Source organism: Streptomyces sp. NBC_00503 (assembly GCF_036346895.1).
Lineage (GTDB): Bacteria > Actinomycetota > Actinomycetes > Streptomycetales > Streptomycetaceae > Streptomyces.
Window position 1 is genome coordinate 1 of record NZ_CP107856.1, and the last position, 57,671, is coordinate 57,671.

29 protein-coding genes and 2 pseudogenes (1 of these 31 running past the window's edge) are annotated in these 57,671 nt (G+C 71.9%); 14 read left to right on the plus strand and 17 right to left on the minus strand.

What is annotated here, in order from left to right; translation table 11 throughout:
• Positions 1–334 precede the first annotated feature (334 nt).
• Together OG490_RS37440 and OG490_RS37445 are read right to left on the minus strand one after the other, a co-directional pair.
• On the minus strand, positions 335–529 hold the full coding sequence (locus OG490_RS37440; protein WP_330294187.1) for a serine protease inhibitor: 195 nt from the start codon (positions 527–529) through the stop codon (positions 335–337).
• A gap of 20 nt (positions 530–549) precedes the next feature.
• On the minus strand, positions 550–858 hold the full coding sequence (locus OG490_RS37445; protein WP_330294188.1) for a hypothetical protein: 309 nt from the start codon (positions 856–858) through the stop codon (positions 550–552).
• Positions 859–1,362: 504 nt separating this feature from the next.
• Here OG490_RS37445 and OG490_RS37450 point away from each other — a divergent pair.
• On the plus strand, positions 1,363–1,575 hold the full coding sequence (locus tag OG490_RS37450) for a KTSC domain-containing protein (RefSeq protein ID WP_330294189.1): 213 nt from the start codon (positions 1,363–1,365) through the stop codon (positions 1,573–1,575).
• A 51-nt stretch (positions 1,576–1,626) separates the two neighbouring features.
• Positions 1,627–3,483, plus strand: coding sequence for an AAA family ATPase (locus tag OG490_RS37455; RefSeq protein ID WP_330294190.1), 1,857 nt, complete (start codon positions 1,627–1,629; stop codon positions 3,481–3,483).
• 451 nt (positions 3,484–3,934) lie between these two features.
• On the opposite strand, the gene OG490_RS37460 is transcribed toward OG490_RS37455, so the two are convergent.
• Genes OG490_RS37460 through OG490_RS37470 form a run of 3 tightly spaced genes read right to left on the minus strand, consistent with a single transcriptional unit; the run spans position 3,935 to position 7,568 of the window.
• Entirely contained in the window at positions 3,935–5,158 is a 1,224-nt protein-coding gene (locus OG490_RS37460; RefSeq protein WP_330294191.1) for a hypothetical protein, read from the minus strand.
• A 1-nt stretch (position 5,159) separates the two neighbouring features.
• The gene (locus OG490_RS37465; protein WP_330294192.1) at positions 5,160–5,942 is read right to left on the minus strand and encodes an ATP-binding protein; all 783 of its coding nucleotides are present in this window, start codon (positions 5,940–5,942) and stop codon (positions 5,160–5,162) included.
• Between the two features lie 3 nt (positions 5,943–5,945).
• On the minus strand, positions 5,946–7,568 hold the full coding sequence (locus tag OG490_RS37470) for a transposase (protein ID WP_443065923.1): 1,623 nt from the start codon (positions 7,566–7,568) through the stop codon (positions 5,946–5,948).
• A 214-nt stretch (positions 7,569–7,782) separates the two neighbouring features.
• Here OG490_RS37470 and OG490_RS37475 point away from each other — a divergent pair, with 214 nt between their 5' ends.
• The 6 genes and pseudogenes from OG490_RS37475 to OG490_RS39350 form a co-directional block, all read left to right on the plus strand.
• Positions 7,783–9,297 carry a restriction endonuclease gene (locus OG490_RS37475; protein WP_330294194.1) on the plus strand — a complete coding sequence of 505 codons (1,515 nt, stop codon included), beginning with the start codon at positions 7,783–7,785 and terminating at the stop codon, positions 9,295–9,297.
• Between the two features lie 411 nt (positions 9,298–9,708).
• Positions 9,709–10,019: pseudogene (locus OG490_RS39335) on the plus strand (helicase associated domain-containing protein); the annotation flags it as partial.
• 91 nt (positions 10,020–10,110) lie between these two features.
• Positions 10,111–10,653, plus strand: coding sequence for a DEAD/DEAH box helicase family protein (locus OG490_RS39340; RefSeq protein WP_443066015.1), 543 nt, complete (start codon positions 10,111–10,113; stop codon positions 10,651–10,653).
• A gap of 87 nt (positions 10,654–10,740) precedes the next feature.
• Entirely contained in the window at positions 10,741–11,112 is a 372-nt protein-coding gene (locus tag OG490_RS39345) for a hypothetical protein (RefSeq protein ID WP_443066016.1), read from the plus strand.
• On the plus strand, positions 11,031–11,420 hold the full coding sequence (locus OG490_RS37490) for a RidA family protein (protein ID WP_330301210.1): 390 nt from the start codon (positions 11,031–11,033) through the stop codon (positions 11,418–11,420). Before OG490_RS39345 ends, OG490_RS37490 begins: the two co-directional genes overlap by 82 nt.
• 61 nt (positions 11,421–11,481) lie before the next feature.
• Positions 11,482–11,739, plus strand: a pseudogene (locus OG490_RS39350) (flavin reductase family protein); the annotation flags it as partial.
• Positions 11,740–11,805: 66 nt separating this feature from the next.
• On the opposite strand, the gene OG490_RS37495 reads toward OG490_RS39350, so the two are convergent.
• Positions 11,806–13,362, minus strand: coding sequence for a tryptophan 7-halogenase (locus OG490_RS37495; RefSeq protein ID WP_330301211.1), 1,557 nt, complete (start codon positions 13,360–13,362; stop codon positions 11,806–11,808).
• A gap of 144 nt (positions 13,363–13,506) precedes the next feature.
• On the opposite strand from OG490_RS37495, the gene OG490_RS37500 reads away from it, so the two are divergent.
• Positions 13,507–13,734 (plus strand): DUF6269 family protein, encoded by a 228-nt coding sequence (locus OG490_RS37500; protein ID WP_330301212.1) that lies wholly within the window; start codon positions 13,507–13,509, stop codon positions 13,732–13,734.
• A gap of 90 nt (positions 13,735–13,824) precedes the next feature.
• On the opposite strand, the gene OG490_RS37505 is transcribed toward OG490_RS37500, so the two are convergent.
• Positions 13,825–15,861, minus strand: coding sequence for an AfsR/SARP family transcriptional regulator (locus tag OG490_RS37505; RefSeq protein ID WP_330301213.1), 2,037 nt, complete (start codon positions 15,859–15,861; stop codon positions 13,825–13,827).
• A gap of 207 nt (positions 15,862–16,068) precedes the next feature.
• Between OG490_RS37505 and OG490_RS37510 the strand changes: the two genes are divergently transcribed.
• Positions 16,069–16,374, plus strand: a complete 306-nt coding sequence (locus OG490_RS37510; protein ID WP_330301214.1) for a hypothetical protein — start codon at positions 16,069–16,071, stop codon at positions 16,372–16,374.
• 24 nt (positions 16,375–16,398) lie between these two features.
• On the opposite strand, the gene OG490_RS37515 is transcribed toward OG490_RS37510, so the two are convergent.
• The 4 genes from OG490_RS37515 to OG490_RS37530 form a co-directional block, all read right to left on the minus strand.
• The gene (locus OG490_RS37515; protein WP_330301215.1) at positions 16,399–19,383 is read right to left on the minus strand and encodes an AfsR/SARP family transcriptional regulator; all 2,985 of its coding nucleotides are present in this window, start codon (positions 19,381–19,383) and stop codon (positions 16,399–16,401) included.
• A 163-nt stretch (positions 19,384–19,546) separates the two neighbouring features.
• Entirely contained in the window at positions 19,547–19,777 is a 231-nt protein-coding gene (locus OG490_RS37520) for an acyl-CoA carboxylase subunit epsilon (protein WP_330301216.1), read from the minus strand.
• A 12-nt stretch (positions 19,778–19,789) separates the two neighbouring features.
• Complete coding sequence (locus OG490_RS37525) at positions 19,790–21,331, minus strand: acyl-CoA carboxylase subunit beta (protein WP_330301501.1); 1,542 nt, start codon at positions 21,329–21,331, stop codon at positions 19,790–19,792.
• A gap of 27 nt (positions 21,332–21,358) precedes the next feature.
• The gene (locus OG490_RS37530) at positions 21,359–22,411 is read right to left on the minus strand and encodes a polyprenyl synthetase family protein (protein WP_330301217.1); all 1,053 of its coding nucleotides are present in this window, start codon (positions 22,409–22,411) and stop codon (positions 21,359–21,361) included.
• A gap of 309 nt (positions 22,412–22,720) precedes the next feature.
• Between OG490_RS37530 and OG490_RS37535 the strand changes: the two genes are divergently transcribed.
• Entirely contained in the window at positions 22,721–24,922 is a 2,202-nt protein-coding gene (locus tag OG490_RS37535) for an MMPL family transporter (RefSeq protein ID WP_330301218.1), read from the plus strand.
• Between the two features lie 135 nt (positions 24,923–25,057).
• Positions 25,058–25,786, plus strand: a complete 729-nt coding sequence (locus OG490_RS37540) for a hypothetical protein (RefSeq protein WP_330301219.1) — start codon at positions 25,058–25,060, stop codon at positions 25,784–25,786.
• Here OG490_RS37540 and OG490_RS37545 read toward each other — a convergent pair.
• Both OG490_RS37545 and OG490_RS39355 read right to left on the minus strand, forming a co-directional pair.
• The gene (locus tag OG490_RS37545) at positions 25,752–26,627 is read right to left on the minus strand and encodes a lasso peptide biosynthesis B2 protein (RefSeq protein ID WP_330301220.1); all 876 of its coding nucleotides are present in this window, start codon (positions 26,625–26,627) and stop codon (positions 25,752–25,754) included. The genes OG490_RS37540 and OG490_RS37545 overlap by 35 nt on opposite strands.
• 28 nt (positions 26,628–26,655) lie before the next feature.
• A complete protein-coding gene (locus OG490_RS39355) occupies positions 26,656–26,775 on the minus strand; it encodes a keywimysin-related RiPP (protein WP_443066017.1) in 120 nt (39 codons plus the stop codon).
• A 210-nt stretch (positions 26,776–26,985) separates the two neighbouring features.
• Here OG490_RS39355 and OG490_RS37550 point away from each other — a divergent pair, with 210 nt between their 5' ends.
• Both OG490_RS37550 and OG490_RS37555 read left to right on the plus strand, forming a co-directional pair.
• Entirely contained in the window at positions 26,986–27,528 is a 543-nt protein-coding gene (locus tag OG490_RS37550; RefSeq protein ID WP_330301221.1) for a hypothetical protein, read from the plus strand.
• On the plus strand, positions 27,525–29,483 hold the full coding sequence (locus OG490_RS37555; protein ID WP_330301222.1) for an ABC1 kinase family protein: 1,959 nt from the start codon (positions 27,525–27,527) through the stop codon (positions 29,481–29,483). Before OG490_RS37550 ends, OG490_RS37555 begins: the two co-directional genes overlap by 4 nt.
• 65 nt (positions 29,484–29,548) lie before the next feature.
• Here OG490_RS37555 and OG490_RS37560 read toward each other — a convergent pair whose 3' ends face one another.
• The 4 genes in view from OG490_RS37560 to OG490_RS37575 are tightly spaced (at most 44 nt apart) and all read right to left on the minus strand, a layout consistent with a single transcriptional unit that may run on beyond the window.
• Positions 29,549–30,343: an ABC transporter permease gene (locus OG490_RS37560; protein WP_330301223.1), complete on the minus strand. Its 795-nt coding sequence runs from the start codon at positions 30,341–30,343 to the stop codon at positions 29,549–29,551.
• The gene (locus OG490_RS37565; protein ID WP_330301224.1) at positions 30,340–31,344 is read right to left on the minus strand and encodes an ATP-binding cassette domain-containing protein; all 1,005 of its coding nucleotides are present in this window, start codon (positions 31,342–31,344) and stop codon (positions 30,340–30,342) included. Before OG490_RS37565 ends, OG490_RS37560 begins: the two co-directional genes overlap by 4 nt.
• Positions 31,345–31,388: 44 nt before the next feature.
• Positions 31,389–41,624, minus strand: coding sequence for a non-ribosomal peptide synthetase (locus tag OG490_RS37570; RefSeq protein WP_330301225.1), 10,236 nt, complete (start codon positions 41,622–41,624; stop codon positions 31,389–31,391).
• 15 nt (positions 41,625–41,639) lie between these two features.
• A protein-coding gene (locus OG490_RS37575; protein ID WP_330301226.1) for a non-ribosomal peptide synthase/polyketide synthase crosses the window boundary here: on the minus strand, positions 41,640–57,671 show its 3' portion. It continues 8,808 nt past the right edge of the window; the window shows 16,032 of its 24,840 coding nt (coding positions 8,809–24,840); its start codon lies beyond the right edge, outside the window — the gene reads right to left on this strand; the stop codon is at positions 41,640–41,642.

The window sequence follows — 57,671 nt, forward strand, 5'->3', positions numbered from 1 at the left end:
CTGAGCGCTGCGCGCTCAGGACTGAACGGCCTCGCTGCGCTCGGCCAGCGCCTTCGGCGCCTGGCTCTCCGCTTCGCTCCGAGCCATGGCCGGCCTCCGGCCGGATGTCCTGCGCTTCGCTCCGGACTGGCTCTGGTTCCGCTGCGCTCCACCAGAGCCGGGGCCTGCGGAGCAGGCCCCGGGGCTCCCGCGCTACGCGCGGGAGATGACCCCGTTTCACGGGGTCCGGGCCTTCGGCCCGTTGGGTGGGTCCGCTCCGCTCCCCCACCTCTTAGTCCTTCCGGCTCCGCCTCCAGGACCAGGCCTGCTTCGCAGTCCTGGCTAGCAGCAGTTGCTATCCCCGCCTAGGGGCCCGGACCACCTTGCCGTTCTTCACGAAGAGCCTCACGCGTTGCTCGTTGAAGTCCATCGTGACCATGCTGCCGTCGGGCACCGCATGGACCGCGATCTCCGGGAACTCAGCCCGGATCTGCTCGCGGGCCTCCTCCGCCGGCTTCCCCGTCAGCTCCGGCCACTCACTTTTCGCCACCACAAGCTCCTCCACGGGGATCACAGGCCGCTGTCGATACCGGTCACGGCCGGCGGGCCGAGCGGGGCATCGGACTCTGAGAGGCCCGCCTCTTTCAAGGCTGCCGTAACGATCCGCATGGCATCGAGCTCCGCCTCATACTTGTCCGGGGCCTCAACCTCAAGCCGGATGGAGAAGGTGCCGTCCTCGTTCAGCGTGAGGAGGCTCAGTCCCTCATTTTCACTGACCTCCGTGTGCCGCGGGGCCAACTTCCGCTCGACGGCAAGAGGCACGGAAGCGGGAACATCCGACACGAACGTACCCGGGACCGTAATGACAAAGCTGGTCACGGCAACTCCTCACATAGAACGAGACCTCCAGTGTCATCCTGCTGCCCCCAATCCTTCATAAGGAACTCGTACCAGGCCATCCCGGACGCTAGTACCAGGCCGCCCCACGTGGCCGACACCAAAACGACCAGCCAAGAGCCGCCCCAGTCTGACTCAAAATGGCAGGCGGATACAGACTTGAACTAACGGCTCATAGCGAGGAAACCTCGCCAGACAACGGTCGAGAACCAGAAGAACTGAGCAGTGCGCAGCTTCACTGACCTCGAGCCCCAGGTGCTCTGTCGAGCTCTACCGTGGCGCTCTCGTGCTGCTGAGCGTGTGACGGCTGTGTTGGTCTGTGCAGCCTCGGTCACGACGACTGTAGATGGCCCTGCAACCGAGGCCGCCGTCGACCTGGCCGGGTACAGGCCAGCTTCGGCACCGGCTGCCCCTCGACAGCAGCGCGGCGCTATCATTTCGGTCAATCGTGCAACGCCCGGCACGCAGGCCGCAGGAGGCATTTTGTTGCATGAACCTGTTCGCTCCTCCAACGTCCGGTCTGTGGGCTACAGCCAGGCAGAGCGTGTGCTCGAGGTCGCCTTTCACAACGGAGGGCTGTACCGCTACGAAGACGTCCCTGCGGACGTGCACGCGGCCCTGATGGCGTCCTCCAGCAAGGGCGGGTTCCTGGCCCAGTTCATCAAGGGCCGCTACCAGTACCGTCCGATCTCCGTCTGATTCCCAGACAGTTTCTTAGACCCGTTCGATCGTTGTTGAGTTGAGGCGTGCGTGCAGATCTGCTCCGTTTCCGTTGAGGGCTTCCGCTGCCTTGCGGACATCGGCGATGTTCCGGTCCTGCCGCAGACAGTTCTGACCGGCCAGAACGAGGGTGGGAAGAGCGCTTTGCTAGACGCGCTGAACTTTCTCCTTCACGGGACAGCGCTGAGCGAGCGCGATCTCACCTACGTCGGCGACGGGGGGCATCGGGAGCCGGCACCCGACGGTGAACCGGTCGCACCCCACGCGCGAGTGCCTCAGACAACCGTGACTGGCGAGTTCGCCCTCAACACGGATGAGCAGCAGCGCTTCGCCCTGCCCGAGCGCGTGCCCATCCGGCGCCGCTTCCGCCCGGAAGCAGGAACATTCCTGGAGATTCGACGCAGCGTCTGCAAGGATCCCGGGCTGCGGGACTTGGAATCTGTGAAGTTGCCGAACCTCAAGAAGCTGGCAGCCGCACACGGGGTCGATCCCATCGGACAGGCGAATGTGAGGAACAGCTGGGAGCAGCCTCTTCGGGAGCTGGCCCAGCAGATGGAGCAGTTCGACGAGTGGGTGGCTGCGGATTCTGAGGTAGCCGCCGCGATGCCGTCGATGGTGTACTTCAAGGGTGACGCAGTACAGGCGCCCGAGGCCGTAGTCCAGAGCCTGCTCAACTCCCGGCTACGCGAGTACACGCGGGCTGATGAAGTAGCCAAGCGCGTGGCAGACCTTGAGGGCTACTTGGCCGAATCGCTGACGCCCGACATCAACAGCATCCGCGGGCACATCGCCGAGCGGTGCGCCCTGCCGTCTGTCGAGCTGGACCCGCAGGTGCAGGTGCGTCCAGCGCTGGTCGGGGTCGAGCTGAACATCGTGGACTCGCAGGGTCGGCGGTTCCCACTCTCGTCGGCAGGAACCGGTCGCTCACGTCGCATCTCGCTGGCCCTCTGGGAGAGCAGCAACGACCTGGGGCAGCACGACTCGACGCAAGGGCCCGACGCAGATGTCGTGTTCGTTTACGACGAGCCCGACACCCACCTCGACTATTCCCACCAGCGGCGCATCATGGCATTGATCCAGTTGCAGTCATCGCGACCCAATGCGCGCGTCATTGTGGCGACGCACTCGCTCAACCTGATCGACGGCGTGGACATCTCCTCCGTAGTGCACCTGCGCACCCACGAGGGGCGGGTACGGGCAGAGGTTCTGAGCGAGGACAGCGCAGACGTGGATGTGCGTCGCCATCTGTCGACGATCGCGACCACTCTGGGGTTCCGTAACAGTGTGCTGCTGCACGAGCGGTTCTTCGTCGCGGTGGAGGGTGTGTCCGAGACGTCCGCATTCCCGATCATGTTCCGAAAGCACGCCGGGTTTCCCATCCAATCCGCCGGTATCTGCCTCTGGGCGGGTGGCAGCAACGAGGGTGCGCTGCGATTCGCCAAGTTCCTCAAGGAGCATGGCCGTGACGTCGCCTTTGTCGTCGACAAGGACAGTCGTGCCAACCAGAAGCATGTCTTTCGAGACGACAAGCTCAGGGAGCATGGCTTCGACCTGACCAAAGAGTGCCTCTACCTCGGCTCCCCCAACGAGCTTGAGGACCTGTTCACCAGTGACGACTGGGCGAACACGGCCAATGCACTGTGGAAGCCGAACACCGAACGCGGTCCCTGGCAGCCTGAAGAAGTCGAAGCACTGCGAGCCGGAAAGTTCAGCTCGCAGCTACTGACCATGTTCAAGGCCGGCTCGGCCGAAGGGCCTCAGAACAAGGAAGACCTGATGGTCGGCATCGCTGCACACCTTCCCAAGGACCGCATCCCCGCCGCACTGGCTGCAATCTTCGACGCCTTGGTCACTCGCGCGCAGAACGCGGGGCCTCATCTTTGGTAGGCCGTACGCGCTCGGCCTGACGCGCCGCGCGTCGCGCCTGCATACGCTTGAGCCGCTGTTCACGCGTCGGAGGCTCCCACGTGTGGAGGCCGACTGACGCGACCCACTGGGCGCCGTGATGGTCCTGCTCGTCACCGCACCAACGGCAGCCGTCTGGAGTGGGCGGCTCCTTGCGATGTATGCGTCGCGCTTGTCCACCACCCATGGAACACCGCCCGTATGCGTCGGAATGCCTTCGATATGAACACTTCCCCGAAAGGTCATAGCCGAAGATTCCCACACGCCACTGACAGTCCTACGGCCCAAGCCAGGCCGCTCCAACGCCAAGCCGGGCAGGCCATTCGTCGAAGACTGGACCTGGCCCAAACACCACCTGCGAGGACAGCGCAGCCCCGATTCTGCGGAGACCCAGCGGCAGGTCGCAGATGGGCCGAATCGTTCCCACCCACTCTTAACGCAGGTGACGTAACTCGCGCAGCCCGTAGTCCGGTGGCAGCCACCCCTTCTTCCGCCTCTCGATAGTCTTCCGCGTGTGTGGAGGCGGGTACGGGCAGCCCTGCATCAGATCGGGTTCATCCCTGACCCACGCAAGCCCGTAATGGGCGCTGCACACAGGCCAGATGGTCGCCGCAGGCTCCTTCACTCTCAGGGGCGTTCCACGCCGCCCGTGGGGCCGCTTGGGGCACGGAGGCTGGGGCGGGCGGATCCTGCAGCCCTCGGCGAAGGCCATCAGGGACGGCAGTCCCGCACTTCTCAGCGGATCGCTAAACAGCGGTCCGCTGCCGCCACCGATCCTCCAGAGGAGAGCGGTCGCCCTCAGCAGAGGACGTGCCCAGGCGGGAACAGGGTGGGTCATGCAGCCCCGGCGCAGCCCGTGGTCATGCAGCGTGAGCGTCGTGCCGTTCGCGCTCAGATCGCGCGCGTGCGCGGCATCGAGCTGAGTGGTGGAGGCCGCGGTGAACGCGGCCGTGGCCAGCTGAGCCGCCAGGTAGGGGTGCGCCGTCGCGCGGTGGAGCCGCCACGACACCTCCGCCTCGGTGACCGGCGGCATCACCGGCGGGAAGAAGTCCCGGTCTGCCGCTAATGGCGCGGCGCACCGGCACGGTCCGATCGACTCGTCGAAGGTCCTGAGGGTGGTCAGTGCGGGCAAGTCGATCCAGCGGTTCGCCAGGGGCCGTGCTGCTTGCGGGGCCCGGCGTTGTGGGATGGTCGGTTCGGCCTCGGGCAGCAGGGCGGAGGCCTCGGCGATGCTGTGGTCCACCTGGCGCAGTTCGCGTTCCAGGAATGCCCGTACGGCCCGGTGGTGGCAGACCAGAACCAGGCGGACACCGGTACGCCGGCGCAGGGTGAGGAGAGCTCTGAAGCGGTGCGGAGTAAGCAGGTGGGCGCGCAGCAGGGTCAGGTGGGTGATGGGGGTGGCCAGGATCCAGGCCGCGGCGATCGACCAGGCCGGGGCCGGGTCGAGGTGGCGGTAGCCGGCCACGGGGACCGGCTTGCCAAGGGCAGCGAGGACGTCGTAGGCGAGCGCGATCGCGGCGTCGGTGCCCGGGGTCGGATGAACGGTGAGGCGTCCGTGCTGCGGGGCGTGGGAGGCCAGCGCCGCCCGGGTGTGGACCACGTCGTCGTACGGGTCCAGGACCACCGTGACCGGCGGCGGGTTCGGGCAGTCCAGCACCTCAGGCCACCACCGGGCGCTGGCGCAGCTTGCTGTAGGACCAGCGCAGCAAGTCCTCGTCCAGGCTCCGCCCGGACTCCTTCATCCCGGCAGTCAGGTGATGGGTGATCTTCGCCCAGGCCCGGAAATTGCCGTGCGCGGCCTCGTCATCGCACATCGCGATCAGATCCGGGTCCGCATCCGCCCACACGGGGTGGAACGCCGGGATGACGGTGAGGACCTCCTCCAGCGGCATCGGCTCGATCTCCTGCCACGCGTACACCCGGGACTCCAGCATCGGCTCACTCTGCAACATCTCGAAACAGCCGTCCCCGCCCGTGAACACGATCGTCAGATCCGAGCCGATGTCATCCCACAGATAACGCAGGTACTCGAAGCACATCTTCGACAGCCACTGCGCCTCGTCACAGACCAGGACGTGCGTCGCCTCCAGGGCGCCGCGCAGCATACGGTCGAACTCGATCGGCTGCGTCGGCGGACGGCCCTGCATACCCAGGGCGTGGAACAGCTCATGGCGCAGGTCGCGGGTCGAAGGGCGGGCCCGGAACTGGATCCGGCGTGTCAGCCTCGGTGCGAGCTCACGCAGCGAGGTGTTCACAGCCAACGACTTGCCCCGGCCCGCCTGCCCGTAGATGCAGATCATGGCTCTGGCCTCGATTGCGGCACGGATGTTCTCCCGCACCATCAGCAGCGCGCGCGTGGAGACCACCTGGGCGCCCGGCAGCCGCATGAAGTGGTCCTCCCGCTCCCGGGGCAGCCGGCCCTGCCGTTCAGCAGTCGCCATTGATCAACGCTCCCCGCTGTCGTCACGTACACCACCCGCTCCAGACGGCCCGCCCTCGGCTGCCTCCGCCTGCCCGGAATCGGTCTGCGAGTCGGCCGCGCGGCGGGGGCGGACAACCGGCCGGGCCCAGGAAGCCGGAGGCTCACGCGGCGGGATCAAGTCCGGCAGAGCACGGGCCGCCAGATCCACGCCCCTGGACCGGGCGATCTCCGCCTCGGCCTGCGAGGAAGTGACCGTGCGGCGCGGACGGGGCACCGCAGCCGTCGTCGTGGCCGTGTAGCGGGCCTTGCGCAGCTTCTCCGCCGCCTTCAGATCCGCCTTCAACGCGCGGGCCTGCTTCTCCCTGACCGAACTCAGCGCACGACGCTGCTCCACCGTCGCCGCCTGGGCCAGGTAGGCGGTCCCGAGGTGCCGGCCCCACTCCTCGGTAGAGAACACCTCGATCTGCCCGTCGTAGTGCGGCAGATACCGCAGCCGGACCCGCATGCCGACGTGGCCGGCCATCCACGGCGCGATATAGGCACGACGTCGCCAGCTGATTCCGTTCGTGGTGATCTTCCGGACCCGGCCGTCGTCCTCCAGCGCGAAGAACGCCAGGCGCTCCTCCGCAACGTCCTCGACCGGCGCCGGATCCGCCTCCCACGCCGCCAACGGCGTCAGGTTCGCGGCCAGACCGGCAGGGCGGTGCTCGGTGTTCCACCAGGCCACCCAGTCCAGCAGGACCTTCACGAAGTCCGGGTACGAGAGCAGGTCCTCCACCGGATCCGGACGGTACGCCTCCGCCGGGCGAGCACGGTGCGTATAGCCCGGCAGCGAGACCAGCAGCATCTCCTCCACCGCACCGTTCAACGCCTCGACGGTGCCCTTGCGGTACGGCTTATACGCCGGCAGATCATCCACCGGAACAGCGAAAGCACCCAGAGCACGCTCCACCGTCCGGCACAAGAACTCCTTGCCCCGGTCCACCCGCACCACGCCGGGCAGACCACCGAACGGGCCGTACGGATCCTGCCTGCTGATCCCCGTGCGCAGCGCGGCCAGGACCGCATCCCTCGCCGGCTGGTGCGGAGTAACCGCCACCCCGACGATCGCCTTCGTCGCTACATCGATGAACCACGTCACCCACGGACACACCGCAGACCCTTCAAGATCCACCCGCACCGGGACCCGCTTGTGGTCCCCCTCCCAGCACGCATTCCGATGCGTCGCGGGGCGCTTCCCATACACATCGAAGCGTCGGCGGGCCTCCTCGCCGCCCTTCAGGCCCTCGCGCTCCCCCACCGACAAGTCCTGCCGTACGGCGCGGTGGAACACCGACAGTGACGGCACCGGCCCCAGCGACGGGTCCTCCACCGCACGAGCCACGAGCTCACGGTGCACCGCAGAGACATTCCCGCCCCACACAGCCAGCTGCTGCCGAATCTCCTGCGTCACGGTGAGCCTCGAACGCGGCTTCGGACCCATCCGCCCCTCGCTCCGCCCCACGGACAACCAGCTCCACACCGTGCGCTCCGACACTCCGGACACCGACGCCACCAACCGCACATGCGCCGACGTCAGCTCGCCCCGGGAATCCAACGACATCAGACGGGCAACAGCCGCCTCACGCACTACAGCAACTGGCATCACCACGTCCCCGGCGTCGGGACCCTCCCCAGCCATGCACATCACCCCTCAGACAGAACGCCCAGCGAAGACGCTGTCCGCCGCTTCCCACCCCACACAGACACGCCGCGCAGCATCACCCGAACGGAGACGGCGGGCTCAAGCAGACCGCCCAGATTGACGCAGGAGCCCGCGGGGCAGCTCTTGCCTCAGACAGGGCTACAAGGGGGGAACCATGGCGCGAAGGAAGTCGCTGGCGTCTCAGCTCATGCAGGCGTACCGCGACGCCCAGAAGGCCAAGGCAGCAGCTGCCAAGCAGGCGGAAGCAGAGCGGCTGCGGCAGGCGCGCGCTGAAGAACGGGAAGCGGCCCGGCAGGGCAGGGAGGACGCGCGGAGAGAGCGGGAGCAGGCCCAGGCTTGGGTACGGGCCAAGAAGCAGAACGAGCGGACCCGTGCCGAGGAGGCGCGCAAGGCCGATCAGATCGTCCGGGACCTGGAGAAGCGTGAAGCAGCCCGAGCGAAGGCGGCCGAGCAGAAGAAGAAGGCCGCGGCGCGTGAGAAAACCGAGGCCGACCGGCGAGCAAGCCAACAACTGAGCGAGGACCTGCGCCGAGAAGCCGCAGCCAAGACAGCCGAAGTCGAGGAGCAGGTCAAGCGCCTGAACGCCGTGCTCACCGGCAGAGCGACAGGACTGCACACTCACCGCCTGCCGGTAGAGCAGGCCTTTGTCAGCAATGGCATCGACGCGATGACTGGCCACGTCGAAGCTGCACTCGGCCAGGTCAGCTACCCCAACGGACTTCGCGGCACGTGGCGTACGGCGTTCACACCCGAATCACGAGAGCTCGTGCTGGACGTTGAGCTCCCCAGCCAGGTGGCAGTACCAGTGGCCATGCAGTACCGATACAAGGGTTCGACTCCGCCCACAGTCGTCCCCCAGCCGCGGAAAGACGCCGAGACCAAGGCCATGTACAGGGACCTCGTCGCCAGACTCGCACTCCGCGCCATCGACGAAGCGCTCGCCGTGACACCACCCGCGCTGGTCGACGTCGTGGCCTTCAACGGGCATGTCAATGCCAAGGACCGGGCCACAGGAAAGGCCGTCCGGCCCTGCCTGGTCAGCCTGCGTGCGGAGCGGAACACCTTCGAGGAACTCGTCCTGGACGAACCAGAACTCGACCCTGTGCAGACCCTGCGTTACCTCAACGCCATCGTCTCCCAACACCCCTACGACCTGGAACCCGTCCGGCCAGTAGTTACGTTCGACCTAGCCAAATTCAAACTCGCACCCGAACACGACGTGGTCGCCGGCCTTGACAGCCGACCCGACCTACTCGCACTCGACCCCATCGAATTCGAACATCTCATCCGGCGTCTGTTCGAGGCGAGGGGACTCAAGTCCTGGGTCACCCAGGCCTCACGCGACGACGGAATCGACGCAGTCGCCATCAGCGAGGAACCCCTGGTCGGCGGCCTCTGCATCATCCAAGCCAAACGCACCAAGAACGTCGTACCAGCGGAGACCGTCCGCGCACACGCCGCCATGGTCAACGACAAAGTCGCTTCCAAGGGCATCGTCGTCACCACCGCCTGGTTCGGCAAAGCCAGTCACGACTTCGCCCCGCGCCACCGACTGGAACTCATCGACGGCCGACACCTGAAGGCACTCCTCCTCGAGTACCTCGACATCGACGCTCTCATCGGACTTCCCAAGCTCCCACCCGGCTGGGCAACCCGAGACCTCACCTAACACAGGACCAGCAAGAAGACCGCCCCAACTCACTCCGCGCATACCGATCCAACGCCTACAGACTCGGCGCGAGCTCCACCCCAGATTCGGCAGCACTCTTCAGCAACAAATCAGCGCCAAACCTTCAGAGCAGGAGCGACATCACCACAAACCTGCACGTCACAGCGCTCAAAACCCACTGAAAACGAAACGCCGAACCACTGAAGAACCGACGCCGAATATCACTCACATCCCAAAGGCTAAGGGCCGGACATACCCCTGACGTATACACAGCGTGCGAGGCTTCTTGACATTGCGCGCAACAACCACCGCACCGCACGCGCCAACCCTCACACCCCCAGGTCAGAGGCGTGACAACCACTCAGTTTCACTGACCAACGACAGCTGTCGCGGATCAATGGACTGCGCTGGCAGCGCGAGCTCCTGGAGGCGGTCGGCGTCGTGCCGCTGTCCCCGGAGCAGGCGGAGCCCGCCAAGGCCGCCAAGGCGGCTGGGAGCGCCTTCGAGAAGGGCGTGGCGGCCCCCTGGCGCAGTACAAGCCCGCACCCGGGTCTCTGACGGTCCCCAGGGGCCACGTGGAGGAGTTGCCGGACGGGTCGGAGGTCAAGCTCGGGGTGTTCCTGAGCAACAGCCGCAGCCGCCGGGCCAAGCTGACCGCCGACAAGCTCCAGGCGCTCGCCGCGCTTGGGCTGGAGTGGGCGCCGACGGAGGAGACGGCGTGATGACGGCAGGAGAGCAGGGCGCGGCGCAGCAGGTGGTCAGCCGCCTCGGCCAAGGTGGTGGCCAACCCCGAAGGCCGGCCTGCGGGCGACGGTGGTCGCGGCGTGCGGGACCGGGAAGACGTTCATCGCCGCGGCGGCCGCGCTGCGCCTGGCGCGGGGCGGGCGGGTCCTGGTGCTGCTGCCGACGCTCGATCTGCTGACGCAGACCGCTCGGGAGTGGCGCACGGCCGGCCACAGCGGGCCCGCGGTCGCCGTGTGCTCCCTGGAGGACAACGCACAGCTCTACGGCCTTGCCGTGCGTACGACCACGTCGGCACCGCAGTTGGGGCTGTGGCACGGGCAGGGCCCGGTCACCGTGTACGCGACGTACGCCTCCCTGCCCGTCATCGCCGAAGCCCACCGCGGCCAGTACGGGATCCCCATGGCCCCCTTCGACCTGGTCGTCGTCGACGAGGCGCACCGGACGTCGGGGTCGGCGGGGAAGGCGTGGGCGGAGGTCCACCGCCAGAAGGTGATCCCGGCCCGGCGCCGGCTGTACATGACCGCCACACCCCGGATCTGGGCCGAGCGACTTCCCCGCACCCGGGCGCAGAGGAAGGCGGCCGGGGAGGCGCGGCGTCTCGCCGAGGAGTAGCGCCGTACGGAGGCGGAGGCCGAGGGGCGCCCGTATGTCCCGGGCAGGCCGGCGTACGACCCGCTGCCCAAGGAGATGGCCTGTTCCATGGACGATGTCCGGGTGTTCGGGCCGGTGGTCTACGAGCTGTCGCTCGCCGACGCGGCCGCCCGGGGGCTACTGGCGCGCTACCAGGTGGTCGTGGTCGAGCTCGTGGACCCGGTCGTCACCCCGAAGCGGCTCTACGGCGACGAGCGGTGGGAGGAGCGGCTGCGCGGCCAGCGCCTGGCCGCCGTGCAGACCGCCCTGCTGGAAGCCATGGCCGAGCACGACCTGAAGACCACGATCACCTTCCACCACCGCACCGTCGAGGCGCAGGCCTTCGCCGAAGGACACCCGTGGCCGCCTACACCCCGGCCCTGCGCAACGGCCGCTACGTCTTCGTCTCCGGCCAGCTGCCCACGGTCGACGACAAGCTGATCCACGTCGGGAAGGTCGGCGCCGAGGTCACCGCCGAGCAGGCCACGGAAGCCGCCCGGCAGTGCGCCCTGAACGCCCTGGCCGCCCTCAAGTCCGCCGTCGGGGACCTCTCTGCCGTCAAGCAGGTCGTCGGCTACGTGAACGGCGCCCCCTCCTTCACCTCCCCGCCCGCGGTCATCAACGGGGCCAGCGAACTGTTCGCCGCGGCGTTCACCGGAGCGGCCGGCATCCACGCGCGCAGCGCCGTCGGTGTCGCCATGCTCTCCCAGAACGCCCCCGTCGTCATCGACGTCCAGTTCGAGGTCTGAGCCCCACATGCCGAACGCACCGTCCGGCAGCCAGGACCCGCTGGACGACTTCCGCGAAACGATGGCCCACCTCGTCTCCGGGGTGGCCGTCGTCACCGCGAGCAGCCCCGAGGGGCAGCCCGGTGGGCTCCTGGTTTCCTCGATCACCTCGTACGGCACGGACCCCGCGACCGTCATGCCGGCGGTCAGCCGCAGCGCACGGACCTACGAACTCCTCCGACAGGCCGAAGAGTTCGGGGTGCACCTGCTGGCATCCGACCAGACGGAACTCGCCGGGATCTTCGCCGGTCACCAGGACGACAAGTTCGCGGACACCGACGAGGACGAACGTTGTGTTGCGGGTCCCGGCTCCCCGCCGCCAGGGGCGGTCGCCGAGGGCCTGCGTTCATCCGCGCGTCCCCAACGTTGCTCTCGCCGTGCGGAGTTCGGGGATTCCGCCGTGCAGGCGGTCGAGGTAGGTGTGGGCCTCGGGGAGGGTCTCCCCGAGGATGCGCTGCCCGCGCGCGATGCGGGTGAAGTGGTCCTCGGCCGTCCGGAGCGCGTGGGGGTGGTGGGCCAGGGCCGGGGGCGGGGCCGCCGTGTGGGGGGTGAGGGCCGCCAGGAGGGTGCGCAGGGGGGCCTCGTCGGGGAGGGACGAAAGGCCGTCCCGGTGGGCTTCCACGGTGGCGTGCAGGTCGTCGGGGAGGGGCAGGGCGCGCTGAGCCGTCCAGAACGGGGCGTCCGTGCGGGGTGAGGCCGCGTAGCGGAGCTGGGCGAGGTCGAGCGCGCGCCGGTAGTGGTCGGCGGCCGCCCGGTTGAAGCGGGCTGCGGGGGCCTCGCGGTAGTCGGCGGACGGAAAGTCCCGGATCAGGCGGTCCAGGAGGTCGAGCGTGGCCCGCTGGTCGTCGGCCAGGGGGTCCGTGAACCAGGCGGCCGCTCCGAGGGCCACGCAGTTCTTGACCCAGGTGCGCCTGGTGTGGCCGACACGGAGGGGGATGTGGGTCGCCTCCGCGTGGTCGCGGGGCAGGCCCAGTGCTCTGCGCAGGCTCCGGGCGGCCTCGTCGGGGGTGGTCAGGGTGCTCGCGTAGACGAGGCCGGCGCCCTGGCGGCCGAGCAGGTGGCGGCGCCAGGTCCAGCCGTGCGGGAGGGCGGTGGCGGTGGTGTACGGCTCGACGCCGTACAGGTCGCTGTCGTGCGGAAGCGTGAGGGACAGCGCGCTGTCGGCGAGGAGGCGGTCACCCGCGCCGGTGAAGGGTTCGCCGAGGACGCCGGCCAGGAGCAGGCTCTCGGAGCCGGTGCAGTCCAGGAAGAAGTCGGCCGTCAGGTCTCCCCGGGTGGTGTGCAGGGCCGTCATCATGCCGTTCTCGTCCCGGTGGGCGCCGAGGAGTTCGCCGGTCACCATGCGCACGCCGCAGTTCTCCATCGCCTTTCTGCGCAGGAAATGGGTCAGCATGAAGGTGTCCGCGTGCCAGCCGTACGTAATTGCCGCTCGGCCGTCCAGCCAGCGCGGGGATTTACGGGCGTCCATGAGCGGCGGCTCGCGGAAACAGGCGTGGTCGAGGGGCTCGACGGTTTGACCGGCCCGGCGGCGGAGGAGCCAGAAATCGGAGAGGGGAAATCCCTCGCAGTCCGCCGGTGTCCCGTCCTGGGGAACGTAGAAATGGCGTTCGCCGACTCCCCAGTTCACGTATTTCACGGCCGCGTCGAAAGAGGCCTCACTCGCGCGCATCCAGGTGTGCTCGGGGATGCCGAGACGGTCGAACAGGTCGCGCTGCAGGTTCGGTGCGAGGGCCGTGACCTGGGGTTCGGGGCGGTGCGGGGTTTCGAGGACCGTGACGCCGACCGTGCCCTGGCAGGCGGAGGCCAGCCGGGCGGCGGCGATCCAGGCGGTGAGGGTACCGCCGGCTATCACCGCTTTCCTGATGCGGGTGGGTGCGGCGGTCGCGGCCGCGTTCGTGTCCATGGGAGAAGGGTCGCGGCCGGGTCTGTACGGAATGTTCGGGACGTCTGTATCGGGTGGTCCAGATGGAACGGAGAACGCGTACAGGGGGTGAGCCGAATCTGTTGGTGCGGGACCTGAACGGGCCCGACACCAATAGGAGGAATGATGTTCGAGCAGTCTCAGGTCCGGCACCCCCTGGAAATTCTGACCGAGATCGAGCGCAGTGCGGCGGTGGATCAGGAACTCCTGCTGCGCGACAGTGGAACGCCTTGGGCCGAACTCCTCGCGGACTACGTCGACGCCTTGAACGAACTGGCCACGCAGGGCACCGTGGACAACGGGTACATCGCCACCTACGGGCTGGACGAGGGGCACGCGGGCGGCTGCGGATGAGCGGGCAGGGGAGAGCGGCCTGGTGGCGGGGGCCACCAGGCCGCGGGGGAAGCGGGCCGCGGGGAACGGGGGCCGCCGGGGAACGGGGCCTCAGGCCGTGAGGACGCGGGTCCGGGCGAACAGTCGGACCAGCGGCATCAGGCGGTAGCGCGGGACGAGGTCGTCGCCGGTGGGCCGGGGTTCGAGGAGGCGTGCGTCGGCCAGCCGGTCCAGGACGTCCTCGGCCTCGTGGAGCGGCAGGTCGAGAAGGGCCGCCGCGTCCGGGGGCGAGAGGAACGGCAGGTCCGTGGCCGTGAGGGCGGCGAACGCCGTGGCGGTGTACGGGTCGAGGGCGTTCAGGGCGTGCCGCAACCCGGTGGTGACGTCGAGGCTGCCGATGCGCAGTTCGTCCAGCCGGCGGTCCTCGGCCGCGAGTCGTGCGGCGAGTCGGGCGGGCGGTCGGTCGGGGCGGTCGGCGAGCCGGGCCGCGGCGATGCGCAGGGCGAGCGGGAGGCGGTCGCAGTACTCGGCGATGCGGGCGACCGCTTCGGGGTCTGCGGCCAGTCGGTCGGGGCCGGCGATCCGGGCGAGGAGGCGGGTCGCCTCGGCGGGGGTCATCGGGCCCAGCCGTACCAGGCGAGTGCCCTCCAGGGAGGCGAGGCCCGGCTGGATGCCGGTGACGAGTGTGCGGGTGGATCCGCCGCCGGGCAGCAGGGGGCGTACCTGGGTGTCGTCGGCCGCGTTGTCGAGGACGATCAGCATGCGGCGGTCGGCGAGGAGGGTGCGGTAGAGCTGGGCGCGCTCGTCGAGCCCGTCGGGCAGCTGGGCCGGGGCGGCCCCGGCCCCGGCCCCCAGGGCCTCGAGGAACCAGCCGAGGACCTGCCGGGGGCTGCGCGGCATGCCGTTGGGGGTGCGGAGGTCGGCGTAGAGCTGGCCGTCGGGGAAGGCAGGGCGGAGCTGTTCGGCGGCTCGGAGGGCGAGGGCGGACTTCCCGGTGCCGGGTGCTCCGGTGACGGCCACGTCCTGGTGGCCGCTCAGGGCGTCGAGCACCTCGCGGATCTCGGCCTCCCGGCCCGTGAAGTCGCCGGGCGCAGCCGGCAACAGGGCCGGAACCAGGCGGGCGGGCGCGGGTCCGGCGGGCGCGGGTCCGGCGGGCGCCGGTGCGGCGGAGGCCAGTGCGTCGGGCGCCAGTCCATCGAAGGCCGGTACGGCGGGCGCCGATACGGCAGGGACCGGTACGGCGAGGGGCGGCGCGGCAGGAGCCGGTACCGCAGGAGCCGGTACGGCGGAAGCCAGCACAGCGACAGGCCGCGCGGGCGAGGCCGGTACCGCAGAAACCGGTACGGCGGAGGGCGGTACCGCGACCGGCGGTGCGGGCGGGGGCGGTGTGGTGGGGGGCGGTGTGGTGGGGGGTGGGGGGAGGGTGGTGGTGAGGATTTGGTGGTGGAGGGCGCGTAGTCCGGGGCTCGGGTCGATGCCCAACTCGTCGGCCAGGATGCGGCGGCCGTCCTCGTACAGGGAGAGGGCGTCGGCCTGCCGGCCGGAGCGGTAGAGGGCGGTCATCAGCTGGCCGCGCAGGCGTTCGCGTACGGGGTGTCGGGTGACCTGCCGGGTGAGGCCCGGGACGAGCTCGTCGTGCCGGCCCAGGGCGAGGGCGGCCTCGGTGTGGTGTTCGGTCGCCGCGAGGTGCGCCTCGGTCATGCGCGGTCCCTCGGCGGCTGCGAGCTGCTCGGTGACGTCGCTGAGAGCGGGGCCGCTCCACAGGGCGAGCGCCTCGGCGAGCCGGCGTTCGGCTTCGGCGTAGCGGCCGGCGAGGAGGTCGGCGCGGCCGGTCTCGGCGAGTGCGCGGAAGCGGTCCCAGTCCAGGGCGGCGGAGGTGATGTCCATGCGGTATCCGGCGCCGCAGCGTTCCAGGCCGTGGCCGGGCCCCAGGCGGGTGCGCAGCCGCGAGACGTACGTGTAGAGCTGGTTGGTGCTGGTGGCGGGCGGCTCCCAGCCCCAGAGCAGAGTGGTCAGCCGCTCGTCGGTGATGACCTGGCCGTGAGCGAGGAGCAGGGCGGCGAGCGCGGTGCGCTGCTTGGAGCCGTCGAGGGCGACCGGGCGGCCGTCAAGCCGGGCCGACACGGGCCCGAGGATCTTGAAGTCCATGGAGGTCCCCCACCGTTCGCGAGCCCGCGTCTGCTCGCGGGACAACTCGCGTAAAACGCTATTGACCTGCTGTTTTAGCTCGCTGTCGGATCGATTTCAGGGATCCGAAAGGGATTTGAAAGCGCACGAAAACGGGGGCTCCGTAGCGTTCATGGCGTACCGCAGGGCACCGGCCCACAGCGGACAGCGAAGGTCCTGGAGGACACCATGAACCGCATCATCCTCTCCGCTCGCAAGACCGCTCAGACCGCGACGACCGCTCCGGTGGGCAAGCTGATGGCGACGGCGGCCTTGCTCCTCACGGCGGTCGGAGGAGTCGCGGTGCAGCAGGGTGTGACGCCATTCGGCGACATCGCGTCGGCGGCCGGCCCGACCGCCGACGACCCGTGGTCGGTCCGCGCCGACGGCCTGCTCCGGGACGACCCGTGGAAGGCCTCCGCCACCGTCGCCAACACGGACGACCCGTGGAAGGCCTCCGCCACGGTCGGCACGACGGACGACCCGTGGGTGTGAACCGGGTCCCCCAGGGGGCCGCCGTCAGGGCTGGAGCGCGAACAGCGCATGCAGGTCGGCCGGTTCGCCTTCCGCGAGCACCACCAGGAGCTGCTCCACCCGCTCCCGCCAATCCTGTGCCCCGACCTCGGTGAAGAGGTCCGCCGCACTCTTGAACGTACTCGCGGCGCCGCTCCGGTCCGAGCGCAGCGCCTGCACACTTCCGAGGACCACGGCCGCCCTCGCCCGGAGATAGACGTCCGCCACCTGCTCCGCGGCCTGCACGGCACTGCGTGCGACCGACTCGGCCTCCTCGAGCTTCCCCTGGCGCCACAGCGCCGCCCCCAGCGTACGCAACACGTGCGTCTCGCCACGGCGGTCACCGCTGCTGAGCACCAGCTCCAGCGCACGCCGGCCGGCTTCCTCGGCGCGCACCCCGTCGCCCTGGTGAATGAGTGCCTGCGCGAGCCTGAGCGTGCTCTGCGCCTCGCCCCGTACGGTCCCGAGCCCTCGGCTCCTGGCCACCGCCTCCGACGACAGCATCAGGCTCGCCTGAGCGTCCCCCCGTTCCAGTTCGATCTGCGCCAGCAGGCCCAGTACATGTGCCTCGGCGTAGGGGTCACCGACCGCGCGGAAGATCTCCAGCGAGCGCCGACCCGTCTCCACCGCCCGATCCGTGTCTCCACGATGGCGCTCGCACATCGCCAGGTTCCGGAGAACCAGGGCCCGCCCTTGGTCCTGGCCCTGCTCCTCGAACAGGCGCAGGGCCAGACCGAGGCGCTCGTACGCAGTGTCGTGCTCGTACTGGATGATCTCCAGGGTGCCGAGCGACTGCAGCATCGCCGCTTCGCCCAGCCGGTCGCCGGTGCGGCGGGTGGCGGCCAGGGCCGCTTCGCCGCATTCCCTCCAGTCCTCCAGGTAGTTGCGGTTCTGGAAGAGGGTGACGCTGGTCATGGCCAGGTCCCAGGCGTACCCGGACTCGTCCCCGCGGGCCGCCTGCTGTACGAGGCCCGTGATGGAGGAGCGCTCGGCCTCGAACCACTCCATGGGATTCTCCACGAGGGATTCGACCAGGTGGGAGGGGAGTTCGCGGTGGGGCGCGGAGCCGGGGACGACGGTGTAGTCACCGCCGTAGACCCTCCGGTGGGCCTCCTTGGCAAGACCCAGCCACACCGCGCAGGCACGCCTCAGGGCGGCCTTCAGTTCTCCTTCTCCGTCCTCGGCAAGCGCGCATTCGCGAGCGAAGAGGCGGAGAAGGTCTTGGAATCGGTAGCGGACGTGTCCGGCGCTGGCCCTGAGGGGTTCGAGGAGCTGTGCGTCGACGAGCTGCTCGATGAGGTCCTCGGCGTCGACCGGGTCGACGTCGAGGAGGGCGGCGCCCGCCCAGGCGGAGAACTCGGTGACGTTCAGCGATCCGAGCAGCCGGAACATGCGGGCGGTGTCGGGCGGCAGGTCGCGGTAGCTCAGCCGGAGGCCGGCGCGCACCCCCCGGGCGTCCAGGCTCAGTTCGTCGAGTCGGCGGTGCTGGTCCTCCAGGCGCGATACGAGGGTGCGGACGGTCCAGTGCGGCTTCGCGGCGAGCCGGGCGGCCGCGATGCGCAGCGCGAGGGGCAGCCGGTCGCACAGTTCGCTGAGGCGGGCGGCGCCCACGGGGTCGCCGGACAGCCGGTCGTCGCCGGCCACCCGGGAGAGCAGGGTGATCGACTCGTCCGTTTCGAGGGAGCCGAGGTTCAGCGGTACGAGGGCGTAGTCACCGGCGAGCCGGCTGCTCATGCTGTCGCGGCTGGTGACCAGCACGCAGCAGCCGGACGTACCGGGCAGCAGGGGCCGGATCTGCTGGAAGGAACGGGCGTTGTCCAGGACGATCAGGACCCGGCGGCCGTCCAGGACACTTCGGAAGAGCGCGGTTCGTTCCACCTCGTCGGCGGGGATCTGGGGTCCGGGTACGCCGAGGGCGCGCAGGAAGCGGTCGAGTACGGCACTGGGCCTGCGGGGTTCCTCCTCGTCGTAGCCGCGCAGGTCGGCGAAGAGCTGTCCGTCGGGGAAGCGGGCGGCGATCTGGTGGGACCAGTGGACGGCGAGCGCGGTCTTGCCGACGCCGCCGGTTCCGGTGATGGAGCCGACGGGCAGGGCGGAGCCGGTGAGCTGGTCCAGCAGCCGGTCGAGGGTGGCGAGTTCCTGGTTGCGGCCGGTGAAGGAGGCCGGGGCCGGGGGAAGGTGGGCGGGCACGGTGATGGCGGGGCCCGCCGGGAGGGGCGCGCTGGTGGGCAGGGTGAGCTTCGGGGAGTCGGCGAGGATGTCCTCGTGCAGCTCCTGGACGGCGGGGCCGGGGTCGATGCCGAGTTCGTCGGCGAGCAGGCGCGCCCCGTCTCGGTAGGTCTCCAGGGCCTCGGCTCGGCGGCCGGAGCGGTAGTGGGCCAGCATCAGCTGGGCGAGGGCCTGTTCGCGCATCGGGTTGGTGCGTACGAAGCCGGTGAGCTCCCCGATCAGTTCGCGGTGCTGGCCGAGGTCCAGGCGCAGGGAGGTGAGCTGTTCGTACACGTCGAGGCGGAGCCCGGTCAGGCGCTCGGCCTCGGCTTCGACGCGTTCGGCGAAGACTCCGGCGAGGGCGGGGCCGCGCCACATCGCGAGGGCTTCCTCGAAGTGCGCGCGGGCTTCCTCGGTGCGGCCTCGGCGGGCCGCCTCGCGTCCTTCGGAGGCCCGCTCCTCGAACTCGACGGCGTCGATGCGGTGCTCGCCGGCGTGGAGCATGTAGCCGGGGTGGCTGGTGACGAGGAGGTCGTCGAGGCCGACCGCGGCCCTGAGGGTCTTGCGCAGGCCCGATACGCAGATGGCGATCTGGTTGCGGGCCGTGGCGGGAGGGTTTCCCTGCCAGACGGCGTCGGCGAGGGTGTCGACGGAGACCACCCTGCCCGGCGCGAGCAGCAGCATGGACATGATGGTGCGCTGGCGGGCGCCTTGCAGGGCGACGGGTCGCCCGTCGACGCTGATGTCCAGTGGCCCCAGGATCCGGAACTCCACCTGAAGCACGGCTGCCCTCCTCGATTGCACCGCGGTCTTGCCAGAACGGCGGACGTGCCGCCTTCGCTCTGAGTTACAGGCCGCCGACCGGGTCCACAACGCGGACGGCAGCAAGCTGCCAGCCGGGGGCCGGCGGAAGCCGCTGGTCAGGACGTCGGCGCGGGGTGCCTGGTCAGGGGCGGACCGCCGCCCAGGAGGCGGGCGGGAGGATCTCGCTCCGGTCCCACCGGGCGGCCGGCCCGGGCTCGGCGGGCGCCTCCGGGCGGGCGTCGGGGAGCGCCGCGAGGACGGTCAGGAGGGTCGCGACGGCTGCCAGTTGCTCCTGGGTGGGACTACCTTTGATGATCTTGAAAAGGGTCGGCGCCAGGGGTCCTTCGAGAGCGGGTACGGATGTGCCGAACATGGCCATCACTCCTCACATCGGGGGGTTGCCGTGCTTGCGCGCGGGTGTCGCAGCGTGCTTGGTGCGCAACATGACGAGTGCGGCGACGAGGGTGGCCCGTGTGTCGGCGGGGTCGATGACGTCGTCGACGAGGCCGCGCTCGGCCGCGTAATAGGGGTGCATCAGCTCGGCCTTGTACTCCTTGACGAGCTGCTGCCGGGTGGCCTCGGGGTCGTCGGCCTGGGCGATCTGCCGGCGGAAGACGACGTTGGCGGCGCCTTCGGCGCCCATGACGGCGATCTCGTTGGTGGGCCAGGCGTAGGTGATGTCGGCGCCGATGGACTGGGAGTCCATGACGATGTACGCGCCGCCGTAGGCCTTGCGCAGGATCAGCGAGATCCGCGGGACGGTGGCGTTGCAGTACGCGTACAGCAGCTTCGCGCCGTGCCGGATGATGCCGCCGTGCTCCTGGTCCACGCCCGGCAGGAAGCCGGGGACGTCGACGAGCGTGACGAGCGGTATGGAGAACGCGTCGCAGAGTTGGACGAAGCGCGCGGCCTTCTCCGCGGAGTGGATGTCGAGGACACCGGCCAGCGACTGGGGCTGGCTGGCAACGATGCCGACCACCTGGCCGCCGAGCCGGGCGAGGGTGGTGATGACGTTGGTGGCCCACCGCTCGTGGACCTCCATGTGCTCGCCGTCGTCGACGATCTCGCCGATGACCTCGCGCATGTCGTACGGACGGTTGCCGTCGCGCGGGACCAGGTCGAGCAGGCGCTCGCAGCGGCGGTCGACCGGGTCGTCGCACGGCGCGGCGGGCGGGGCGGCGCGGTTGTTGGAGGGGAGCATCGTGATGAGGTAGCGGACCTCGGAGATGCAGGTCTCCTCGTCGTCGTACGCGAAGTGCGCGACACCCGAGGTCTCGGCGTGCACGTCGGCGCCGCCCAGGCCGTTCTGGGTGATCTCCTCGCCGGTCACCGCACGGACCACGTCCGGGCCGGTGATGAACATCTGCGAGGTCTCACGGACCATGAACACGAAGTCCGTCAACGCCGGCGAGTACGCCGCGCCACCCGCGCACGGGCCGAGCATCACGCTGATCTGCGGGATGACACCCGAGGCCTTCGTGTTGCGCTGGAAGATCCCGCCGTAACCGGCGAGCGCGGAGACGCCCTCCTGGATACGGGCACCCGCACCGTCGTTGAGGGAGACCAGCGGGGCACCGGCCGCGATGGCCATGTCCATGATCTTGTGGATCTTCGTGGCATGGGCCTCGCCCAAAGCGCCACCGAAGATCCGGAAATCGTGTGCGTACACGAAGACCGTCCGGCCCTCCACCGTGCCCCAGCCGGTGACCACACCGTCGGTGTGCGGCCGCTTGTGCTCCAGGCCGAATCCCGAGGCCCGGTGCCGGCGCAGTTGCTCCACCTCGTGGAAGGAACCTTCGTCGAGGAGGAGGGCGATCCGCTCACGGGCGGTCAGCTTGCCCTTGGCGTGCTGCGCCTCGGTGGTGGCCGGGACGCCGTCGAGTACTTCCCGGCGGATGCGGACGAGTTCGGCGACCCGTTCGGCCATGGTCATGGGCAGCGGCTCCTTTGCGGCTCAGCTGGTGCGGAGGGCGACGTAGTCGCAGAGGGCGAGCAGGGCGCGCCGGGCGGGCAGGTCGGGCAGCCCCGCCAGTGCGGTACGGGCGCGGTCGAGCCGGCGGTGCATCACGGCCTCGGTCTCGGCGAGGGCCTGGGAGCGCTCGAACAGTTCGAGGGCGCGCGGCAGCGCGGCGGCCGGGACGGGGCCGGCGTCGAGCAGGTCGCGCAGGCCCGCCTCGGCGGGGGCGTCGCCCTCGCGGGCGAGCAGCACGGGCAGGCTCTGCACGCCGGCCAGCAGGTCCTTGCCGCGTTCCTTGCCGGTGAGTTCGGCCGGGGAGGTCAGGTCCAGCAGGTCGTCGGCTATCTGGAAGGCGATGCCGAGCTGTTCGCCGCATTCGGTGAGGGCGGCGGCCACGGGGGCCGGGGCGGCGGCTTGGACGGCGCCGATGCCCAGGGACATCGCGAGCAGGGCCGCGGTCTTGCCGGCGGCCACGTGGAAGTAGTGGGTGACGGGGTCCTCGTCGGGGGCGGGCCCGGCCAGTTCGCGCAGCTGGCCGGCGACCAGTCGTCCCGCGGCCTGCGCGTTGAGGTGCACGGCGGCGGGGCCGAGTTCGGCGGCGAGCTGGGCGGCGCGGGCGAGCAGCCAGTCCCCGCCGAGGACGGCGGCGCGCTCGCCCCAGCGGGCGTGCACGCTGGGGACGCCGTGCCGGGTGGCGGCGCCGTCCATCACGTCGTCGTGGTAGAGCGAGGCGATGTGGACGAGTTCGGCGATGGCCGCGGCCTGCGTGACGCCGTGGGCCCAGGGGTCGCCGAACTCCGCGCCGAGCAGGACCAGCAGGGGGCGCAGGCGCTTGCCGCCCGCGTCGGCGAGGTGGCCGGTGATCGCGGCGACCCTGGGATCGAGGGATTCGTGGGCGGTGGCCTGGAGCCATTTTTCGGCGCGGGCGAGGGATTCCCGCATTCTGGTCTCGAACTCGGGCTCGTCCAGGGCCAGTCGCTGGAGAAGTCCGGCAGCAGGAATACCGGGCGACACAGCCGTCCCGGTCCCGTACGTATATCCAGTGCCCATGGGCCCCTCCACAACACAGACGAACATTGATTTCACATATGTGTGTTCGACAGCGTCATCGGGCGCCGATCCCCTGACAACAGGGCTGACATAAAGGTGCCACTACGACCCGCCCGCACCGCTTGAACAGGGGTTTGTCAGCTTCCTGCCAGACCTTCGGGAGTGGGTCCGACATGCGCCCCTGGCGCGACCCGCGGAGGATCCGGCGTGGCAGTGACAGCAACCGGACAATCCCGAGGTTGGAAATTCCCGCTGCTGCCTAGGCTCCCCTGGACATTCCCCTGCCTAGAACGCTTGTGAAGGAGCATCATGTTCGGACGGATCGGACGCTTCGTCGTCCTCCGGCCCTGGGTAACCATCTCGGCCTGGCTGATAGCGGCGGTGGCCTTGGCCGTACTCGCCCCGCAGCTGAAGTCGACCAGCGACCAGGTCGAATTCCTGCCCTCCCATTACGAGTCCGTCCAGGCGGCCAAGGCACAGGAACGAGCGTTCCCCCGGAATGAACAGCCGGCGGCCATCGCGGTCTTCCAGCGGACGGACAAGAAGGCGCTGACCGAGCCCGACAAGGCGGCCGTCACCAAGGTCGCCGCCGGACTGCAGGACAAGGGCCTGGCGAAAGTCAAGCGAGTGGAGAGCAGCCCGGAGGCGGTCTCCCCGAACGGCGAGATCGCCCTCGCGCAGGTCATCGCCACCGTCAAGGATCCGTACGACCCCGAGCTCGGGGAGTCCGTCACGAAGCTGCGCGAGGAAGCCAAGTCCCTCCTCGCGGGCACGGATCTCACCGTGGGCGTCACGGGTCCGGCGGCAAGCGCGGTGGACGCCCAGAAGGCCTCCGGCGACACCGACGCCATGATCATGTCGGCCACGCTGCTCCTCATCGTGGTCCTGCTGCTGATCATCTTCCGCAGCCCGCTCATCGCGGTCCTGCCGGTCGTCATCATCGGCCTGGCGTTCACGGTGGCCACCGGACTGATCTCGACCGCCGCCGAGCTCGGGGGGCTGAAGGCGGACGGCTCCATCACCGCGATCCTGATCGTGGTCCTCTTCGGCGTCGGCACCGACTACATCCTCTTCCTGCTCTTCCGCTACCGCGAGCAGCTGCGCGGCGGCCAGCACCCCAAGCAGGCCATGATCAGCTCCGTCGCGCTGGTGGGCGAGACCATCGCCTCCGCGGCCGGTGCGGTCATCGTCGCCTTCCTGGCGCTGCTGTTGTCCACGATGGGCATGCTCCGGGCCATGGGCCCCTCACTCGCGATCGCGGTGGCGGTGGCGCTCCTGGCCGGACTGACCCTGGTGCCGGCGGTCTTCTCGCTGCTCGGCGCGAAGGCGTTCTGGCCGTCGAAGGCCTGGAAGAAGGAGCCGGAGAACGCCCTGGCCTCCAGGATCGGCGCTGCCACCGCCCAGCGTCCGGGCACCATCGCGGGGATCACCTCCGCGGTGCTCGCGGTGCTCGCCGTCGGAGTGCTCGGCTTCCAGCCCCAGTTCGACGCCGACAGCTCGCTGCCGCAGGACCTCGAGTCCGTGACCGCGATGAAGGACCTCCAGCGCGGCTTCTCGGCCGGGCAGTCCGACCCGACCTCGGTCTACCTGGAGAAGCGCGACGGAACCGCCTTGGACCAGGCCCAGCTGGAGGCGTTCGGCGCGGCCCTGAAGATCGAGGGCGTCGGCCGGGTCTCCCCCGCCCTGGCCGGTGCGAACGGCGGCATCGCCCAGTACAGCGTGGTCCTGAACTACCGGCCCACCGAGGACAAGGCTCTCGACCTGGTCTCCGGGCCGCTGCGGGACGCCGCCCACCGGGCCGCGCCCGAGGGCACGCGGGCCCTGGTCGGCGGCACCTCGGCGGTGCTCGGCGACATCAGCACGGCCGTCAGGCACGACTACAAGGTGGTCTTCCCCGCCGCCGGACTCGCCATCATGCTCATCCTGGGGCTGCTGCTGCGCAGCATGGTCGCCCCATTGTACCTGATGGCGTCGGTCGCCCTCGGCTTCGCCGCCACGCTCGGCGCGACGGTCTGGGTCTTCCAGAACGGCGCGGGCGAGAAGGGCCTGCTGTTCACCCTGCCGGTGATCGTCTACCTCTTCGTGGTGGCGATCGGCACGGACTACAACATCCTGATGGTGGCCCGGCTGCGCGAGGAGATCGGGCAGGGGCGCAGCCCGCGCGAGGCAGTCCGCCGCGCCGTCTCCGCGTCGGTACCGACCATCAGCGCCGCCGCGATCATCCTGTCCGGCACCTTCGGTGTCCTGACGCTGGCCGAGAACTCCATGCTCCAGCAGATGGGCTTCGCCGTCGCGTTCGGCATCCTGCTGTCCGCGTTCGTCATGGCGATGCTGCTGGTGCCGACGCTCACCAGCCTGCTCGGCGAGCGCGCCTGGTGGCCCGGGCACAAGGACACCCTGCCGGCGACGGCGGGTGGCCCGGGTGAGGTACGCGGGACAGCCACGGGTGAGGGCACGTTCGGGCCTTCCGGCGCGGGCGGCTCCCGCAACGACGACCGGAGCCTCATCTAGAACCCCGCGGCCGTGCGCGCACCGTCCGACCAGGGCAATTGTCAGCTTCCTGCCAAGGTTCTGACGGCCCGTCCGGCCGGGAACGACCACCGCCTACGCTCCGTTGCGGAAACTCACGAGGGAAGGCTTGGGGAATTGCGTATCCGAATCACGCTCGCCGCCGTACTCGCCGCCGGTGTGCTGTCGCTGACCGCGGCCACCGCCACTGCCGCCTCCGGTACCACCGCAAGGCAGGCCGCTCCGGCAACGCAGGAGGCCGGGGCGGACTGCGGCGAGGTGCGACTGACCGGGGAGCTGCCCGCGCCGCCGGCAGGGATGGCCGTTCAGCAGCAGGTCTCCATCGGCGCGGACTGTCGTCCTGTCCTCGGAGAGGTCAAGCTCGTACCGGCGGACAACGGCGCGGCCTCGAAGAGCACCGCCGCCCCGGCCGTGGCCGTGGCCATGGCCGGGGCGAACGAGGGCGGCACGACGCGCCAGTTCAAGAGCTGGAACGAGATGTTCGACTGCTGCAACATTCGCATGACCGGTCTGTACACGACCTCGCAGTGGACCACGGACGGCAACCGGATCACGACGGCGGCCACCGATGTCACGCAGCAGTGGAACCGCGAGCCCTGGAATGCCGGCTGGTCGCTGAAGTCCGCGACGAAGAACACCGACTGTTCCAGCGACTGCGGCGTTTCGCGGACCGAGGCGCACGCCGACTTCACTTACAAGGGGATCTTCGACACCTCCGGAGACCGGTATGCGAACACGCACCACTCGTACGTCGACCTGAACGCGGACGGATCCGCCACCTGCCGTTTCGACGTGCAGCTGCGCCACACGTTCATCGGCTGGAACTGGCAGCGCGGCTGCCAGTGACCGAAGTGGGCGCGGCCACCGAAACGAGCCGCGCCCACCGGTCGTGACCACCCTTCTCACCGATGGGCCCGCCCTCGGCCTCCACCCACGCGTGGGGGCTGAACGGCGGGCTCATCAGCGTTCCCACGCACCACGTGGGCCAGCTGCCGCCCAGCCGGCAGGTCAGGGCCGCACGGTATCCGCGGCGGTCGGCGAGCTGGCGGGCGACGGGGGCCAGCGGCCAGGAGAGCAGCGCGCGGAAGCCGCCGAGGCGGCGCAGGGCGAGCAGCGGGTGGCGGGCGACGAGTGCGTGCAGGTGGTGCGGGAGGCCGACGAACAGGTTGTCCCTGCCGTTTCCGGTCAGGTGGAGCCGGGAGCCGCGGGCGGCCATCCTGGCGGCGAGGACGGTGACGCGGCGGCGGGAGGCGACCAGCGCGGTGGTGGAGTCGAGGCCGCCGGAGAGGTCGGAGCTGATCAGCCCGCCGGGGGCGGTACGGACGTCCACCGCGTCCAGCAATGCCTCACGGACGGCTGCGGCTCCGCGGTCCATGGGCGTATCGGGCTCCGGGGGCCGGTGCCAGCGCCGATGGGAAGGGACGCCGTCGGGGCGGGTCAGCAGGGCCGTACCCGGGGGAACGACGGTGACGGCCGACCACAGGGGGCGCTGGTCGAGCGGGGCGGGCGCCATGCCCAGGAGGTGGACCGCCACGGCGGTGGGGTCGGGTTGCAGGCCCGCCAGCCGGGCCAGTTGGGCGGCCCGGTCGCCGGCGACGAGGGTGCCGCCGGTGCGGGTGTGGAAGACGCGCCGGGCCCCGTAGTTGTCGGGGAATACGAAGAAGAACGGTGCCTCGTGTTCCGGCATGGTCAGCTCCTGCGGGAAGAACCGGAAATCAGAACCAGCCGCGGACGTGGTTCCAGTCCCAACTGCCGACCGGGAGACCCATTCCGGTGTCGGAATGGAAAGAGCCGGTGGCGGCGAAAACCGGGGCCTCGTAAACCTTCTCCATCATGGCGAATTACTTTCGGCGGGCCGGAAAAATCCCGGCGTCCTTGTCGCTTGCCGAATCAATTTCGCAGCGGGCGAGCGGCGGATCAACGCCCTTGTCCGGTTCTCGCCGAGGTGGCAGCAAGCTGACAGTGGGACAGAAATGGACCGGTTCGTTCCATAGAATTCCGAGTCCGGTTGCGCACCTTACGATCAGATTGGCAGCCTTGACGACATGACGACACATGTCAGCACCCCGGCCCATTCGGCGGCCCTTGCCACGCCGCCGCCACCGAGGTGGGCGGTGTGGGCCGCCCATACCGTGCCGCTGATCGCGTTGCCATCCACCCTGTGGCGCCTGGCCATGACCGTCGGCGTTCCCGTCGGGTACAGCGAGGCGGTGCTGCGCACCGACTACGGGCTGCCCGGCACCGGCTATCTGATCCTTCCGTTGATCTCGCTGGCCCAGGAGGGCGCGGCGCTGCTGACGCTCGGTCTGGTCCGTGACTGGGGGCTGGTCGCGCCGCGCCGGCTGCCGTTCATCGGAGGGCGCCCGGTGCGTACCGGGGCGGCCGTGACGGCGGCGCTGCTCGGCGCCCTGATCATGACCGCGGTGACGGTCAGCCAGCTGATGCTCTGGGACACCGTCGACGAGGTCAATCTGACGGGCACGCACCGGGCCGTCATGGGCTGGATGTACGCACCGTTGCTGCTGTGGGGGCCGCTGCTGGCGCTGGTGACCCTCTCGTACGCCGCGCGACGCCGACACCATCGATGAACACGGCCGTTCTCGTCCTGCTGGCCGCGCTGTCCCTGACCGTGTTCGTCGCCGGACTCGCCTCCGGGGCCCGGCGGCTGCTCGGCGTACGCCTGGGCAAGGGACGCGCGGTGCTGACGGGCATCGTCGGGCTGGCCTCGGGAACCCTGGTCAGCTATCCGCTGCGGAACGTGCAGCCCTTCGCCCTGATCTCGCTCGAGATCGGGGTGTCACTCGTGGTCGCCATGCTGTTCCTGGCGGCCACCGAGGTGCTGGTGCCCTCGGGCACGGTACGCGGGCTCGTGCGGTTGCCCGGATCGCTGCGCCGCAGCTTCGCCCGTACGCGCCGGTACGGGCGGCTCAGCCGGATCTTCGTCCGGCACGGGCTCGGCCGTTTCCTCAGCGGTCGCTCCCGGCGCGGGCCGAACGCGCACGCCGAGCGCGCGGCGCTGGCCCCGTCGCTGCGGCTGGCGCTGGAGGAGGCCGGGGTCACCTTCGTCAAGCTGGGCCAGGTGATGTCCACCCGGTACGACCTGCTGCCGCCCGAGTTCATCGACGAGCTGAGCTCCCTCCAGGACCAGGCCTCCCCGGAGCCGTGGGAGGCCGTCGAGCGAGTGCTGCACGAGGAACTGGGGGCGCCGCCCGGCGAGGTGTTCGCCGAGTTCGACCCCAAGCCGGTGGCCGCCGGGTCGATCGCCCAGGTGCACCGGGCGCGGCTGGCGTGCGGCAAGCAGGTCGCGGTGAAGGTGCAGCGACCCGGCGCGCGCGAGATCGTCGTGGACGACCTGGACATCCTGTACCGGTTCGCGGCCCGGCTGGAGCATCACACGGACTGGGGGCGCAGCATGGGCGCGCTCGCGCTGGCCCAGGGGTTCGCCGTATCGATCCAGGAGGAGCTGGACTTCCGCATCGAGGCCCGCAACACGCTGTCCGTGGCGGCGGCGATCGAGGCGGCCGGCGGTGACTCGGTGATCCGGGTGCCCGAGGTCCATCAGGACCTGTCCGGCAAGCAGGTCCTGGTCACCGAGTGGATGGCGGGCACTCCGCTGCACAGTGTGTCGCGGCTGCTGGACGAACGGGGCCTGGACCGGCAGGCGCTGGCCACCGCGATGCTGGAGTGCCTGCTGGGACAGATCATGACCAGCGGTGTCTTCCATGCCGACCCGCACCCCGGCAATCTGCTGCTGCTCGACGACGGCCGGCTCGGCATGCTCGACTTCGGCTCGGTGGGCCGCATCGACCGCTCGCTGCGGGGCACCCTGAGCGGCATGCTGCTGGCCCTGCACCGGGGCGATCCGGCCGGGCTGTCGGACTCGCTGCTGGCGCTGGTGGTGCACCCGGAGCACATAGACGAGCGGAAGCTGGAGCGGGCGCTCGGGCAGTTCCTGGCACGGCACTTCGCGCCCGGCATCAAACCGGACCGGGAGATGTTCGCCGACCTGTTCGCGATCGTCGCGCGGCACGGGATCAGCGTGCCCCCGGAGATAGCTGCCGTGTTCCGGGCGCTGGCCACGATGGAGGGGTCCCTGGACCGCCTCGTGCCGGGCTTCGACATCGTCACCGAGGCGAGGTCCTTCGCCGTCACCCAGCACCTGCGCAAGCTCAAGCCGGAGGCGTTGGGCCGCACCGTGACCGAGGAACTGCTGGGCCTCGTGCCGATGCTGCGCCGGCTGCCGCGCCGCATCGAGCGGATCGGCGCGGCCGTGGAGGGCGGACAGCTCACCGTCGGGGTGCGGCTGTTCGCCGATCAGGAGGACCGGCGGTTCCTGCGCTCGCTCGTCCACGAGGTGCTGCTCGCGTTCCTCGGCGGGGTGATCGGGCTCGTGGGCGTTCAGCTCCTGCGGACCGAGGGGGGGCCGATGCTGAGCGAGCAGCTCGGGCTGTTCGAGCTCTTCGGGTACAACCTGCTGGTGATCAGCTCGGTGCTGGTGCTGCGGGTGCTGTTCATGATGATCGGCGCCGGCCAGCGGCGCTGAGCCACCGGACACGACCGAGGCCCGGTTCCCCGTGGTGGGAGCCGGGCCTCGTCGTCGTACGGGTCTCAGCGCTTGGCCGCGGCCCGCTGGTAGGCCCGGCCGGCCAGCGGGATCACCACGGCGAGCAGTACGAGCAGCACCCCGAGGGCGGCGATGACGGGGTGTTCGGAGGGGAAGGCACCACTGGAGGCGCCGCGCTCGTTGCCGAACAGGTCGCGGGCGGCGGAGACCACCGCGCTGACCGGGTTCCACTCCACGATCACGCGCATCCAGCCGGGCAGTCCCTCCGGCGGCACGAAGGCGTTGGAGAGGAAGGCCAGCGGCATCATCACGACACCGGAGACCGCGCTGACCGCCTCGGAGCTGCGCAGGCTCAGGCCCACCAGGGCGCCCACCCACGACATCGCGAAGCCCATCAGGAGCAGCAGCCCGAAGCCGGCCAGCGTCTGCAGCACGCCGTTGTGCGCCCGCCAGCCGATCAGATAGCCCACCAGGGCCATGATGGCGCTGGTCCAGCCGACCAGGACGAGATCGGCGGTGGTGCGGCCGAGGAGCACCGAGGAGCGGGAGATGGGCAGCGCGCGGAAGCGGTCCACCAGGCCGTTGTTGAGGTCCTCGACCACGCCGATGGCGGTGGTGGTGAGGTTGGCGAGCATGACCTGGGCGAAGATGCCGGCCATGATGTATTCCTTGTAGCCGCCCTGGCCGGGTACCTGCATGGCGCTGCCGAAGAGGTACCCGAAGACGAGGACGAAGGCCACGGGCATCACGGTGATGCCGAGCAGCTGCTCCGGCATCCGCCGGATGTGCCGCATCTGACGGCCCGCGAGTGCGAACGAGTCGCTGATCACCTCGGTCATACCGCCTGCATCTCCTTCGCCTGCTCGGACTGCTCGTTCTGATCGGTCGGTTGTGCCTGTTCGTCGCCCCGCTGACCGGTCAGGGCCAGGAAGACGTCGTCCAGGGAGGAGCGGCGGACCGCGAAGTCCGAGGGCTCGATGCCGAGCCGCTCCAGGCCGTTGGCCGCGGCGGCGATGGTGTTCACCCCGCCGGCCAGCGGTACCGAGACGGTGCGGTTCTCGCGGTCCACGACCGGCTCCCCCGGCGACACGTCGGCCAGCACCCGGGTGGCGGCGGCCAGGTCGGCGACCGAGCCGACCGAGACCTCCAGCCGCTCACCGCCGACCTTGCGCTTGAGCTCGTCGGGGGTGCCGTCGGCGATGACCACGCCCTTGTCGATGACCGCGACCCGGTCGGCGAGCTGGTCGGCCTCCTCCAGGTACTGGGTGGTCAGCAACACGGTCACGCCGTTGCCCACCTGCTCCTTGATCATCTCCCAGAGGGCGAGCCGGCTGGTGAGGTCCAGCCCCGTGGTCGGCTCGTCCAGGAAGAGCACGGGTGGGCTCGCCACGAGGCTCGCGGCGAGGTCGAGGCGCCGGCGCATGCCGCCCGAGTAGGTCTTGGCCATCCGGTCGGCGGCGTCCACCAGGCCGAACTTCTCCAGGAGTTCGCCGGCACGGGCCCGGGCGCCCTTGCGGCCCAGGCGCAGCAAGGTGCCGATGAGCTGGAGGTTCTCCCGGCCGGTCAGCCGCTCGTCGACGGCCGCGTACTGGCCGGTGAGGCCCACGTTGGCACGGATCAGCTTGGCCTGGGTGGCCAGGTCGTAGCCCGCGACGGTGGCGCGGCCCTCGTCCGGGTCGAGCAGGGTCGCGAGGATGCGCACGGTGGTGGTCTTACCCGCCCCGTTGGGCCCGAGCACGCCGAGGATCGTGCCCGCGGGCACCTCCAGGTCGATGCCGTTCAGCGCCTGGTGGTCGCCGTAGCGCTTGCGCAGGCCCTCCGCCGAGATTGCCGTTTCCATGACGGACACTCCTTTGCTGCGTTGCGTTGTGTGGTCGGGGCGGGTCAGCGGGCGGAGGCCGGCTGACCGACGAGCTTCTCCAGGACGACCCGGCCGATCTCGGCCGCCGGCTCCGGCTGGAGCAGGTGCCCGTGGTGCGCGTGCACCGGGTAAGTGGTGATGGCGCCGGCCACGTACGGCTCCCAGGCGGCGACGGAGTCCACCGCCTTGGCTGCCGGGTCGCCGGTGCCGGCCGTGGAGACGAAGAGCAGCAGCTCGCCGTCGAAGCGGCGCGGCCGGTAGGCGGCGCTGAGCACGTGGTTGTTGATGCCGACCTTCACGAAGGCCGAGATGTGGTGCTCCTCCAGGCTGCCGAGCGCGCTGTCCCGGCCCCGGATGAGCTCCATCGCCCGCTGGTGGTCGAGGGGCTGGGAGCGCAGCTCGGCAAGGTCGTAGCCGACGAAGTCGAGGAGGGTCTCCAGGACGTCCCGCTCCGTGGGGAGCGTGTAGTCGTCGTCCTTCCAGGACTCGTCGTACGGGGTCTGGTCGAGGTTGGCCAGCAGGGCGACCCTCTCCCCCGCCTCGGCGAGCTGCGTGGCGATCTCGTGGGCGACGAGGCCGCCGAAGGACCAGCCGATGAGGTGGTAGGGGCCGGCGGGCTGGACCGAGCGGATCTGCTCGACGTAGTCCGCCGCCATCTCCGTGACGCCGATGGCGATCGGGCCCTCGCCGTTCAAGCCGCGGGCCTGGAGGCCGTAGACGGGGTACTCGGCCGAGATGTGCCCCAGCAGGGTCGAGTACGGCCAGCTGAGGCCGCCCGCGCCGTGGACACAGAACAGCGGGGGCCGCTCGCCGCCGGTGCGCAGCGCCAGCAGTACCTCGAAGCCGTCGCCGTCCTGGCCTGAGCCGAGTTTGTCCATGAGTTGGGCGACGGTCGGGGTCTCGAAGATGCCCCGGTTGCTGAGCTTGACGCCCAGGACCGAGCGGATCCGGCTGACCAGCTGGATGGACGTGATGCTGTCACCGCCCAGCTCGAAGAAGCTCTCGTCGATGCCGACCCGGTCGACCTTGAGCACCTCGGCGAACAGGCCGCAGAGGATCTCCTCCTGGGCGGAGCGGGGGCCGCGTCCGCCGGGGGCGGTGTGGGCGCCGGGCGCCGGGAGCTGTTTGCGGTCGAGCTTGCCGTTGACGGTGAGCGGGAGGGCCTCGATGGCGACGAATGCGGCCGGGACCATGTAGTCCGGGAGGACGGCGCCGATGTGGGCGCGCAGGGCCTCCGCGTCGAGGACGGTGCCTTCGGCCGGAACCACGTACGCAGCGAGCCGCTTGATGCCCGGCTGGTCCTCGCGGACGATCACGGCGTTCTGCGCGACCGAGGCGTGCGTGGCCAGGACCGTCTCGATCTCACCGAGCTCGATACGGAAACCGCGCACCTTGACCTGGTCATCGGACCGCCCGAGGTAGTCGAGCTGCCCCTCCCGCGTCCAGCGGACCACGTCACCCGTGCGGTACATCCGCGAGCCGGGCACGCCGTACGGGTCCGCAAGGAACCGCTCGGCCGTCAGGCCGGGGCGACCCAGGTAACCGCGCGCCAGACCCGCGCCGGCGATGTACAGCTCGCCGGCCACGCCCGGGGCGACGGGGCGCAGGGCCGCGTCGAGGACGTACGTACGGGTTCCCGGGATCGGCGTGCCGATGGCCGGCACACCGGAGTCCGGGGTGAGCGGAGTCGATGTGGTCGCGACGACGGTGGATTCCGTCGGGCCGTAGGCGTTGACCATGCGACGGCCCGGAGCCCAGCGGTCGACCAACTCCGCGGAGGTGGCGTCACCGCCCACGATCAGGGACCGGAAGTGCGGGAACTCGGCCGCCTGAACACTGGCCAGCGCAGCCGGCGGGATCAGCGCGTGCGTGACCCGCTCCGCCGTCAGAACCTCCGCCAGCACCTCGCCCGCCAGCGGACCCGCCGGCGGCACCACCAACGCGGCGCCCGCCGCGAACGTCATGACCAGCTCCAGCACCGAAGCGTCGAAACTCGGCGACGCGAACTGCAGCACACGACTGTCGGCATCCACGGCAAACCGCTCTACCTCCGCCGCCGCGAAAGCCCCCAGACCCGCATGCGACACCACCACGCCCTTGGGACGACCTGTCGAACCCGACGTGTAGATCACGTACGCCGGGTGGTCGGAGGCCACCGCGGCGGTGGGGCGGGAGGCGGGCTTCCCTCCGGCCTCGGGGAGTTCGCTCAGGACGAGGACCGGACGGGCGTCGTCGAGCATGTACGCGATCCGGTCCTCCGGGTACTCCGGGTCCACCGGGAGGTACGCACCGCCGGCCTTCAGCACCGCCAGCTGCGCGACCACGATGTCCACCGAACGCGGCAGCACCAGCGCCACCACCCGCTCCGGACCCACACCCTGGTCCATCAGCCAGAGCGCCAGCCGGTTCGCCCGCGCCTCGACCTCCGCGTAGGAGAGCACCAGCTCGCCGCTGACCACCGCCGGCGCGTCCGGCGTCGCGTCCACCGCGGCTTCGAACAGACCGTGGAAGGTGACCGGCACCGAGTCGTCGGCCGTCCCGGCCCACTCCCCCAGCACCCGCGCACGCTCCCCAACGGTCAGGACGTCCACCGCCCCGACCCGAACCTCCGGATCGGCCGCGACCGCGTCCAACACCGCCACCAGACGCCCCGCCAGCTCCTCCGCCGTCACCCGGTCGAACAGATCGACCGCGTACTCGACACTGCCCTCCAGACCCGACCCGGCCTCCGCGAGCTGGAAGGTCAGGTCGAACTTCGCGGCGTCGAGGCCGATCCGCTCCGGGGCGATGCTCAGGTCCCCCAGGTCCAGCGTGGCGTCGCCGGTGTTCTGGAAGGCGAGCATGACCTGGAAGAGGGGGTGGCGGGCCATCGACCGCTCGGGGTTGAGGACCTCCACCAGCCGCTCGAAGGGCACGTCCTGGTTCGCGTACGCCGCCAGGTCGCTCTCCCGGACCCGCTTCAGCACCTCGGAGAAGGTCGGATCGCCGGAGACGTCCGTCCGCAGCACCAGGGTGTTGACGAAGAAGCCCACGAGGTCGTCGAGGGACTCGTCGGTACGGCCCGCGATCGGCGAGCCGAGGGGAATGTCGGTACCGGCGCCGAGACGGTGCAGCAGCGTCGCCAGGGCCGCCTGAACCACCATGAACAGGCTCGTGCCCGTCGTACGGGCCAGCTCGTCCAGACGGGCGCGGGTGGCCTGGGACACCTGGAAGGGGACGGTGTCACCGCGGTAGCTCATCCGGGCCGGACGCGGGCGGTCCGCGGGCAGGGCGAGCTCCTCGGGCAGGCCGGCGAGGGCCTCGCGCCAGTAGTCGACCTGGCGGGACAGCTCGCTGACCGGGTCGTCCTCGTCGCCGAGGATCTCGCGCTGCCACAGCGTGTAGTCGGCGTACTGGACCGGCAGCGGCTCCCAGGCGGGTACGGCGCCCGCCGCACGGGCCGCGTACGCCTCGCCGAGGTCGCGGGCCAGCGGGGCCATGGACCAGCCGTCCCCCGCGATGTGGTGGACGACGACCAGCAGGACGTGCGTGGTCGCGTCCAGCGTGAACAAGTGGGCGCGCACCGGCAGGTCTGCGGCCAGGTCGAAGCCGCGGGCCACCTCGGCGGCCAGTGCCTCGGCGTCGTACGGCGCCTTCACGAGGACCGGGGCGGCGGCCTCGGGGGCCAGGATCAGCTGGTGGGGGCGGCCGTCGGTGTCCGGGAAGACGGTGCGCAGGCTTTCGTGGCGTGCCACCACGTCGCCGAGCGCGGCCTCGAGGGCGCCTGCGTCGAGGGAACCGGTGAGGCGGACGGCCAGCGGCATGTTGTACGTGGCGCTGGGCCCCTCGAACCGGTCGAGGAACCACAGCCGGCGCTGGGCGGGCGACAGGGGTATCTCGGCGGGGCGCTGCCGTACGGTCAGGGCAGCACGCCCGGTGCCTTCCTCGCCGACGCGCTCGGCGAGCGCGGCCACCGTCGGCGCCTCGAAGAGGGTGCGGACGGCGACCTCCGCGCCGAGCCGGGAGCGGATGCGGCCGGTGACGCGGATCGCGAGCAGCGAGTGGCCGCCGAGGTCGAAGAAGCTGTCGTCGATGGAGACCTGCTCCAGGCCCAGGATCTCGGCGTAGATCTCGCACAGCGCCTTCTCGCGCGCGGTGCGCGCGGTGCGACCGGCGGGGGCGGTGCGCGGTCCGGGCGCGGGCAGGGCCTTGCGGTCGAGCTTGCCGTTGACGGTCAGCGGAAGTCTGGGCAGAGCGACGTAGGCGGCCGGGACCATGTAGTCGGGCAGCCGTTCGCCCAGGGCCTGACGGAGCTGCTCGGGCCCGGGGGCGGCGCGGCCGGCTGCCGGGACGAGGTAGGCGACCAGCTCCTGGATTCCGGGTCGGTCCTCACGGACCATCAAGGCGGCCTGGGCGATGTCCGGGTGGGCCTCGACGGCGGCCTCGATCTCGCCGAGTTCGATGCGGAAGCCGCGGATCTTGACCTGGTCGTCGGCGCGGCCGAGGCAGTCGATGCGGCCGTCACGGGTCCAGCGGGCGCGGTCGCCGGTGCGGTACATGCGGGTGCCGGGCGCGCCGTACGGATCGGCCACGAAGCGCTCGGCGGTCAGGGCGGGGCGGCCCAGGTAGCCGCGGGCCAGGCCGGCGCCCGCGAGGTAGAGCTCGCCGGCGACGCCGGGCGGTACGGGGCGCAGGGCGGTGTCGAGCACGTAGGCGCGGTAGTTGTCGAGCGGGCGGCCGACCAGGACGCGGTCGCTGTCGGTGACGCGCTGACCGAGGGCGTCGACGGTGGCCTCGGTGGGTCCGTACAGGTTGTACGCCACCAGGCCCTCGGTCCGGGCGAGTTCGTCGCGCAGGGCCTCGCCGAGCGCCTCGCCGCCGAGGCTGACCAGGAGCGGACGGATATTCTCGTCGGCGGTCAGGCCCAGCTCGTGGAGCTGCTGGAAGTGGCCGGGGGTGGTGTCGACGTGGTCGAGTCCGCCGACCTCGCGGGCGTAGGCGAGCAGGGCGGCGGGGTCCTGGCGGGCCTCGTCGTCCATGAGGTGCAGTTCGTGGCCGGCGAACATCCACAGCAGCGGGTCGACGGCCGCGTCGAAGGAGAACGACGCGGCGAGGGCGACCTTGAGACGGCGGCCGCCGGCCGAGGCGATCACCTCTCCGTACAGCCGGCCGAAGTGGTCGTGGAAGAGGTTGACGGCGCTGCGGTGCTGGACGGTGACGCCCTTGGGGCGGCCGGTGGATCCGGAGGTGTAGATGAGGTACGCGGCGTTGTCCGGGTGTCCGGCGCCGGGCACCTCGTCCGGGCCGAGGTCGTGGTCCGGCCAGATGCCGTCGCGGTCGATGGCGTACAGGTCGGCGACCGACGACAGTTCTGTGACGGGCCTGGCGTCGTCCAGGATGTACGCGATGCGCTCGGCCGGGTAGGCCGGGTCGACGGGCAGGTACACGGCACCGGCCTTCATCACGGCGAGCAGGGCCACGATGTGCTCGGCGGAGCGCGGCAGCCGCACGGCGACGGCCTCTTCGGCGCGCACCCCGTCGGCGACGAGCCGGCGGGCGAGGCGGTTGGCCCAGGCGTTGAGGGCGGCGTAGCTCAGGCGCACGTCGCGGAAGACCAGGGCGGTGGCGTCGGGGGTGCGGGCGGCCTGGGCCTCGAAGAGCTGCGCCAGCGTGCCGGTGGGGTGCTCCCGGGCGGTGTCGTTCCAGGTCTCGAGCACCTGGTGGCGTTCCTCGGGGGTGAGGACGTCCACGGTGGACAGGGCCCGGTCGGGGTCGGCGACGAGGTCGGCCACCAGGCGGACCAGGCGGTCGGCGAGGGCTTGGGCGCTCTCGCGGTCGAAGAGGTCGGTGGCGAACTCGATGCCTCCCTCGATGCCGTCCGGGGTGCCGTCGGCGGCGAAGCGCTCGGCGAGGACGACGGACAGGTCGAAGTTGGAGGTCTTCAGGCCCACGGGCCTGGCGGCGGTGCGGACCCCGTCGAGGTCGAGTGCAGCCTCGGTGTTGTTCTGGAAGGACAGCATGACCTGGAACAGCGGGTGCCGGGCCAGGGAACGGCCGGGGTTGAGCGTCTCGACCAGCTGCTCGAAGGGGACGTCCTGGTGGGAGTAGGCGGCAAGGTTGGACTCCCGTACACGGTCCAGGAGTTGACGGAAGGTGGGGTTGCCGGAGATGTCGGTGCGCAGCACCAGGGTGTTGACGAAGAATCCGACGAGCTCGTCGAGGGCCTGGTCCGTACGGCCGGCGACGGGGGTGCCGAGCGGGATGTCCTCGCCGGCGCCGAGGCGGTGGAGCAGGGCGGCGAGCGCGGCCTGGGCGGCCATGAAGACGCTGGCACGGGATTCGCGGGCGAGGCCGGCGAGCGCCTGGTGGGTGGCGGCGTCGATGGCAAGGTCCACGGTGTCGCCGCGGTAGCTCATCTCGGCGGGGCGGGGCCGGTCGGCGGGCAGCGCCAGCTCCTCGGGGAGGCCCTCGAGGGCGGTGCGCCAGAAGTCGGTCTGGCGGGCGAGTTCGCTGCCGGGGGTGTGCTCGTCGCCCAGGACCTCCTCGCGCCACAGGGTGTAGTCGGCGTACTGAACGGGCAGCGGCTCCCAGGCGGGGGCGTGGCCGGCGCGGCGGGCGCGGTAGGCGTCCGAGAGGTCGCGGGCCAGCGGGGCCATGGACCAGCCGTCGGCGGCGATGTGGTGGACCACGAGCAGCAGGACGTACTCGGTGCCGCCGCGTGCGAAGAGCCGGGCACGCAGCGGGAGGTCCCGGGTGAGGTCGAACTCCTTGCCGGAGGCGGCGGCCAGCGCCCGGTCCAGCTCGTCGTCGGCGACGCCGATGACCGGCAGTGCGGGGACGGCGTCGGCGGGGTCGAGGACGTGCTGGTGGGGGCTGCCGTCGGTGTCGGGGAAGACGGTGCGCAGCGACTCGTGGCGGGCGACGACGTCGGCGAGCGCGGCGCGCAGGGCGGAGACGTTCAGTTCGCCGGAGATCCGCACGGCCATCGGCAGGTTGTAGTTGCCGCCGGCGTCCTCGAAGCGGCCGAGGAACCACAGCCGCCGCTGGGCGGGCGAGAGCGGGACCGTGTCGGGGCGCCGCCGGGCGGTCAGTGCCTGGCGGGCGCGGCCCGCGCCGGCGATCCGCGCGTCCAGGGCGGCGACGGTAGGGGCTTCGAAGAGGGTGCGTACGGCGATCTCCGCGCCGAGGTCGGCCCGGATGCGGCTGACCAGGCGGGTGGCGATCAGCGAGTGCCCGCCGAGGTCGAAGAAGCTGTCGTCGATGGAGACCTGCTCCAGGCCCAGTACTCCGGCGAACAGCTCGCACAGCAGGGTCTCGCGGGCGGTGCGGGGGGCCCGGCCGGCAGCGGCCGCGCCGTCGGGGACGGGCAGGGCGCGGCGGTCGAGCTTGCGGTTGGGGGTGAGCGGCAGCTCGGGCAGGGCGACGTAGGCGGAGGGCACCATGTAGTCGGGCAGGGTGCCGTCGAGGTGGGCGCGCAGCTGGTCGGCAGCGGGGACGGTGCTGCCGGCGGCTGGGACCAGGTAGGCGGCGATGGTCTTGATGCCGGGGCGGTCCTCGCGGGCGATGACGGCGGCCTGGGCGATCGCCGGGTGGGTGGTGAGCGCGGCCTCGATCTCGCCGAGTTCGATGCGGAAGCCGCGGATCTTGACCTGGTGGTCGGAGCGTCCGAGGTAGTCGAGTTCGCCGTCGGCGGTCCAGCGGACCACGTCGCCGGTGCGGTACATGCGCGAGCCGGCCGGGCCGTGGGGGTCGGCGACGAAGCGCTCCGCGGTCAGGCCCGGGCGGCCGAGGTAGCCGCGGGCCAGGCTCGCGCCGGCCAGGTAGAGCTCGCCGGGGACGCCTGGCTGGACCGGGCGCAGGGCGCTGTCGAGGACATAGGTGCGGGTGTTGCGGATGGGGCGGCCGATGGTGGGGCGGGCCGGCCAGGCGTCGACATCGGCGGGGAGGGTCGCGGCGGTGACCACGTGGGTCTCGGTGGGCCCGTAGTGGTTGTGCAGGACGCGGCCGGTGCCGTGGTGGAAGTCGCGGATCCGCTTGCTCAGGACGAGGGCCTCGCCGGCCTGCGCGAGGTGCCGCAGCGCCGGGAGGTCCAGGCCCAGACCGACGGCCTCCTCACAGAGGGCGTCGATGACCAGGTTGGGCGCGTACACCTCGTCGATGCGCTGCTCGGCCAGCCACTGGACGAAGGCGGCCGGGTCGCGGCGGGTGTCCTCGTCGGGGATGACCAGGGTGCGGCCCGAAAGGGTGGCGGAGAGGATCTCCTGGGCGGAGACGTCGAAGCTGATGGCGGTGAACTGGGCGGTGCGCACGCCCGGTCCGCCGGGGAGTTCCGCCTCGTGCCAGCCGATGAGGTTGGCGAGCGGGGCGCCGGGCATCGCGACGCCCTTGGGCTTGCCGGTGGATCCCGAGGTGTAGATGACGTAGGCGGGGGTGAGCGGCGTCAGCGGCGCGGTGCGCTCGGCATCGGTGATCTCACCGTCGGCCAGGGCCTCGAGGCCGACGGTCACCGCCTCGTCGTCCAGGAGCAGCAGCGGGGTGGTGTCGGCGGCGGCCTCGACGGCCGGCCGGGTGGCGCGGTCGGTGACGACCAGGGCGGGCCGGGCGTCGCCGAGCATGTGGGCGATGCGGTCGGCGGGGTAGCCGGCATCGACGGGGAGGTAGGCGGCGCCGGACTTCAGTACGGCCCAAACGGCCACGATCAGTTCGACGGAACGGGGCAGGGCGAGGGCTACGGTCCGCTCGGGGCCGGCGCCGCGGGCGATGAGCAGGCGGGCCAGGCGGTTGGCGCGGACGTCGAGCTCGCGGTAGGTCAGTGTGGTGCCGGCGGACTGGACGGCGACGGCGTCGGGGTGTCGGTCGGCGGTCTGCCGGAACAGGGCGGGCAGCGGGAGCAGCGGGCCGTCGTGCGCGGTGTCGTTCCAGGTGTGCAGGACGCGGGTGCGCTCGTCGCCGGTGAGCAGGTCGAGACGGCCGACGGGGGTGTTCTCGGCGCCGGGCAGGGCGGCGAGCAGGCGCAGCACGCGGGCTCCGATGCCTTGCGCTGCGGCGGTGTCGAGGTGGTCGGGGCGGTGGCTGAGCTCCAGGGCGAGGGTGTCGCCGACGTTCACCAGCAGGCTCAGCGGGTAGTGGGTGCCTTCGTGGCTACGGCCGTCGACCACGCCGAGGCCGCCGGCGGAGCGGCGCAGGCCCTCGGTGTCGACGGGGTAGTTCTCGAACACCAGGAGGGTGTCGAAGAGTTCGCCGGTGGCCGGGGTGAGGCGCTGGATGTCGCCCAGGCCCAGGAACTGGTGGTCCATCAGGGCGGCCTGCTGGTCCTGGAGGCGCTCCAGCAGGTCACCGAGCGGCTCGGCCGGGTTCAGGGCGACCCGGACCGGCAGGGTGTTGATGAACAGCCCGATCATGGATTCGACGCCGGGCAGCTGCGGCGGGCGGCCGGAGACGGTGCCGCCGAAGACCACGTCGTCACGGCCGGTCAGACGACCCAGGACGATCGCCCAGGCCGCCTGGACCACGGTGTTGACGGTGATGCCGCGCCCGCGCGCCCAGCGGGTCAGCTCCGCGGTCGCCGCGGCCGGAAGCTCCACGCGGGTCAGTGCGGGGGCGAGCGGTTCGCGGGCCGCTGCGGGGGCGGCGAGCAGGGTCGGCTCGTCCACGCCGTCCAGGACCCGGCGCCAGGCGTCCTCGGCAGCGGTGCGGTCCTGTGCGTCGACCCAGGCGAGGTAGTCGCGGTACGGGGTGACGGCGGGCAGCGCCCGCTCGTCGGAGCCCGCCCGCAGCAGTCCGTACAGCTCGAAGAGTTCACCGATGAGCAGGGCCCGGGACCATCCGTCGAGCAGGATGTGGTGCGCGGTGACGAGGAACTGGTAGCGGCCGTCGCCCAGGTCCACGAGGGTGAAGCGGATCAGCGGCGGGCGCGCCAGGTCGAAGCGGCGGGCACGGTCCGCCGCGGCGATCTCCTCGGCCGCGGCGGCCCGCTCGCCGGCTGGTCGGCCGGACAGGTCGGTGACGGTGAAGGCGGGGGCCACCTCGAAGGGGATGAGCTGGACCGGCTCGCCGTTCTTGCGGTGGCGGAACGCGGCCCGCAGGCCCGAGTGCCGGCGCAGCAGGGCGGCGCAGGCGGAGTGCAGGTGCCCGGTGTCGATGCCGCCCTCGATGTCGAGGACGAACTGCATGGTGTAGACGTCCGGGCCCTGCTCGTCGTACTGCGCGTGGAACAGCAGGCCCTGCTGGAGCGGGGAGAGCGGGAGTATGCCCTCCAGGCGCGGCTTCGGCTTGGTCATGTCGCTTCTCTCCACTCAGAACTCGAAGTCTTCTTCGAACGCGTCGATCTCGTCCTGGTCGAGATCGAGCAGCGGCGCCGGCTCGGCCGCCGTGGGGCGCGGGGCCACCGCCCGCACCGGTTGGGTCGCGGGGTCCGCGGCGTGGGCCGCCAGGGCGCGCAGCGCCCGGAACCAGCCCTCGGCGAGCGAGGCCACCTCGGCCTCGGTGAACAGTCCGTCGGGCCAGGTCCAGGAGGCCACCAGGCGGGGGCCGCCGGGACCGTCCTGGGCCAGCGAATTCAGCTCCAGGGCGTGCGCGGCGGGCATCGCGGCGTCGCTACCGCCGAGGCCGCCGTCGCCGTTGTCGTTGTCGCCGTTGTCGCCGCCGCCGAACCTGCCCAGGTAGTTGAAGCCGATCTGCGGTACGGGAAGTCCGGCCAGCACGCCTGCCGTCTCCGGGTTGAGGTGGCGCAGCAGCCCGTACCCGGCGCCGTTGTCGGGCAGCGCGGCGAGCTGTCCGGCCACGTGGGCCAGGGCCCGGCCGGCGGCGGGGCCGCCCGTGTAGAGCGCCTCCCAGTCGTCGTCGGGGACGGCAGGGTCGAGGCGGACCGGGAAGAGGCTGGTGAACCAGCCGACGGTGCGGGAGATGTCGGAATCCGGCAGGACGCCGGCGAGCAGCTCCTCGCGGCCGTGGCCCTCCAGGTCGAGCAGGACGCCCTGCTCGCGCCGGCGGCCGCGCCCTCGGTCCCAGTCGGTGACCGCAAGCGCGAACGCGGTGAGCAGTACGTCGTTGACGCCGGTGCCGAACACGGTCGGGACGGTCGTCAGCAGCGGGCCGGTGTCGGCCGCGGGCAGCGTCACGCTGTACTGCCGGGCCGTGGCGGCCACGTCGCGGCCCGGGTCCAGCGGCCGGGCACCCAGCGGGGGTTCCTGGTAGCCGCTGAGCATGCCCGTCCACACCGGGAGTTCGGCGGCCCGCTCGGGGGCCAGGGCCGCCCGTGCCAGGCCCCGGGCCCAGGCGCGGAAGGAGGTCCACACCGGTTCCAGTACGGGCTCCCGGCCGGCGACGACGGCCTCGTAGGCGGCCATGAAGTCGGGCATCAGGATCCGCCACGACACCCCGTCGACCACCAGGTGGTGGACGATCAGCAGCAGCCTGCCCGTTTCCCGCGGTCCGGCGTCGAACCAGACCGCCTGGACCATCAGCCCGGTGTCCGGAGCGAGCCGGTCCTGGGCGGCCCGGCCCTCAACGTCGATGCGCGCTGTCAGGGCGGCCTCGTCCAGGCCCGCCACGTCGATCCGGTGGACCACGTCGGCGGCCCGCAGGGTGCCCTTCGGCGGGACCTCCAGGGACCAGTCGGCGGGCTGCCGCACCAGGCGGGCGCGCAGCGCGTCATGGTGGTCGAGCACGGCCTGGACGACGGCGCGCAGCACGTCCTCGGTGAGGCCGCCGGGGACGGGTGCCATCACCGACTGGTTGAACCCTTCGATCCGGCCGCCCAGTTCGCGCAGCCAGCGGATGATCGGGGTGGCGGGCAGGGCTCCGATCGCCGGGTCCGCGCCATCCGGGTCCGGGGCGAGCAGCAGCTCGGCCGGGGACTGCGGCAGGGCTGTGGCCAGCGCCTGGACCGTCTTGTGCCGGAACACCTCGCGGGGGGTCAGCACCAGGCCGGCCAGGCGGGCTCGGCCCACCAGCTGCACGGAGGTGATGCTGTCGCCGCCGAGGGTGAAGAAGCTGTCCTCGACACCGACCGCGGGCAGCCCGAGGACTTCCGCGAACAGGCCGGCCAGCAGCTCCTCGCGCGGGGTGGACGGGGCGCGGCCCACGGGCCGGTCCGCGAAGTCCGGCGCGGGCAGTGCCTTGCGATCGAGCTTGCCGTTCGTGTTCAGCGGCAGGGCGTCCAGGGTGACGAACACGGCCGGGACCATGTAGTCGGGCAGGTCGGCGGCGGCGTGTGCGCGCAGCTCCTCCTCGGCGGGCGCGGGGCCGCCCGCGACCGGGACGACGTACCCCGCCAGCAGCTTGGTGCCGGGGCGGTCCTCGCGGACGACGACCGCGGCCCGGGACACCCGCGGGTGCCGGGCGAGAACGGCCTCGATCTCGCCGAGTTCGATGCGGAAGCCGCGCACCTTGACCTGGAAGTCGGTGCGGCCCAGGTACTCGATGCTGCCGTCCGCACTCCAGCGCGCCAGGTCGCCGGTGCGGTACATCCTGGCGCCCGGGGCGCCGTACGGGTCGGCGGTGAACCGCTCGGCGGTCATGCCCGGCCGGCCGAGGTAGCCGCGGGCCAAGCCCGCGCCCGCGAGGTACAGCTCGCCGGGCACCCCGGGGGCGACCGGACGCAGCGCCCCGTCGAGCACGTACGCACGGGTGTTGAGGATCGGGCGGCCGATGGACGGGGCGGCGGCGGTGCCGTCCAGCTCGGCGGTGGTCGACCAGATCGTCGTCTCGGTCGGCCCGTAGACGTTGAGGACCGACCGGCCGGCCGCGGCCATCGCCTCGGCCAGTGCACCCGGTACCGCCTCGCCGCCGACCAGCATCCGCAGGCCCGCGAGGGCGTGCGGCACCTGGCCGGTCAGGGTCTGCCACAGCGACGGAGTGGCTTGCAGGACGGTGGCGCCGTGCCCGGTGATCAGCGCGGCGAGGGCGTCGGGGTCGAGGACCTCGTCCTTGCTCGCGACGACCACCGCGGCGCCCGCCAGCAGCGGCAGGTACAGCTCCAGTGCGGCGATGTCGAAGGAGACGGTGGTGACGGCGACCAGCCGGTCCGTGCCGTCCATCGGAACCCGCTCGGCCATGTCGGCCAGGAAGTTGTCCAGGGCCTCGCGCGGGATCACCACGCCCTTGGGCCGGCCGGTGGAGCCGGAGGTGTAGATGGCGTACGCCGGGGTCCGGCCGTCGGCCCGCTCCGCCACCGCGGTGCCGGCCGGGTACGCGGCGAGGGCCGCGCCGGTGGCCGGGTCGTCCAGCAGCAGCGCCGGGGTTCCGGTGGCGGGCAGGGACGCCGCGGTCCCGGTCGTGGTCAGCAGCAGCGAGGGGCGGGCGTCCTCCAGGACGTAGCCGAGCCGCTCGGCCGGGTGCTCGGGGTCCAGCGGCACGTAGCCGGCGCCGGACTTGAGCACCGCGAGCAGGGCGACCAGCAGCTCGGCGCCGCGCGGCAGGGCCACGGCGACGTAGCGCTCGGGGCCGGCGCCGCGGTCGGCGAGCAGGCGGGCCAGGCGGGTGGAGCGCTCGTCCAGTTCGGCGTACGTGAGCCGGTCGGCGCCGCAGATCACCGCGGTGGCCCCGGGCGTGGCGGCGGCCTGGCGGGCGAACCGTGCGGTCAGCGGTTCCAGACCCGGCTCGGCCTCCACCCGGCCCGCCCATTCGGCCAGCACCCGCCGCTCGTCGGCGGTGGCCGGCAGCCGCAGCCGTCCGACGGGTACGGCGGCCTGCCCGGCCGCCTCGCCGAGCAACCGCACCATGGTGGCGGCGAGGTCGTCGACGCGGGCCTGGTCGAGCAGGTCGGGGCGGTGGGCGAGGTCGAGACCGAGGGAGCGGCCCAGGCTCACGGTGAGACTGAGCGGGTAGTGGGTGCTCTCGTGGTTGTCACCGCCCACGATGCCCAGGCCTCCGGCGGCGCTGCGCAGCCCGTCGGCGTCGAGGGGATAGTTCTCGAAGACGACCAGGGTGTCGAAGAGTTCACCGAGCCCGGTGCCGCGCTGAATGTCGGCGAGCGGCAGGAACTGGTGGTCCATCAGACCGGCCTGCTGTGTCTGGAGGCGGTCGAGCAGGGCGCCGAGCGTCTCGGCCGGGTCCAGGGCGACGCGGACCGGGAGGGTGTTGATGAACAGGCCGACCATCGACTCGACACCCGGCACCTGCGGCGGCCGGCCGGAGACCGTACCGCCGAAGACGACGTCGGCGCGGCCGGTCAGCTGCCCGACGACCAGCGCCCAGGCGGCCTGGACGACGGTGTTGACCGTCACCCCGCGCTCACGGGCCCAGCGGGCAAGCGCGGCGGTCTCGGCCTCGGGCAGCTCCAGGCGGGTGCGAACCGCCCGGACCGGGGCGCGGGACGGGTCCGGCGCGGCGACCAGGGTGGGCTCCTCGAGGCCGTCGAGGACCTCGCGCCAGGCGGCCTCGGCGGCGCCGCGGTCCTGGCCGGCGAGCCAGGTGAGGTAGTCGCGGTACGGGGTGACCCGGGGCAGCGCGGCGGAGTCGCCCTGCTCGGCGTAGAGGGTGAACAGCTCACCGAGGAAGACCGGCATGGACCAGCCGTCGAGCAACAGGTGGTGGTGGCTGACGATCAGCCGGTGCCGGTCGGGCGCGGTGGAGGCGAGGATGAACCGCATCAGCGGTGGCCGAGCCAGGTCGAAGGGCCGGGTTCGGTCCTCCGTCACCAGGCGGTCGGCCGCGGCGGCCCGCTCCTCGGCGGGCAGTTCGGTGAGGTCGATCTCGGTGTACGGCAGCTCGAAGCCGGCGGGCACCACCTGAACGGGGGTGTCCATGGCCTCCTGGCGGAAGGCCGCGCGGAGGTTGGCGTGCCGGGTCAGCAGGGCGTGCAGGGCCGCGCGCAGGGCGGGCCGGTCGACCGTGCCCTCGATGTCGAGGGCGAGCTGGACGGTGTAGACGTCCTCGCCGTCGGTGTCGTAGACGGCGTGGAAGAACAGGCCCTGCTGGAGCGGTGAAAGCGGCAGCAGGTCGGCGAGGGGGCCGTGGTCGGCCTCCAGCGCGTCGATCTGCTCCTGCGACACGCAGACCAGCGGGCGCACGTCGGACGGGGTCAGACCGACCGGCCCGGTGGCCGCCGCATGGGCGGCCAGGGAGCGCAGGGCCTCGAACCAGCCCTCGGCCAGGACCCGGACCTCGTCCTCGGTGAACAGGGCGGCCGGCCAGGACCAGTCGGCGGTCAGCCGGGGGCCGTCGGCGTGGTCGAGGGTGACCGCGTTGACGTCCAGCACGTGGGCGAGCGGCATGCCGGGTTCGCGGCCGTCGCCGAGGTCGGCGTCGGAGCGCAGCGCCCAGTCGGCGCCCGCGCCGTCGCCGGCGGTGGCGTCGAAACGGCCCAGGTAGTTGAACCCGATCTGCGGGGCGGGCAGTCCCGCCAACACCGCCGCGGCCTCGGAGTCCGCGTGACGCAGCAGGCCGTAGCCGATGCCGTTGTCCGGCAGGGCGTGCAACTGCTCCTTGACCGCCTGCAATGCCCGGCTCAGGTCCACACCCGGGCCCGCGTCCAGGCGGACCGGGAACATGCTGGTGAACCAGCCCACCGTCCGGGAGACGTCCACCCCGTCGACCACGGCCTCGCGGCCGTGGCCCTCCAGATCCACCAGGACCTCGGTGGACGGGCCCTCACGCCAGGCGGAGACCGCCAGCGCGAAACCGGTCAGCAGAACGTCGTTGACCGTGGCCCGGTACTTCGCCGCCACCTCGGTCAGCAGCGGAGCCGTCACCTCGGACGGAAGCGACAACGACAGGTGCCGCAGCGTGGACGCCGTGTCCACTTCGCGGTCGAGCGGACGGGCGCCCATCAGGGCGTCATGGACGGCCGCCTGTGCCTGCCAGATCGGGAGTTCGGCGGATCGGTCGAGGGAGGTCAGCTGCTCCGCCCACCGACGGAACGACGTACCGACCGGCTCCAGCCCGGCACCCGCGTAAGCCTGCGCCAGATCGGGCAGCAGCACACGCCACGAGACACCGTCCACGACGAGGTGGTGGCCCATCAGCAGCAGCCGGCCCGCCTCCTCGAACCAGACAGCCTGCACCATCACACCCGCGTCGGGAGCAAGCCGCAGCTGCGCGGCACGAGCCTCCACGGCTGTCTCCCCCTCGGCCACGCGCAGGATGTCCGCGGCCCGGACCGCACCCTGCTCGGGCACCTCCAGGTTCCACGACGACCCACCCCGCACCAGACGCGCCCGCAGCACGTCGTGGTGGTCCAACAGGACCTGGAGCGCGTTCTCCAGCCTCTCGTAGGACGCGTCCGCAGGGGTCTGCACCAGCATCGCCTGGTTGAACCCGTCCACCGGGCCGCCCAGCTCACGCAGCCACCCCACGATCGGAGTCTGCGCCACCGTGCCCAGACCCGCCCTCGGATCCTCCACCCGCGCACCCGACACCGACTGCGCCACCGCAGCCAACGCCTCCGGCGTACGGTGCTGGAACACCTCACGCGCCGAGAACACCAGACCCGCCTTCCGCGCCCGGCTCACCAACTGGATCGACACGATGCTGTCGCCACCCAGCTCGAAGAAACTGTCCTCCACCGAGACCGACTCAAGACCCAGCAACTCGGCGTACAGCCGGCACAGCAGCGCCTCGCGCTCGGTGCGCGGGGCCCGGCCCGCCGTCGTGCCCCGGTACTCGGGTGCCGGGAGCTGCCTGCGGTCGAGCTTGCCGTTGACCGTCAGCGGGAGGGTGTCGAGGGCGACGAACGCGACCGGCACCATGTAGTCCGGCAGGGCGGCGGCCAGGTGCGAGCGGACCACGGCGGCGTCGAAGGCGACGCCGTCGCGCGGAACGACGTAGGCGACGAGGCGCTTGATGCCGGGAGTGTCCTCGCGAACGGCCACGGCGGACCGGGCGGCACCCTCGTAGCGGGCCAGGACGGTCTCGATCTCACCGAGCTCGATCCGGAAGCCGCGCACCTTGACCTGGTCATCGGACCGCCCGAGGTAGTCGAGCTGCCCGTCCCGGGTCCAGCGGACCACGTCACCGGTCCGGTACATCCGCGCGCCGGCGGGCCCGTACGGGTCGGCGACGAACCGCTCGGCCGTCAGATCCGGTCGGCCCAGGTAGCCGCGCGCCAGACCGGCACCCGCGATGTACAGCTCGCCGGCCACGCCCGGGGCGACCGGCCTCAGCCGCTCGTCCAGCACGTAGGTGCGGGCGTTGCCGACGGGCCGGCCGAGCAGCGGGCGGGAGACGTCGGTGGTGCGGGCGGTGAGCGTGTCGACGGTGGCCTCGGTCGGCCCGTACAGGTTGTAGCCGGTGATGCCCGGAGTCTGCGCCAGCTCCTGCCACAGGGCGGGGCTGACCGCTTCTCCGCCGAGGGCGAGGATGCGCGGCCGGGCCTGCTCGTCGCGGACCAGGCCGTCCTCGACGAGCTGTTCGGCGTAGGACGGGGTGAGCTCCATGAAGTCGACGCCGTGCGCCCGGACGTAGTCGATGAGCGCGTGCGCGTCGCGGCGGGTCGCGTCGTCCACGAGGTGGAGTTCGTGCCCGGCGACCAGCCACAGCAGCGGGTCGAGTGAGGCGTCGAAGGAGACGGCGGCGGTGAGCGCGGCCCGCAGCGGGCGGCCGGCGGCCGCCGTCTCGGCCGCGTAGAGCTCGTCGAAGTGGTGGTGGAAGAGGTTCACCAGGCCGGTGTGCGGGACGACGACGCCCTTGGGCCGGCCGGTGGAGCCGGAGGTGTGGATGACGTACGCCGGGTGGCGTGCGTCCAGGGCGCGGACCCGGTCGGTGTCGGCCAGGGCGGCGTCCGGCAGGGCACGCAAGGCTTGTGTGACGGCCGGGGACTCCAGGTCGATGCGGATGCCGCCGCGGTCCACGGGAAGCGTGTCGCGGGCACCGGCCGCGGTGATGACGGCCACCGTGCCGGCGTCCTGGAGGACCTGGGCGATGCGGTCCGCGGGGTGGGAGGGGTCGACGGGTACGTACGCGGCGCCGGCCTTGGCGACCGCGAGGACGGCGACCATGAGGTCGGCGGTGCGGGGCAGGGCGACGGCGACGAAGTCCTCGGCGCCGATGCCGTGTCCGGCGAGCAGGTGGGCCAGCCGGTTGGCGCGTACGTCGAGTTCGGCGAAGGTCAGCCGTTCGGCGGCCGTGACCAGGGCGGTCGCGTCCGGGGTGGCGGCCGCCTGCCGCTCGAAGAGGGCGGGCAGGGTACCGGTGGGCACCGGGCGGGTCGTGTCGTTCCACTCGGTCAGCACCTTGCGGCGCTCGTCGTCGGTGAGGACGTCGAGCCGGGACAGCGGCAGGTCGGGCCGGGTGACCAGGGCGGTGACCGTGCGGGTGAAGCGGCCCGCGAGGTCCAGCGCGGTCTCCCGGTCGAACAGGTCCGTGGCGTACTCGATGCGGCCGCCGATGCCGGCGGCGTGGCCGTCGGCCGTGAACTCCTCGGCGAGCTGGAAGGACAGGTCGAACTTGGCACCGTCGACGGTGACCTGGTGCGGTTCCACGGCCAGTCCGTCGAGGTCCAGGGCGGCGGCGGTGTTGTTCTGCAGGGAGAGCATGACCTGGAACAGCGGGTGGCGGGCCAGGGAGCGCTCGGGGTTGAGCAGCTCCACGAGCCGCTCGAACGGCACGTCCTGGTGGGCGTACGCCGCCAGATCCGTCTCCCGGACCCGGTCCAGCAGCTCACGGAAGGTGGGATCGCCGGAGACGTCGGTGCGCAGCACCAGGGTGTTGACGAAGAAGCCCACGAGGTCGTCGAGGGCCTCGTCGGTGCGGCCCGCGATCGGGGAGCCGATCGGAATGTCCGTGCCGGCGCCGAGCCGGCCGAGCAGGGTGGCCAGCGCCGCCTGGACGACCATGAAGACGCTGGCGCGGGACGCGCGGGCGAGGTCGGCGAGCGGGGCGTGGGCCTCGGCGGGCAGGTGCAGGGGCACGGTGTCGCCGCGGAAGCTCGTCTGTGCCGGGCGTGGTCGGTCGGTGGGCAGGTTCAGCTCTTCCGGGAGCCGGTCCAGGGTCTGCTGCCAGTAGCCGATCTGGCGGGCGAGTTCGCTTCCCGGGTCGCCCTCGTCACCGAGGACGTCGCGCTGCCACAGGGTGTAGTCGGCGTACTGGACCGGCAGCGGTGCGAAGGCGAGTTCCCTGCCGGCGCGGTGGGCCGCGTACGCGGCGGCGAGGTCGCGGGCCAGCGGCGCCATGGACCAGCCGTCGGCGGCGATGTGGTGGACGACCAGCAGCAGGATGGACGTCTCGGCGTCCACCGTGAACAGGTGGGCGCGCAGGGGCACTTCGGTGGCGAGGTCGAAGTCGCGGGCGGCGGCCTCGGCGAGCGCCCGGGCCGTGTACGGGGCGGTGTGCGGGGCCGGCCGTACGGTGTCGGCGGCGAGGACCTGCTGGCGGGGGCGGCCGTCGGTGTCGGGGAAGACGGTGCGCAGCGCCTCGTGACGGGCCACGACGTCGCCCAGCGCCGCGGTCAGGGCCTCGGTGTCGAGGGCTCCGGTGAGTTCGACGGCCAGCGGCAGGTTGTAGGTGCCGTTGCGCTCCTCGAACCGGTTGAGGAACCACAGGCGACGCTGGGCGGGCGAGAGCGGCACGGCCTCCGGCCGGACCCGCGCCACCAGCGCCGGGCGGGCGGCCCCCGGCGCGTCGCCGAGGCGCTCGGCGAGCGCGGCGACGGTCGGGGTCTCGAACAGGGCGCGGACGGCGAGTTCGGCACCGAACAGGGTGCGGATGCGGCTGATGACGCGGGTGGCGAGCAGGGAGTGACCGCCGAGGTCGAAGAAGCTGTCGTCGATCGAGACGGCGTCGACACCGAGCACCTCGGCGAACAGCGCGGTCAGCTGCTCCTCCTGCGGGGTGCGCGGGGCCCGCCCCGCGCCGGCCGCGGCTGCGAAGTCGGGGGCGGGCAGGGCGCGCCGGTCGAGCTTGCCGTTGGGGTTGAGCGGCAGCGCGGCGAGCGTGACGAAGGCGGACGGGACCATGTAGTCGGGCAGGACGGCGGCCACGTGGGCACGTAGCTCCGCCGCGTCCGTCGCACCCGCGCCGGACGCGGGCACCGTGTAGGCGACGATGCGCTGGTCGCCGGGGATGTCCTCGCGGACCACGACGGCCACCTGGCCGACGCTGTCGTGCCGGGCCAGGACGGCCTCGATCTCGCCGAGCTCGATGCGGAAGCCGCGCACCTTGACCTGGAAGTCGGTGCGGCCCAGGTACTCGATCTGGCCGTCGGTGTTCCAGCGGACCAGGTCGCCGGTGCGGTACATGCGGCTTCCGGCCCGGCCGTACGGGTCGGCGACGAAACGCTCGGCGGTCAGGCCCGGGCGGCCCAGGTAGCCGCGGGCGAGGCCGGAGCCCGCGAGGTACAGCTCGCCGGCGACGCCGGGCGGGACCGGGCGCAGGCGCTCGTCGAGCACCAGGGCACGGGTGTTGTGCCGGGGCCGGCCGATGGGCGGGGTCCGGTCGTCGCAGGCGGCGCCGGGTTCGTCGTACCAGGCGGTGGCGTAGACCGTGGCCTCGGTGGGGCCGTAGATGTTGGCCAGGGCCGCGCCGGGCACGGAGGCGCGAATGGCGTTCGCGGTGTGGGCGGAGAGGCCCTCGCCGGCCAGGACGACGAGGTCGGCGCCGAAGCGGGGCACATCGGACTGGGCGAGGGTGTGTGCGAGCGCCGAGGGCACCGCGCTGACCAGGCTGTAGTGGCGGCCCGGCGCGGCGTCGAGCAGGGCGAGCACGTCGCGGACGATCTCGATGCGGCCGCCGGTCAGCAGCGGGCCGAACATCTCGAAGACGGAGACGTCGAAGTTGAGCGAGGTCGCGGCGAGGACGTCCGAGAGCCGCTCGGCGCCGATGTCGGCGGCTGCCCAGGCGGCGAAGTCGGCGACGTTGCGGTGCGCGACGACAACGCCCTTGGGGCGGCCGGTCGAGCCGGAGGTGTAGATGACGTACGCGGGGTGGCTCACGTCGAGGGGACCGGCTCGCTCGGCGTCGGTCACGTCGCCGTCGGCCTGCGCGGCCAGCCGCTCGCGCACCGCGTCGTCGTCCAGGAGCAGGGTGCGTACGCCGTCGGGCAGAACGGCCGCGGCCTCGCCGGTGGTGACCACCAGCGCGGGCCGGGCGTCGGCCAGCATGTAGGCGATACGGTCGGCCGGGTAGCCGGGGTCGACGGGCAGGTAGGCGGCGCCGGACTTCAGTACGGCGAGCAGCGCGACGATCATGTCGGCGGTACGCGGCAGGGTCAGTGCGACGAACCGCTCGGGACCGGCGCCCTCGGCGATCAGCAGCCGGGCGAGCCGGTTGGCGCGGGCGTTCAGCTCGCCGTAGGCCAGCTCGTGGCCGGCGTGCAGGACGGCCGGGGCGTGCGGGGTGCGGGCGGCCTGAGCCTGGAACAGCTCGGGCACGGTGGCGTCGGCGACTTCGCGGCGGGTGTCGTTCCACTCGCCCAGGACGAGGGCGCGCTCGGCGTCGGTGAGGACGTCGACGGCCGCCACGGGCAGTTCCGGGTCGGCGGTGACGGTGTCCAGCAGCCGGGTCAGGCGGGCGCCGATCGCCTCGGCGGTGGTGCGGTCGAACAGGTCGGCGGAGTACTCCACGACACCGCGCAGCCCGGCCGGTCCGCCGTCGGCGGTGAAGGTCTCCTCCAGCGAGAACAGCAGGTCGAACTTGGCGGCCTCCAGGCGCACCGGCAGCGCGGTGGCGCGCAGCCCGTCGAGGTCGAGGGTGGCCTCGGCGTTGTTCTGGAAGGCCAGCATCACCTGGAACAGCGGGTGGCGGGCCAGCGAGCGCACCGGGTTGAGTACCTCGACCAGCCGCTCGAAGGGGACGTCCTGGTTCGCGTACGCGGCGAGGTCGGACTCCCGGACCCGGCCGAGGAGTTCGGCGAAGGTGGGGTCGCCCGACAGGTCGGTGCGCAGCACCAGGGTGTTGACGAAGAAGCCCACCAGGTCGTCGAGGGCCTCGTCGGTACGGCCGGCGATGACGCTGCCGATGGGGATGTCCTCGCCGCCGCCGAGCCGGCCGAGCAGGGCGGCCAGCGCCGCCTGGACGACCATGAAGACGCTGGCGTTGTGGGCGCGGGCGACGGCGGTGATCCTCTGGTGCACATCGGCGGGCAGTTCCAGCGGGGCGGAGCCGCCGCGGTGGCCGGCCTCGGCGGGACGGGGCCGGTCGACGGGGAGGGACAGTTCCTCGGGCAGGCCGGCGAGGGCGGTGCTCCAGTGGCCGATCTGGCGGGCGAGCGGGCTGTCGGGGGCGCTCTCGTCGCCGAGGACCTCGCGCTGCCACAGGGTGTAGTCGGCGTACTGGACGGGCAGCGGCTCCCAGGCCGGGGCGTGGCCCGCGCGCCGGGCGTCGTAGGCGATGCCCAGATCGCGGGTGAACGGGGCCAGCGACCATCCGTCGCCGGCGATGTGGTGCAGGATCACGAGCAGGACGTGCTCGGTGGCGGAGATCCGGAACAGCCGGGCCCGCAGCGGGGCCTGGGAGGTCAGGTCGAAGCCTTCGGCGACCGCCGCGGCGAGCACCGCGTCCAGCTCACCGGCAGCCGTCTCGGTGAGGGGCAGCGCGGGCGCGGACACCCCGGCCGGCAGCACCCACTGGCGTGGTCGGCCGTCCAGTTCGGGGAAGACCGTACGCAGGCTCTCGTGCCGGTCGGTGACGTCGCCCAGGGCGGCGCGCAGTGCGACCGGGTCGAGGTCGCCGTCGAGACGCAGGGCGAGCGGCAGGTTGTACGAGGCGCTCGGGCCCTCGAACCGGTTGAGGAACCACAGCCGGCGCTGGGCGGGCGAGAGCGGGACCTCCTCGGGCCGTGGCCGCGCGGTCAGCGCGGTACGGGCCTGGCCGGCGCCCGCGATCCGGGTCGCGAGGGCGGCGACGGTCGGGGCCTCGAAGAGGGTGCGGACGGCGAGTTCGACGCCGAAGACCGGACGGATCCGGCTGATCAGGCGGGTCGCGAGCAGCGAATGGCCGCCGAGGTCGAAGAAGCTGTCGTCGACGGAGACCGCGGGCAGGCCCAGGATCTCGGCGAACAGCCCGGCGAGGATCTCCTCCTGCGGGGTCCGCGGCGCCCGGCCGCCGGCGCCCGCGGCGAGGTCGGGTGCGGGCAGCGCCCGCCGGTCGACCTTGCCGTTGCCGGTCAGCGGCAGCGTGTCGAGGGACACGTACGCGGAGGGCACCATGAAGGCGGGCAGCCCGTCGGCGGCGTGTTCGCGGAGCTCGGCCGGGGAGAGCTGGGCGCCCGGCGCGGGCACGGTGTAGGCGACGATGCGCTGGTCTCCGGGGGTGTCCTCGCGGACGACGACGGCCGCCTGGGCGACGCCGGAGTGCCGGGCCAGGACGGCCTCGATCTCGCCGAGTTCTATGCGGAAGCCGCGCACCTTGACCTGGTCGTCGTTGCGGCCGAGGTAGTCGATGTGGCCCTCGGCGTTCCAGCGGGCGAGGTCGCCGGTGCGGTACATGCGGCTGCCGGCCGGGCCGTACGGGTCGGCGGTGAACCGCTCGGCGGTCAGGGCGGGACGGCCCAGGTAGCCGCGGGCGAGGCCGGCGCCGGCGATGTACAGCTCACCCGCGACACCCTGCGGTACGGGGCGCAGCGCGGCGTCGAGGACGTAGACCCGCATGCCGTCCAGGGGGCGGCCGATGGGCACGTTGTCGGTGACCTCGGCGGCCGAGAGGATGCGGTGGGTGGTGGCGAACGTGGTGGTCTCCGTGGGGCCGTAGCCGTCCACGACCGTCAGGCCGGGGCAGGCCTCCAGGACGCGGCGGACCGCGGCTGCGGGGACGACGTCGCCACCCGTCCACACCTGGCTGACCCGGGCGAGGCAGCCCGGCCCGTCCTCGGCGATCAGCCGGAACAGGCCTGCCGTCAGCCACAGGGCGGTCACGCCGTGCCGGGCGACGATCTCGCGCAGCCGGACCGCGTCGAGGTCCCCGGTGGGGGCGACGACGACCTGGCCGCCGCCGAGCAGCGGCACCCACAGCTCGTAGGTGGAGGCGTCGAAGGCGGTCGGCGAGTGCAGCAGCACCCGCTCGTGCCCGGACGCGAAGCGGTGGTCCTCGGCGAGGGCGGCGATGTCGCGGTGGGTGACGCCGACGCCCTTGGGCAGGCCGGTCGAGCCGGAGGTGAACATGACGTAGGCCAGCTGGTCCGGGTCGACGGGAACGGCCGGGTCGTGGGCGGGGCCGTCGGCGAGCGCCGGGCCGGCCTCGATCACGGTGAGGGCCGCGCTGTCGACGGTGTCCCGGCCGGCCGTGAGCGCCTCGGCCGCGGCCGAGGCGTCGGCGACCAGAACGGTGGCGCCGGTCTCGGCGAGGACGTGCCGCATCCGGGCCTGGGGGAAGCGCGGGTCGAGCGGTACGTACGCGCCGCCGGCCTTGAGGACACCGAGCACGGCCGCGACCAGGTCCGGCGAGCGCTCCATGAGCAGCGCCACCCGGTCCTCGGGGCCCACGCCCGCGGCGAGCAGGCGGTGCGCGAGGCGGTTGGCGCGCGAGGCGAGCTCCCCGTAGGAGAGGGTGCCTCCGTCGGACACGACGGCCTCGGTGGCCGGCGCCCAGGAAACCAGGTCGGCGAAGAGGCCGGTGACGGTCCGGTCCGCGGACACGTCGTCCTGCGCGGTGTCGTTGAAGGCGACGAGCAGCCGGTCGCGTTCGGCGTCGGCGAGCAGCGGGATGCGGCCGACCGGGGTGGCAAGCAGGGTGGGGGCACCCTGGAAGAGCCCGGTCAGACGCTCCAGGAGGGCGTGGGCGGCAGGGGCGTCGAAGAGGTCGGTGCGGAAGTCCAGGCGCAGCTGAAGGCGCTCGCCGGGAACCGCGGTGAGGATCAGTGGGTAGTGGGTCGCATCATGGCCTTCGAGGCCGGTGACGCGCAGGCCCCCGCCGATCTCCAGGACGTCGGCGTCGAGGGGGTAGTTCTCGAAGACGACCAGGGTGTCGAAGAGCTCGCCGAGACCCGCGGCCTGCTGGAGGTCGGTCAGGCCCAGGTACTGGTGGTCCATCAGACCGGCCTGCTGTGTCTGGAGGCGGTCGAGCAGGGCGCCGAGCGTCTCGGCCGGGTCCAGGGCGACGCGGACCGGGAGGGTGTTGATGAACAGGCCGACCATCGACTCCACACCCGGCACCTGCGGCGGCCGGCCGGAGACCGTACCGCCGAAGACGACGTCGGCGCGGCCGGTCAGCTGCCCGACGACCATGGCCCAGGCGGCCTGGAGGAGGGTGTTGAGTGTGAAGCCGCCGGCCCGGCTGAGGTCGGTGAGTCGCGCGGTGAGCTCGGCCGGCAGGTCCACGGTGACCCGGTCGGGCGCGGCGGGGCTGCCGTCGCGGCCGGCGGGGGCGACCAGGGTGGGCTCCTCGAGGCCGTCGAGGACCTCGCGCCAGGCGGCCTCGGCGGCACCGCGGTCCTGGCCGGCGAGCCAGGTGAGGTAGTCGCGGTGCGGGGTGACCCGCGGCAGGGCGGAGCCGTCGCCGGAGCGGCCGTAGAGGGTCAGCAGTTCCTTGACGAGGACCGGCATGGACCATCCGTCGAGCAGGATGTGGTGGTTGGTCAGGACCAGCCGGTGCCGCTCGGCGCCGGTCCGCAGCAGGGCGAAGCGCATCAGCGGGGCGCGGGCCGGGTCGAAGCGGACGGCCCGGTCCTCGGTCATCCACGTGGTGACGGCATCGGCGCGCCCGTCCTCGGGCAGTGCGGTGAGGTCGATCTCGGTCCAGGGCAGGTCGACCCGCGCGGGGATGACCTGGACGGGGGCGGTGAGGCCACGGTCGTTGCGGAAGGCGGCGCGCAGCGCCGGGTGCCGTGCCAGCAGGGTCTCGGCGGCGGCGTGGAGGGAACGCGGGCGCAGCGGGCCGTCGATGTCGAGGGCGAGCTGGACGGTGTAGACGTCCTCGCCGTCGGTGTCGTAGACGGCGTGGAAGAACAGGCCCTGCTGGAGCGGTGAAAGCGGCAGCAGGTCGGCGAGGGGACCGTGGTCGGCCTCCAGGACATCGATCTGCTCCTGCGTGACGGAGACGAGCGGGCGCACGTCGGACGGGGTCAGACCGACCGGCCCGCTGACCGCCGCGTGGGCGGCCAGGGAGCGCAGGGCCTCGAACCAGCCCTCGGCCAGGACCCGGACCTCGTCCTCGGTGAACAGGGCGGCCGGCCACGACCAGTCCGCGACGAGCCGGGGGCCGTCGGAGTGGTCCTGGGTGACGGCGTTCAGATCGAGGACGTGCGTCAGGCGCATGCCGGGTTCGCGGCCGTCGCCGAGGTCGGCGTCGGAGCGCAGCGCCCAGTCGGCGCCCGCGCCGTCGCCGGCGGTGGCGTCGAAACGGCCCAGGTAGTTGAACCCGATCTGCGGGGCAGGCAGTCCCGCCAACACCGCCGCGGCCTCGGAGTCCGCGTGACGCAGCAGGCCGTAGCCGATGCCGTTGTCCGGCAGGGCGTG

Coding starts and splice junctions, on each gene's coding strand:
- OG490_RS37465 (WP_330294192.1), bottom strand. CDS start 5,942: ATGGCGACTGCTGAACGGCAGGGCCGGCTGCCCCGGGAGCGGGAGGAC.
- OG490_RS37470 (WP_443065923.1), bottom strand. CDS start 7,568: ATGCCAGTTGCTGTAGTGCGTGAGGCGGCTGTTGCCCGTCTGATGTCG.
- OG490_RS37475 (WP_330294194.1), top strand. CDS start 7,783: ATGGCGCGAAGGAAGTCGCTGGCGTCTCAGCTCATGCAGGCGTACCGC.
- OG490_RS39345 (WP_443066016.1), top strand. CDS start 10,741: ATGGACGATGTCCGGGTGTTCGGGCCGGTGGTCTACGAGCTGTCGCTC.
- OG490_RS37495 (WP_330301211.1), bottom strand. CDS start 13,362: ATGGACACGAACGCGGCCGCGACCGCCGCACCCACCCGCATCAGGAAA.
- OG490_RS37500 (WP_330301212.1), top strand. CDS start 13,507: ATGTTCGAGCAGTCTCAGGTCCGGCACCCCCTGGAAATTCTGACCGAG.
- OG490_RS37505 (WP_330301213.1), bottom strand. CDS start 15,861: ATGGACTTCAAGATCCTCGGGCCCGTGTCGGCCCGGCTTGACGGCCGC.
- OG490_RS37510 (WP_330301214.1), top strand. CDS start 16,069: ATGAACCGCATCATCCTCTCCGCTCGCAAGACCGCTCAGACCGCGACG.
- OG490_RS37520 (WP_330301216.1), bottom strand. CDS start 19,777: ATGTTCGGCACATCCGTACCCGCTCTCGAAGGACCCCTGGCGCCGACC.
- OG490_RS37525 (WP_330301501.1), bottom strand. CDS start 21,331: ATGGCCGAACGGGTCGCCGAACTCGTCCGCATCCGCCGGGAAGTACTC.
- OG490_RS37530 (WP_330301217.1), bottom strand. CDS start 22,411: ATGGGCACTGGATATACGTACGGGACCGGGACGGCTGTGTCGCCCGGT.
- OG490_RS37535 (WP_330301218.1), top strand. CDS start 22,721: ATGTTCGGACGGATCGGACGCTTCGTCGTCCTCCGGCCCTGGGTAACC.
- OG490_RS37545 (WP_330301220.1), bottom strand. CDS start 26,627: ATGCCGGAACACGAGGCACCGTTCTTCTTCGTATTCCCCGACAACTAC.
- OG490_RS39355 (WP_443066017.1), bottom strand. CDS start 26,775: ATGATGGAGAAGGTTTACGAGGCCCCGGTTTTCGCCGCCACCGGCTCT.
- OG490_RS37550 (WP_330301221.1), top strand. CDS start 26,986: ATGACGACACATGTCAGCACCCCGGCCCATTCGGCGGCCCTTGCCACG.
- OG490_RS37555 (WP_330301222.1), top strand. CDS start 27,525: ATGAACACGGCCGTTCTCGTCCTGCTGGCCGCGCTGTCCCTGACCGTG.
- OG490_RS37560 (WP_330301223.1), bottom strand. CDS start 30,343: ATGACCGAGGTGATCAGCGACTCGTTCGCACTCGCGGGCCGTCAGATG.
- OG490_RS37565 (WP_330301224.1), bottom strand. CDS start 31,344: ATGGAAACGGCAATCTCGGCGGAGGGCCTGCGCAAGCGCTACGGCGAC.
- OG490_RS37570 (WP_330301225.1), bottom strand. CDS start 41,624: ATGACCAAGCCGAAGCCGCGCCTGGAGGGCATACTCCCGCTCTCCCCG.